Genomic DNA, 57,049 nt, shown 5'->3' with positions numbered 1-57,049 from the left:
GGTACCCATTTGCATGGAATGGCTAAAGTCATTTGCTTTAACAGGCATGATCATAAATTCCTGAAAAGCGATGGGAGCATCAGAATGCGAACCTCCATTTATGATATTCATCATAGGAACCGGCAATGTGTTGGCACTAACGCCACCTACATATCTGTATAAAGGCATTCCCAATTCGTTCGCGGCTGCTTTTGCCGCTGCAAGAGACACCCCTAAAATTGCATTTGCACCTAACTTGGATTTATTTGGAGTTCCGTCCAAAGCAATCATGGTCTCATCTATATAATTTTGCTCAAAAACAGATGTTCCCACCAATTCTTCGGCAATAATTGTATTGACATTGTTTACGGCGTTACCAACACCTTTTCCCATAAACGAATCTCCTCCATCCCTTAACTCAACGGCCTCGTGCTCTCCAGTAGATGCACCGGACGGCACTGCAGCTCTTCCCAAAATACCGTTCTCGGTAACTACGTCCACTTCTACTGTAGGGTTACCTCTAGAGTCTAAAATCTGTCTTGCGTGTATGTTAATAATAATACTCATCTGTACTTGTTGTTTATGGTTGAAATTAATTCAGCGAAGATACAAAAGGAGACGCTGTATGCTTCATGACAAGCGTCATAAAAACAAACATAATAACCTAAAAATAAACTATAACGTTTTAGAGACTGTTTTGAAATATGCCAATTATTTTTTTATGCCCCTTTTTGCGCCCCTTGTCGTTAAAATTTTAGACCATAGCTACGGCTATGTTCGAAAATTTTGCCTAAAAGTGCATGAAAAATAAACTGTAAAAATTCTAATCACAAATTTCAAAACAGTCTCATTAGTTGCGCCCAGTTTTTATGGCATCAAAAAATTGGTCGAATAAATAATCGGCGTCATGTGGTCCCGGGCTTGCTTCTGGGTGGTACTGAACCGAAAACACTTCTTTATCTTTCATTTTTATTCCTGCAACGGTATCATCGTTCAAGTGCAGATGGGTTATCTCTAAATCTGAATTGGCCTCCGTTTCTTCCCTATTTACAGCAAAACCGTGGTTTTGAGAAGTTATTTCTCCTTTTCCCGTAACCAAATTCAAAATTGGGTGGTTGATGCCCCTATGCCCATTGTGCATTTTATAGGTTGAAACGCCATTTGCCAACGCAAGTACTTGGTGTCCCAAACATATTCCAAATAGCGGTTTGTTGGATGCAATCATCTTTTTCGTTGTAGAAATAGCATCGGTCAGGGGTTCTGGATCACCCGGTCCATTGGATATGAAATAACCATCCGGATTCCATTTCTCCATTTCTTCAAATGGTGTGTTGTAGGGAAACACCTTTATATACGCTCCTCGCTTAGCAAGATTTCTTAGAATATTCTTTTTTATTCCAATATCTAAAGCTGATATTTTGTATTCTGAATTTTCGTCACCAAAATAATAGGGCTCGGTTGTAGAGACTTTAGAGGAAAGTTCCAGACCTTCCATACTGGGCACTTCTGCAAGTTCCCTTTTCAACTCATCAATCTCATCAACCCTGGTAGAAATTAAAGCGTTCATGGCACCATTATCCCGGATGTAACTAACCAACGCCCTTGTATCCACATCTGAAATGGCAAAGAGATTGTTTTGGTCCAAAAATTCCAACAGACTCATATTTGCACTGGGCCTTGAATACTCGTAGCTAAAATTTTTACAGATAAGTCCAGCTATTTTAATGGAATCAGATTCCACCTCATCGGCATTGGTTCCATAATTTCCAATATGTGCATTGGTGGTCACCATCAATTGTCCAAAGTAGGATGGGTCGGTAAAGATCTCTTGATATCCTGTCATTCCCGTATTGAAACATACTTCTCCTACGGCGGTACCTTCTTTGTTTCCTATGGCCTTACCATAAAAAATAGTACCATCTGCTAATAATATTAGTGCTCTTTTCTTTGAGTGATACTTCATTTGGTTTTATATTTCGATTTGACAAAAAAACATAAAAAAAGGATAAGTTTTCACTTATCCTTTCTTTACTAATACAATAGTTAATAACATCTTCTACTCTTCTGAATCATCAGTAGTTTTTGTCTCCGCTACTGGAGCAACAGCTTCAGCTTTCTTACCTCCGCCCCTTCTACTTCTTCTTGTAGTTTTCTTGGCAGGTTTTCCAGCGTTATAGGTTTCATTAAAGTCTACCAACTCGATCATTGCCATGTCCGCGTTATCACCAAGACGATTACCCAACTTTATGATTCTTGTGTATCCTCCTGGTCTATCGCCAACCTTCTCTGCAACCGTTCCAAAAAGTTCGGTAACCGCTTCTTTACTTCTAAGATTGCTAAATACAATCCTTCTGTTGTGCGTACCCTTTTCGGTAGTTTGATTGTTATCGGTTTTAGACTTGGTAATCAACGGCTCTACAAATTGCTTTAAAGCTTTTGCCTTAGCAACTGTTGTGTTGATTCTTTTATGCTCTATTAGGGAACATGCCATGTTGGCCAACATTGCTTTTCTGTGCGCTGCCGTTCTCCCTAAATGATTAAACTTTTTTCCGTGTCTCATGTTTTTATTTTATCATCTTGCTTCCAAATCCCGATAGCTATCGGGAGAGCAAAATATGATTATTTAATCTTTGTCCAATTTATATTTGGATAAGTCCATTCCAAATTGAAGGCCTTTGTTGATGACCAACTCTTCCAATTCGGTCAATGATTTTTTACCAAAGTTTCTAAACTTCATTAAGTCGTTCTTATTGAAGGATACCAAATCTCCCAAAGTATCCACCTCGGCAGCTTTAAGACAATTCAACGCCCTAACGGACAAATCCATGTCTACCAATTTGGTCTTCAACAATTGGCGCATGTGCAATGATTCCTCATCGTATGTTTCTGTTTGTGCGATTTCATCGGCTTCCAATGTAATGCGCTCATCAGAGAACAACATAAAGTGGTGAATCAAAACCTTAGCAGCTTCGGTCAATGCATCTTTAGGGTGAATAGAACCGTCAGTTACGATTTCGAAAACCAATTTCTCATAATCGGTCTTTTGTTCAACCCTAAAGTTTTCTATACTATATTTTACGTTCTTAACCGGAGTGTAAACAGAATCTACAGCAATACTCCCTATAGGTGCATTGGATTTTTTATTCTCTTCGGCAGGCACGTAACCTCTTCCTTTTTCAATAATAACCTCTAGGTTAATACTTACTTTGGAGTTCATGTTACAAATAACCAAATCTGGATTGAGTACTTGATAACCAGAGATGAATTTTTGGAAATCTCCAGCGGTCAATTGTTCTTTTCCACTTACTGAAACAGAAACTGTTTCACTCTCAACATCATCTATCTGTCTTTTGAAACGAACTTGTTTAAGGTTCAAAATCATTTCTGTAACGTCTTCTACTACGCCAGGAATGACAGAGAATTCATGTTCAACTCCATCGATACGCACAGAAGTAATCGCAAAACCCTCCAAAGAGGAAAGTAAAACTCTTCTAAGTGCATTTCCAACTGTTAATCCATAACCAGGTTCCAAAGGGCGAAATTCAAATTTCCCTTCGAAATCTGTAGAATCTATCATTATAACTTTATCGGGCTTCTGAAAATTAAGTAATGCCATATTGGATTAATGTTGATTTTATTTAGAGTATAACTCGACGATTAATTGTTCCTTGATATTTTCAGGAATCTGCATTCTTTCTGGGATAGCTACGTATGTACCTTCTTTCTTTTCAGAATTCCAGGTAATCCATTCGTAAACACTACTATTATTGTCCAAAGAATCTTGGATTGCTTGAACAGATTTGGATTTTTCCCTTACTCCAACAACGTCACCTGGCTTTAATGAGTAAGATGGGATATTTACAATCTCACCATTAACGGTTATATGTCTATGGGAAACCAATTGCCTAGCTCCGCTTCTTGATGGGGAGATTCCCATTCTGTAAACTACATTATCTAAACGGGACTCACATAATTGAAGTAAAACCTCACCAGTAACATCTTTGCTGCGGTTTGCTTTATCAAAAAGATTTCTAAACTGCTTCTCCAAGATACCATAAGTATACTTGGCTTTTTGCTTCTCCATTAATTGGATTGCATATTCAGATTTCTTTCCACGGCGTCTGTTGTTACCGTGTTGTCCTGGAGGGTAACTTTTCTTCTCGAAGGCTTTATCGCCTCCGAAAATCGCTTCTCCAAATTTTCTAGCGATTTTTGATTTTGGTCCTGTGTATCTTGCCATCTTCTTTTAAATTGGAAAGTGCGACTATGAATTAAGGCTTATCCTTCGATAATCTATACTGCACTCTCGTGAAGACCCTAAAATGGGCCGATTTATAAATGATTATTAAACTCTTCTTCTTTTTGGTGGTCTACAACCGTTGTGGGGTAGTGGTGTTACATCAACTATTTCCGTTACTTCTATTCCTGCATTATGAATGGAACGAATAGCAGACTCTCTACCATTTCCCGGTCCCTTTACGTAAACCTTTACTTTTCTAAGTCCTGCCTCATGCGCAACCTTTGCACAATCTTCAGCAGCAACTTGGGCTGCATAAGGAGTATTCTTTTTAGAGCCTCTAAAGCCCATCTTTCCTGCAGATGACCAAGAGATAACATCCCCCTTTTTATTGGTCAAAGAAATGATGATGTTATTAAAGGATGCTACTACATGAGCCTCGCCAGTAGATTCTACAACTACTTTGCGTTTTTTGGCTGTTTTAGTATTTGCTTTTGCCATATCTTTTAGTTTCTAGTTGTTAGTTTTTAGTTATTGGAATCCTAGACTTTTACATTTCAAACAGATTCTTCTAACTTCTAAATACTAATGACTAATCTTATTAATTATTTAGTTGCTTTTTTCTTGTTGGCAACTGTTTTACGCTTTCCTTTTCTTGTCCTAGAGTTATTCTTGGTACGCTGGCCTCTAAGTGGCAATCCTGATCTATGACGAATTCCACGGTAGCAACCAATATCCATCAATCGCTTGATGTTCAATTGCGTTTCTGAACGAAGTTCACCTTCTATGGTATAAGATGAAACTGCCTCCCTAATTCTTCCTATTTCGTCATCATTCCAATCAGAAACTTTGGTATCCACGCTTACTTGGGCTTTTTCCAAAATTTCTTCTGCCCTACTTTTACCAATTCCGTAAATGTAGGTAAGTGAAATAACTCCACGCTTTTGTTTAGGTATATCTACACCTGCGATTCTTGCCATAATTACCCTTGTCTTTGTTTAAATCTAGGATTCTTTTTGTTGATTACGTATAATCTGCCTTTTCTGCGAACTATCTTGCATTCGGCGCTTCTCTTCTTTATTGATGCTCTTACTTTCATCGTATTAGTATCTGTAAGTAATTCTTGCTTTTGTTAAATCGTATGGGCTCATTTCTAGCTTAACCTTATCTCCTGGAAGCAATTTTATATAGTGCATACGCATTTTTCCAGAGATATGTGCGGTAACCACATGCCCATTTTCTAATTCCACCCGAAACATAGCATTTGACAATGCTTCTATAATTGTTCCGTCTTGTTCTATTGCTGGCTGCTTTGCCATATTTTAGTAATTAGTTTTCAGTTATAAGTTATAAGTTTTTCCATCTCTTTTGACATCCTTCACCGCAACGGTCATCTAACCTCTAACTTCTTGCTTCTAACTTCTATTTTACGCTACTTTTCTATTTTTCCCGGTCTTCATCAAACCGTCATAATGTCTATTCAACAAATAAGAATTTACTTGCTGTACTGTATCGATTGCAACACCGACCATAATTAATAGTGATGTACCTCCATAAAAAAGTGCCCAACCTGCCTGTACATCCATTAATTTCACAACTACTGCAGGTAAAACTGCCAGTAGGGCGAGAAAAACAGAACCAGGAAGTGTTATTAAGGACATTATTTTATCCAAAAAATCACCTGTTTCCTTTCCGGGACGAATTCCTGGAATAAAACCACCACTTCGTTTTAAATCATCTGCCATTTTGTTCGTAGGAACCGTTATAGCGGTGTAGAAATATGTGAAAATGATGATCAATACGGCGAAAAGAATGTTGTAGGCCAATCCAAAAATATCAGCAAATTGCACTTCCATCCATTGTCCAACCGCAGTATTATTAAATGTTTTTCCAAGCAAACTTGGTGCAAACATTATAGCTTGAGCAAAAATGATTGGCATTACACCAGATGCATTCAGCTTTAACGGGATATATTGTCTAGATCCCATGATATTTTTCTCATAACCGCCAGATGCTGTCCTTCTTGCATACTGTACTGGTATCTGTCTTACCGCCATTACCAAAAGTACACTGGCCAAAATAACCAAGAACCAGATGATAACCTCGATTAGCATAAACATAATGCCACCAGTATTGTTAGTTGTTCTTGAAATAAATTCTTGAACAAAGGATTGCGGCATAGTGGCGATAATACCGATCATAATCAATAAAGAGATACCGTTTCCAATACCTTTATCCGTAATCTTTTCTCCTAACCACATGGCAAAAACACATCCTGTCACCAAAATGATTACCGCAGGTACTATAAAATCAAGTCCTTTACCTAAAACAAAAGCACTATCAGGAACACCCAGTGCTCCTAAACCAAACAAATATGCTGGAGCCTGAACAATACATATCGCTATTGTCAACCAACGGGTAATTTGATTAATAGTCTTTCTACCACTTTCTCCCTCTTTCTGTAGTTTTTGAAGATAAGGAATAGCAATACCCATTAACTGTACTACAATCGAAGCTGAAATGTAAGGCATAATACCTAAAGCAAATACAGAAGCATTAGCAAAAGCACCTCCTGTAAACGCATTAAGAATACCTAAAATACCTTGCTCTGTATTTGAGGTCAATTGCGCCAATTGTGAGGTATCAATACCCGGAAGTACAACTTGAGCACCAAAACGATATACCAATAACAAGCCTAATGTTATAAGTATGCGTTGTCTTAGTTCTTCTATCTTCCAAATATTTGATATGGTCTCGACTACTTTCTTCATGCTATTTCCTTATAAACTTATTGCTTCTCCTCCTGCGGCTTCAATAGCTGCTTTAGCAGAAGCTGTAAATTTATGTACTGAAACTTTTAGGGATGCTTTTAACTCACCATTACCCAAAATTTTCACTAAATCATTCTTACCTGCCAATCTATTTTCAACAAGTGTTTCCAAGGTAATTTCTTTTTTTACTACACCGTTGTCCACCAACTCCTGCAGTTTATTAAGATTGATACCCTGATATTCCTTCCTATTGATGTTTTTGAAACCAAATTTGGGGACTCTTCGCTGTAAAGGCATTTGACCTCCTTCGAATCCAATCTTTTTTGAGTATCCAGATCTAGACTTGGCACCTTTATGTCCTCTTGCAGAAGTGCCCCCTTTTCCAGAACCTTCTCCTCTACCCAATCGTTTTCCGTCTCTGTTTACAGCGCCTTCTGCTGGTTTAAGATTATGTAAATCCATTTACCGTTATATTTTAAGCTTCCTCAGTGGAAACCAAGTGTTTTACCTTATTTATCATTCCAAGGATATTAGGCGTTGCATCATGCTCAACAACATGCCCAATTTTACGCAAACCCAAAGCTTCCAAAGTTCTTTTTTGATTTTGGGTTCTTTTGATAGCGCTCTTTACTTGTTTAACCTTAATTTTCGACATAATATCCTCTTATTTATCCCTTAAAGACTTTTTCCAAAGAAATACCTCTTTGATTTGCTACGGTTTGTGCACCTCTTAATTGTAAAAGCGCATCGAAAGTTGCCTTAACAACATTGTGTGGATTGGAAGAACCTTGGGACTTTGATAAAACATCGTGCACACCAACTGCTTCCAATACCGCTCTAACGGCTCCACCTGCGATAACCCCTGTACCTGTCGATGCTGGTTGGATATATACGCGTGCACCACCATATTTACCTTTTTGTTCGTGAGGCAGTGTTGCTTTGTTAAGTGGAATCCTTATCAAATTCTTCTTTGCGTCCTCAATAGCCTTGGCGATTGCCGTTGCAACTTCTTTTGATTTTCCTAAACCATGACCTACTACGCCATTCTCATCACCAACAACTACTATTGCTGAAAATCCGAATGCTCTACCACCTTTTGTAACTTTAGTAACCCTTTGGACTCCTACCAAACGATCTTTCAACTCCAGTCCACCTGGCTTAACTGTTTCTACGTTTTTGTATTTCTGGTACATAGTATATTAGAATTTAAGTCCGGCTTCCCTTGCTCCTTCAGCCAATGATTTTACTCTACCGTGGTAAAGGTTTCCACCTCTATCAAAAGCAACAGCTTCAATTCCTAGCTTTTGAGCTTTTTCCGCAATTACTTTACCCACTTGGGCAGCAACTTCAATTTTTGTTCCTTTTGTTTCAACTCCCTTGTCCCGTGATGATGCTGCGGCCAATGTAACCCCATTCTCGTCATTGATCAATTGAGCATATATCTCTTTATTACTTCTGAAAACAGACAATCTTGGTCTTGCTTCAGTACCAGCAGAAACTTTTCGTATTCTTCTTCTGATTCGTAATTTTCTTTCCGTTTTAGATAATCCCATTGTACTGTTAATTATGCTGATTTACCTGCTTTTCTTCTCAATTGTTCACCAACAAACTTGATTCCCTTTCCTTTGTAAGGTTCAGGCTTACGGAAAGCTCTGATTTTGGCAGCAACTTGACCTACCAATTGTTTGTCGTGCGAGGTCAATTTCACAATAGGGTTCTTCCCTTTCTCAGAGATAGTTTCAATTTTCACCTCTGGTGCAACATTCAAAACAATATTGTGCGAGAAACCTAAAGCTAAATCCAATTTTTGTCCTTGGTTACTAGCTCGGTATCCAACTCCAACCAATTCCAATTCTTTTGTCCACCCTTTAGAGACACCATCTACCATATTGTTTACCAAGGAACGATATAGTCCATGCTTAGCCTTGTGCTCCTTTGAATCGGAAGGACGGCTTATATGAACGTTACCTTCCTCAACTTTTATAGCAACTCCTGAAAATTCCTGGGAAAGCTCTCCCAATTTACCTTTTACGGTAACCACATTTTCGTTCACATCTACAGTGACTCCTTCTGGTATTGCAACTGGATTGTTACCTATTCTAGACATTTCTTTTCTCTTTACTCAATTAATAAACGTAGCACAATACTTCGCCACCTACGTTATCTTGCTTAGCTTGCTTGCTTGTCATAACACCATGTGATGTTGAGACGATGGCAACACCCAATCCGTTAAGCACTCGTGGCAATTCATCTGAACCTGCATACTTACGTAGTCCAGGTTTACTCACCCTTTGTAATTTCTTTATTACAGGTTCTTTGGTAAACTTGTCATATTTCAAGGCAATCTTGATGTTTCCCTGAACTTTGTTATCCTCGAACTTGTAACTCAAAATATATCCTTGGTCGAACAATATTTTAGTAATCTGTCTTTTAAGATTGGAAGCAGGAATATCTACCACCCTATGACCGGCGCTACTAGCGTTTCTAATTCTGGTCAAATAATCTGAAATTGGATCTGTAAGCATTTCTTTTCTTTATCTGTTTACCAACTTGCTTTTTTAACTCCTGGAATCAAGCCTTGATTGGCCATTTCCCTAAAAGTCACCCTAGATATACCAAATGTTCTCATATATCCTCTTGGTCTACCGGTCAATTTGCAACGATTGCGCATACGTACCGGAGATGCATTTTTAGGAAGTTTTTGCAAAGCTTCATAATCTCCAGCTTCTTTTAAAGCTTTTCTCTTTTCCGCATACTTCGCAACCATTTTAGCCCTTTTTACCTCACGGGCCTTCATTGATTCTTTAGCCATATTAGTTCTTTTTAAAGGGTAGTCCCAATTGGGTTAATAATGATTTTGCTTCTTTATCTGTATCGGCAGAAGTAACAAATGTGATATCCATTCCGTTAATTCTGTTGATTTTGTCAATATTTATCTCTGGAAAGATAATTTGTTCGGTAACTCCAAGATTGTAATTGCCCCTACCATCAAAACCAGTGGCTTTTATACCTTGAAAATCTCGTACCCTAGGCAATGCCGAAGTAATCAATCTATCTAAAAATTCATACATGCGCTCACCTCTCAGAGTAACCTTGGCACCTATAGGCATACCTTTTCTCAGCTTGAAGCTAGCGACATCCTTTTTAGATATGGTAGCAACTGCTTTTTGTCCGGTGATATTGGTCAACTCATCCACTGCATGGTCAATAAGCTTTTTGTCAGAAACTGCAGCACCAACGCCTCGGCTAACCACAATCTTTTCCAATTTAGGAACTTGCATTACGTTTTTGTAACCGAATTCTTCCGATAGCGCTTTAATAACACGCTCTTTATATTCTGATTTTAATCTTGGAATGTAACTCATAACTAAATTACTTCATTGGATTTTTTAGAAAACCTAACTTTTTTTCCATCTCTCAATTCGTACCCCACTCTTGTAGCTTCTCCCGATTTAGAATCGATCAAAGAGAGATTGGAAATATGAATAAAAGCTTCCTTTTTTACAATTCCGCCTTGAGGGTTATTTGCACTTGGCTTTTCGTGTTTGGAAACCATATTGGCCCCTTCTACGATAGCTTTGTTCTTTTCACGGTCAACCTTAAGCACTTTACCTTCGGTTCCTTTATGGTCACCTGCGATTATCTTAACGGTATCTCCTGTTTTAATTTTCAACTTCATCTTGATCTTTCTTTTAAAGTACCTCTGGGGCTAATGAAACTATCTTCATAAACTGCTTGTCCCTAAGCTCACGGGCAACAGGTCCAAAAACCCTGGTTCCCCTCATTTCACCTGTAGGATTCAATAGTACGCATGCATTATCGTCAAAACGAATATAAGAGCCATCAGGTCTTCTTACTTCTTTTTTCGTACGAACTACAACAGCCGTAGAAACAGAACCTTTTTTAACTGTTCCGTTTGGAGAAGCCTCCTTAATAGTGACAACAATTTTATCACCCAATGAAGCATATCTTCTTTTTGTTCCCCCGAGTACACGAATGGTCAAAACTTCTTTTGCACCTGTATTATCCGCAACCTTTAATCTTGATTCTTGCTGTAACATAATTATTTAGCTCTTTCAAGGATTTCAACCAATCTCCAACACTTTGTCTTACTCAATGGTCTGGTTTCCATTATTTTAACCGTATCACCTTCGTTGCAATCATTCTTTTCATCATGGGCAACATACTTCTTGGTCTTTAAAACGAACTTACCGTACATAGGGTGCTTAACTCGCTTTACCTCGGCAACCACAATAGATTTCTCCATTTTGTTGCTTGTAACAACGCCTATTCTTTCTTTTCTTAAATTTCTTTTTTCCATAAGGCAAAACCAATTATTGTAATTCCCTTTTAGTTATTTCTGTTGCAAGTCTTGCTACCGTCCTTCTAGTTTTTCTTATCTGTAAAGGGTTTTCCAGAGGAGTTACTGAGTGTGCCATCTTCAAATCAGCATGTTGCTTCTTGAACTCGGACAATCTTTCCTTTAGCTCTTCAATTGAAAGTTCTTTTATCTCTGACTGTTTCATCTTTCTTCTCAATTAAATATTAAGCGGAATAATCCCTTGCTACGATAAACTTAGTTTTAACTGGAAGCTTTTGAGCCGCTAGTCTTAATGCTTCCTTTGCGATATCCATAGGAACACCGGCAACCTCGAACATGATTCTTCCCGGTTTAACCACAGCTACCCAATACTCAGGAGCACCTTTACCTTTACCCATACGTACTTCCAAAGGCTTTTTTGTGATAGGCTTATCCGGAAATATTTTAATCCATAGCTGACCCTGCCTTTTCATATACCTTGTCGCAGCGATACGTGCAGCCTCTATTTGACGGGAAGTAATGAAATGTGAATCCAAGGACTTGATACCGAACATTCCATTGGAAAGTTGGTGTCCTCTTTGGGAATTCCCTTTCATACGTCCCTTCTGGGCTTTACGAAATTTTGTTCTTTTTGGCTGTAACATTCTACCTTTACTTTATCTTATTACTTTCTACGACGTTGTGGTTTCTTACCATCACGCTTGTCGCCTTTTCCTTGACCTTTGGACAATCCTACTAATGGGGAAAGCTCTCTTTTACCATAGACTTCGCCCTTCATGATCCAAACTTTGATTCCCAATCTTCCATAAGTGGTATGCGCTTCATGCAAAGCATAATCCACATCTGCACGGAAAGTTGACAATGGAATCCTTCCTTCCTTATAAGATTCGGAACGTGCCATTTCAGCCCCGTTCAAACGTCCAGAAATCTGAATTTTGATTCCCTCAGCGTTCATACGTATTGCAGCTGCAATGGCCATCTTAATAGCTCTTCTGTATGAAATTCTGCTTTCAATTTGTCTTGCAACACTTGCAGCAACCAAATTGGCGTCAAGTTCAGGTCTCTTTATTTCATGAATATTGATTTGAACCTCTTTGTTGGTGATTTTCTTAAGCTCTTCCTTAAGTTTATCAACCTCTTGTCCCCCTTTACCAATAATAATACCAGGTCTAGCCGTAGTAATGGTGATGGTAATCAATTTTAAGGTTCTCTCAATAATTACCCTAGACACACTGGCCTTTGCCAAACGCGCGTGGATATATTTTCTTATTTTATCATCCTCAGCCAGCTTATCGCCGTAATCGTTACCGCCGTACCAGTTAGATTCCCATCCTCTGATGATTCCTAAGCGATTTCCTATCGGATTGGTCTTTTGTCCCATATTATACTCTAGCTTTGAACGTTGTTATTAGCTTCCAAGATCATGGTAACATGGTTGGAACGTTTTCTTATTCTATGCGCTCTTCCTTGTGGGGCAGGACGCAGTCTTTTCAACATAGTTCCTCCGTCCACACGAATTTCTTTAATGATAAGGTCAGCATCTTCAATACTTGCTTCCTCATTTTTTGCTTCCCAGTTGGCAATTGCAGAAAGCAACAATTTCTCCAACTTTCTTGAAGCCTCTTTAGGATTGAACCTTAAAATTGCAAGTGCCATCTCCACCTGTTTTCCCCTTACCAAGTCAGCGACCAAACGCATTTTTCTTGGCGAGGTTGGGCAATTGTTCAACTTTGCAATAGCAAGCTGCTTTTTTTCTTCCTTCAACCTTTCGGCCATTTGTCTTTTACGAACTCCCATAGCTTACTTACTTTTTACCTTTGTTTTTAGCTCCTGCATGACCCCTAAAAGATCGTGTAGGTGAAAATTCTCCAAGCTTATGACCCACCATGTTTTCTGTGACGTAAACAGGGACAAATTGTCTTCCGTTATGCACCGCTATGGTTTGTCCTACGAAATCCGGAGTTATCATTGAGGCTCTAGACCATGTTTTGATAACTGATTTCTTACCTGAATCTATATTGTTCTGGACTTTCTTTTCCAGACTATGATGAACGTAAGGTCCTTTTTTTAATGAACGTGCCATTTACTTTTTCTTTTATTTCTTTCTACGTTCTATAATATATCTATTTGTATCCTTGGTCTTAGAGCGTGTTCTAAATCCTTTAGCAGGAATACCGTTCTTAGATCTTGGATGACCACCTGAGGCTCTACCTTCACCACCACCCATTGGATGATCAACAGGGTTCATAGCTACTGGCCTAGTTCTTGGTCTTCTACCCAACCATCTGCTTCTACCTGCTTTACCAGATACCAACAATTGATGATCAGAATTGGAAACAGCTCCAATAGTAGCCAAACAATTGGCTAAAATCATACGTGTTTCACCAGATGGCAATTTAATAGTGACAAATTTTCCATCCTTGGCCATTAATTGCGCAAAAGTACCTGCACTTCGCGCCATAACGGCACCTTGACCGGGTCTTAACTCAATACATGAAATAATAGTACCCAATGGAATTTCACTTAATGGAAGTGCATTTCCAATTTCTGGAGCAGATTTTGAACCAGAAGATATTTTCTGACCTACCTGCATTCCATTTTGAGCAACCACATATCTCTTTTCGCCATCCTTATATTCAACCAAAGCAATAAATGCAGTTCTGTTAGGATCGTACTGGATTGACACAATGGTAGCATCCACTCCTTGTTTATCTCTTTTGAAATCGATAACACGATACCTTCTTTTATGTCCACCACCTCTATGGCGAATGGTCATTTTTCCTTGACTGTTCCTACCACCTGACTTTTTTAACGGAGCAAGCAAGCTTTTCTCCGGCTTATCAGTAGTGATGGCGTCAAATCCGTTCACTACTCTAAAACGCTGTCCAGGGGTTATCGGTTTTAATTTTCTAACTGACATTCCTTGTCTTTATAGATTACTGTAAAAATCAATAATATCTCCTTCAGCTACGTCAACAATTGCCTTTTTCAAGGAATTGGTCTTTCCGTGCTGGATTCCTGTTTTCGTATAACGACTCTTACGATTTGGACCATAATTCATGGTTCTTACCTTTTCCACAGAAACACCATAAGTAGCCTCAACCGCTTCCTTGATCTGAAGTTTGTTGGCCGTTGGGTCAACGTAGAAACCATAACGATTGAAAAGCTCGCTGTCTGCGGTCATTTTTTCCGTAATGATTGGTTTTATCAACACACTCATGCTATTCTTATTTCTTAAGGTTCGATTCTATTCCTTCCAAAGCACTTTCAGTCAACACCACACTATTCGCGTTTACTATCTTGTAAGTACTTAATTCTGAGTTTGTTACAACTTCAGAACGCTCCAAATTGCGCGACGACAAATATACATTATTATTTGAATCGCCCAACACGATAAGAGACTTTTTATTTTCTATTCCAAGAGACGATAAAAACGCTTTAAAATCTTTCGTCTTTGGAGCTTCAAAGTTGAAGTCCTCGACCACCACGACAGCTTTCTCTTTCGATTTTAATGTCAGTGCAGATTTACGAGCCAAACGCTTCACATTTTTGTTCAATTTTTGCTGGTAATCTCTTGGTCTTGGACCAAAAATTCTACCACCACCCCTAAATATTGGAGACTTGATACTACCAGCCCTTGCCGTACCCGTACCTTTTTGTTTTTTAATCTTTCTGGTACTTCCTGCAATTTCAGCTCTTTCTTTAGCCTTGTGCGTACCTTGTCTTTGGTGTGCCAAATATTGCTTCACATCTAGATAGATGGCATGCTCATTAGGCTCTATGGCGAAAACATCATCAGAAAGGTCCACCTTTCTTCCTGTTTCTTTTCCTTTAATATCTAAAACTGCAACCTTCATTACTTCTCAATTGTTACGTAAGCGTTTTTATGACCTGGAACACAACCTTTAACTACGATAAGATTTTTTTCAGCAACCACTTTCAACACTCTTAAGTTTTGAACCGTTACTCTTTCTCCACCCATTCTACCGGCCATTTTCATTCCCTTGAATACACGAGCTGGATAAGAAGCCGCACCAATAGAACCGGGAGCCCTTAACCTGTTGTGTTGACCATGGGTCGCTTGTCCAACACCACCGAAGCCATGTCTTTTAACAACACCCTGAAAACCTTTTCCTTTTGATGTACCAATAACATCAACAAATTCACCTTCCACAAAAAGGTCAACACCTACAGTGTCACCCAATTTGTATTCACCTTCAAAATCTCGGAATTCAATGACCTTCTTTTTTGGAGAAGCACCTGCTTTTTTAACATGGCCTATTTCAGCCTTGTTTGCACGTTTTTCTGCCTTGTCATCGAAACCAAGCTGAAGGGCACTGTACCCGTCAACCTCTTCGGTTCTGACTTGGGTAACCACGCATGGTCCAGCCTCAAGAACGGTACATGGAATGTTCTTTCCATTCTCGTCGAAGATGCTGGTCATACCGATTTTTCTTCCTATTAACCCAGACATATTTATACTTATTAATTAATTACATTTTGTTACGCCAATTTCTTGGCAAAAAAATTGGGTCAAAGAAAAGATTCTGTGACCCAGATATTTTTCTTTTTCCCGTTTTTCCATCGCACGCAGCTCCGGACATGTCCACCTTTCTCTCAAAAGGCGTGCAAATTTACACTTTTATTTCGACTTCAACACCACTTGGAAGCTCTAATTTCATTAAAGCATCGATAGTTTTTGAAGAAGAGCTATAAATATCCAATAATCTCTTATAAGAACTCAATTGGAATTGCTCTCTTGATTTCTTGTTCACGTGAGGTGAACGCAAAACCGTAAATATCTTTTTATGCGTTGGCAACGGAATTGGACCAGTAACCACAGCACCTGTCGTCTTAACAGTCTTTACAATCTTCTCGGCAGATTTATCCACCAAATTGTGATCGTAAGATTTAAGTTTTATTCTAATTTTTTGACTCATCTTGCTGAAAAATTAAGCGGTTACTCCTTTAACCGTTTTGATAACTTCTTCTGAAATATTACTTGGGGTTTCTGCGTAGTGGGAAAATTCCATAGTTGAAGTGGCCCTACCAGAAGACAATGTTCTCAATGATGTTACATAACCAAACATTTCCGATAAAGGGACTTCACCTTTAACCACCTTTGAACCAGCCCTATCGCTCATGTCGCTAATAGTTCCTCTACGCCTGTTAAGATCCCCAACAATATCACCCATGTTTTCTTCAGGCGTCAACACCTCAATCTTCATAATAGGCTCCATCAATACAGATCTTGCAGCTTTTGCAGCCGCTTTGTATCCCATTTTAGCTGCCAATTCAAAAGATAGTGAATCTGAATCTACAGGGTGGAAAGAACCATCCTTTAAGGTAACCTTCATACTATCCATTTCGAATCCAGCTAAAGGACCATTCTTCATGGCTTCTTTAAATCCTTTTTCTACTGATGGAATATATTCTTTAGGAATATTACCCCCTTTAATAACGTTCACAAATTCCAATCCCACTACTTCATCACCAGCTGGCTCCATAGTAAAGACAATATCCGCAAACTTACCACGACCACCAGACTGTTTCTTGTAAACTTCTCTATGATCTGCAGATTGCGTAATCGCTTCTTTGTATTCCACTTGAGGCTGACCTTGATTAACCTCAACCTTAAATTCGCGACGTAAACGGTCAACGATAATATCCAAGTGAAGCTCACCCATACCAGATATAATAGTCTGCCCTGATGCTTCATCCGTTTTCACTTGGAACGTTGGATCTTCTTCAGCCAATTTAGCCAAAGACATACCCAATTTATCTACATCAGCTTTGGTTTTAGGTTCCACTGCAATACCGATTACCGGATCAGGGAAATCCATACTTTCCAATACAATTGGATGTTTCTCCGCAGACATGGTATCACCAGTCTTGATATCTTTAAATCCAACAGCAGCACCAATATCACCTGCTTCTATATATTCAATAGCATTTTGCTTGTTTGAATGCATTTGGTAGATACGGGAAATCCGTTCTTTTTTACCAGAACGATTATTCAAGATGTATGAACCTGCATCCAAACGGCCAGAATATGCTCTAAAGAATGCCAAACGACCAACAAAAGGATCCGTAGCAATCTTAAACGCCAAAGCGGAGAATGGCTCTTTAGGATCTGGTTTTCTTGTAATCTCGTTTCCAGTATTTGGATCGGTACCTACAATATCATCCTTATCTACAGGAGATGGCAAGTAACGACAAACGGCATCCAACAAGAATTGAACTCCTTTGTTTTTGAACGACGAACCACAAACCATAGGAATGATAGCTCTATCCATAACAGCAGCCCTTAATGCAGCATGCACCTCTTCTTCAGTGATGGAATCTTCGTCCTCGAAGAATTTTTCCATCAACTCCTCATCATATTCAGCAACCGCTTCAATCAAGGCAGCTCTGTACTCCTTAACCTCCGCCTGCATTTCCTCAGGGATATCGATGACGTCAAATGTGGAACCAAAGTTCTCATCATGCCATACAATAGCTCTATTTTTTGCCAAATCGACGATTCCCTTGAAATCTGCTTCTTCACCAATAGGCAAGACGATAGGAACTGCATTAGAGCCTAACATTGTTTTAACCTGGTTACAAACCATCAGGAAATTAGATCCTTGACGATCCATTTTATTTACGAAGCCAATACGTGGCACTTTGTAGTTATCGGCCAATCTCCAGTTCGTTTCAGATTGAGGCTCAACACCATCAACCGCACTGAACAAGAAGACCAATCCATCCAAAACACGCAATGAACGGTTTACCTCAACGGTAAAGTCAACGTGTCCGGGAGTATCTATTATATTAAAGTGGTATCCTTTTGCATCGGCAGTAGGCTTCCCATTCTCAGTTGGGAATTGCCATGTACAGGTTGTAGCAGCAGAGGTAATGGTAATACCACGCTCTTGTTCTTGCTCCATCCAGTCCATGGTAGCGGCACCATCATGTACCTCACCTATTTTATGACTTACACCAGTATAAAAAAGAATACGCTCTGTAGTAGTGGTTTTTCCAGCATCAATATGAGCTGCAATACCAATATTCCTTGTAAATTTTAAATCTCTTGCCATTTTACCAACTAGAATCTAAAGTGAGAGAATGCTTTATTTGCTTCCGCCATTTTGTGGGTATCCACTCTTTTCTTAACCGCTGCACCTTCTTCTTTTGCAGCAGCCAAAACTTCTGCAGCCAATTTTTGCGCCATTGATTTTTCATTACGCTTTCTCGCATAACTGATCAACCATTTCATTGCGGTAGATATTTTTCTATCTGGACGGATTTGCATTGGAATTTGAAATGTTGCACCACCAACTCTTCTACTTCTAACCTCCACATGTGGCATTACATTGGAAAGTGCATCTTTCCATAATTCCAAAGCAGTTTTTTCTTCGTCGGTATTCTTTTCCTCAACAATATCAATCGCATCATAAAAAACTTTAAAAGCAACTGATTTCTTACCATCCCACATCATCATGTTAACAAAACGTGTAACAAGCTGATCGTTAAATCTTGGATCTGGTAAAAGCGGTCTTTTCTTTGCCTGTCTTTTTCTCATCTCTTCTTATTTTTTTGGACGTTTTGCACCGTATTTTGATCTACGCTGCGTTCTACCTGCAACACCTGCAGTATCCAATGCGCCACGGACGATATGATATCTAACCCCTGGCAAATCCTTTACTCTACCACCTCTAACCAATACTATCGAGTGCTCTTGGAGGTTGTGACCTTCACCAGGGATATATGCGTTTACTTCCTTACCATTTGTAAGCCTAACCCTTGCAACTTTACGCATTGCTGAGTTTGGTTTTTTTGGCGTAGTCGTATATACACGCGTACATACCCCTCGTCTTTGAGGACACGAATCCAAAGCAGCCGATTTACTCTTCTTGGTAATTGTGACTCTTCCTTTTCGTACTAATTGTGAAATTGTTGGCATTAAAATTTCTATTAAAAAATCAAAACAACCCTCATTTTGAGGGCTGCAAATGTAGTGATATTTCGGAATAATTCAAATCACTCGGGATTAATTTTATTTTAGATAAAAAACAAGGGTTAAATCAATTATAGTTTGACTATTAAAACTATCGGAAAACAGAATGATTTTTCAAACCCCAACACTGTGAGCAATCTCTACCTCTAAGTAAATTCATATTATGAAAAAAGACCCCATATGTTAAAACAAGTAACCATATTTATCAATTATTAAAGATACAGGGCAAATACGTTAAATTTTGTAAAAAAGTTAACATATATGGCTTATGCAACAACTATGTGAAATATTCTTTTTCCCTATATCAAAAATATTGTCTTTTTTATCATATTCATAATAAAAATCAACCTTACATAGATAGTCTTCAAAAAGACAAACACATTTTGATTAAAATACATTTACTAAAGATTTCTTAAAAAATTACTAGTATTAGTTTGGATTATTAACATGAAATTGTGATTTTAGACCCAGCTAATTCAAATAATTTAAAAATGAGAACAAAACTTAATGGATTGTTAACGCTGTTATTGGCGTTTGTTGTGCAGGTAACCTTTGCACAAGACAAGACGATTTCAGGTACGGTTACGGATGCCGATGGCTTACCACTACCTGGGGTCAACATTGTCGTTGAAGGCACCACTAACGGTACCCAAACAGATTTCGATGGAAACTACACCATCATGGCCAGTACAGGTCAAACACTTCTTTTTACTTATATAGGACAAAAAGAAGCAAGGCGAACAATCGGTGCCGACAGTACAATTAATGTACAGATGTCCGAGGATGCCCAGGCGCTTGAGGAGGTTATTGTAACCGCTCAAGGTATAAAGCGTGAGAAGCAAGCACTGGGGTATGCAGTCTCCGAAGTTGCCAGTGAAGAACTTGAACAACGTCCAGAAGGAGACGTGGGAAGGGTCTTGACAGGTAAAGCATCTGGTCTTAATATTACCCAACAAAGTGGTCTTTCGGGATCAGGAACAAATATCGTTATTAGGGGTTTTAGTTCTTTTAGTGGTAGTAACCAACCATTATTCATTGTGGATGGGGTTCCTTTTTCTAGTGAGACGAATTCTTCAGGAGCTGCAACAGGAGCTGCTGGTGACGATTTCCTTAATGGTAACTCGGGCTCAAGTAGATTTTTGGATTTAGATCCAAACAACATCGAAAGTGTAAATATCCTTAAAGGATTAGCCGCTGCTACCCTATACGGTACACAAGGTCGTAATGGTGTAATCTTAATTACTACCAAAAATGGTGCTTCTACCGGAGCTGCAAAGAAAACTGAGATAACAGTTAATTCTTCTCTGTTCTTTAACGAAATCGCTTCTTTACCAGATTACCAAGATGAATTCGGTAACGGTTTTGACCAAGCTTTTGGCTGGTTCTTCAGTAACTGGGGACCAGGTTTCGAAAGAGATGGTGTAGCAGGTTGGGGCAATGGTATAGATTCTAGACCAAATGTAGGTTTTGATGAAAATGGAACCTTAGCACACCCTTATTCCACAGCTGCAAGTGCAACAGGTATTCCTGCAGCGTTTCCGGAATTTGCCGGGGCTCGTTATGATTGGAGACCTTACGATAGTGTGAAAAATTTCTTTAGAACAGGTGCAGTTACAAGTAATTCTGTCAACGTACGAGGTTCTTCTGAAGATGGAAAGGTTTCTTACAATGCCAACTTTGGACATTTGGATGATACAGGATTTACTCCTGGCAATAATCTTAAGAGATATACTTTAGGTGTAGGTGGTAGAGCAATTCTATCGAATAAATTTACAGTAGCGGGCACACTTAACTTCTCTAACACTAATTTTAGATCACCTCCAGTTGCGGCCAGTGAAGGTAACGGTGCAACTGGAACAGGTTCATCAATTTTTGGGGAATTGTTCTTTACACCACGAAGTGTGGACATCCAAGGTTTACCTTTTCAAAACCCTATAGATGGTTCGAGTACCTACTACAGACAGAACAATAGTATTCAGCATCCACTTTGGACAGTAGCCAATTCAGGCTTTAGACAGAATGTAAATAGAGTGTTTGGACAGTCATCGATTACTTATAACATTAATGACAACCTTAATATCCTGTATCGTTTTGGTTTAGATGTTTATAGTGAAAATAATACCAACTTTCAGAATAAAGGTGGGCGTGGACAAGAAGATGCTGCCTTGGTTAGTGGTATCTACCAAACTTGGAACAATACCAACACCATTCAGAACCATGATTTGATTTTGAACGGTGACTATGACCTTTCTGACAAGATGGGATTAACCTTTAATGCAGGTTTAACCTCCAGAAGAGAAGTTTTTGATCAAACCGGTGTTGCCAGTAATGGACAACAAGTATTCAACGTGCTTAGACATGTAAACTTTGCAAATCAAAATGAAATTCAGTCTTTCCAAGAACGAAATATTGCAGGTGTTTTTGCCCAAGCTGATATCGATTACGATCGTTGGGTCTATTTAACACTAGCTGCAAGAAATGACTGGGTTTCAAATTTGATTACCGAAAACAGATCAGCTTTTTATCCTAGTGCTAGTTTATCTTTTATACCTACTACGGTTATAGATGGGCTTAAAAGTGAGAAAGGACTTAACTATCTAAAAGTTAGAGCAGGTTATGGTACTTCTGCTAATTTCCCAACTGGATATCCTACAGTTTCTATCTTAAACATAAACACACAGTTCTTCCAAAATGGTGGAAATGACGTTGTAACAAACTCTGTTGGAGATCTTCTAGGAAATCCTAATTTACAACCAGAATTACTTACTGAATTTGAAGTAGGTATAGAATCACGTTTCCTTAATAATAGAGTGTCATTAGAAGCTTCATATTACAATAGAACCACTACAGATTTGATTGTTCAACGCCCTCTTGATCCTTCTACAGGATTTTATGCTCAACAAACCAATGTTGGACAGATTAGTGGAGATGGATTGGAAATAGATCTAGGCGTGGATGTCTTCAGAAGTGATTCTGACGGTGTTAACTGGTCTGTAAACGGAAACTTCACAACCAATAATGCAGTTGTAGATGACTTGGGACAAGACACCGATATCATTGTATACGCTGGAGCTAGCACCTTGAATAGTTTAGGTAATGCAGCTATCGAAGGAGAACAATTGGGTGTCATCGTTGGAAATAGAATTGCAAGGAATGAAGCAGGTGAGTTTTTAGTGGATAGTGGTGGAGATTACGTCGTTGAACAAGGACAATTTGTAATTGGAGACCCTAATCCAGATTGGATATTGAACGTTAACAATAATCTCTCCTATAAAAACTTCAACTTCTCTTTCTTATTGAATTATACGCAAGGTGGTGACATCTATTCAAGAACAGTATCTACATTATTGGGTAGAGGTTTAACAACAGATACAGTTGACCGTATCAACACCTTTATTTTGCCAGGTGTTCAAGAATCGGATGGTAGCGTGAATACAAAGCAAATCAACAATTCTACATTTTATTTTAACAACGTATTGTTCGGGCCAGATGAATTGGGAATATATGATGGTACGGTGATTCGCTTACAAGAAATTTCCTTGGGCTATTCCATACCTTCAAAATTATTGGACAAAACTCCATTTGGAGCGGTGAGCTTTACGGTATCTGGTCAAAATTTATTTTACAAAGCCTTAAATGTTCCTGACGGCACTAACTTTGACCCTAACCAAGCTGGTTTGGGTGTTGGTAACGGTAGAGGTTTTGATTACTTGGCAGGTCCAAGTGGTAGAAGATATGGTTTAAGTATAAAAGCTACCTTTTAAGTAAAACAACAGTAAAAAATTATGACGATGAAAAACATATATAAATATCTAGGTTTGGTGTTGTTTTCAGGAGTATTATTCATGACTTCCTGTGAGACTATAGAACTAGATCTAACAGAAAATCCAAATCAACTGCGACCAGACCAATCGAGTCCAGATTTATTTTTGAACTCCATTCAGGTAGATTTTGCATTATTTACGGAATTAATGGGGCAAAATGGGGCGGATTTGGTCCGAATCGGTTACATGAACGGACGTAACTACCAAAATATCACCAACTATAACCCAAATCAGCTTAATAATGAGTGGCAAATCGCCTATCAGGCGGATGCTAATGCAACTATACCAAGTGGTCTTGAGTTCAACGGTATTTTAGCAGATATAAGAGCAATGACTCCAGCTGCGGTTGAAGGCGATCTTTTTTACCACATTGGTATGGGCGAAGTTATAGAAGCATACACTATTGTAACTTTGGTGGACTTTTTTGGCGACATTCCTTATTCAGAAGCGCTACAAGGAAATGCTGAGACACCTATACTTAATCCAAATGTAGATTCAGGTTCTAGTATTTATGATGCAGCCTTGTCACTTTTAGATGATGCTATCGTAAACTTTGGTCTTGATGCTCCTAATGATCCGGCCAATGATTTTTATTACAATGGTGATTGGGACAACTGGATTAAGGCGGCCAATACGTTGAAAATGAAAATTCATTTGCAAAGACGATTGGTTGACCCAACAGCTATTGCAAGTTTTGATGCAATCGTTGCTTCGGGAGACTATATAGATGCAGCTGATGGTTCAGAAGATTTTGAGTTTCAGTGGGGTACCAATGCAGTTCAGCCAGATGCAAGACATCCAAGATACGCTGCAAACTATACACCATCAGGTGGTGCAGATTATCTACCTAACTGGCTGATTAACTATATGAACGAAAGTGATGATCCAAGAATTCGTTACTATTTCTATCGTCAAAATTCAGCTACACCCGGTGCAGAAGCACCAACAAATGAAGAAACTTTGGCGTGTTCTTTAGAACCTGTTCCAGCGCATTATATAGACGGTGGGTTTACTTTCTGTTTTCTTCCTAATGGATATTGGGGAAGAGATCATGGACAAAATGCAGGTATCCCGCCAGATGGCTTTCTTAGAACGGTATATGGTGTTTACCCCTCGGGAGGTAAGTTTGATGACAGTAGTTTTGAAGGGTTATCGGTCGGATCAGGAGGTGCCGGTGCCGGCGTCACCCCTATTCTATTGGCTTCTTGGGTAGATTTCTGGAAAGCTGAGGATGCAATGCTTTCAAATATAGATGATGGTAAGGCCTTTATGCTAGATGGTATTCAAAAATCGATGACCAAGGTAAGATCTTTTGGTTCATTGGATAGTGGAGCAGATAATTCATTCGCTGCTTCAGACGCTGACGTTACAAATTTTGTAAACCAGATTGACGCAGAATTTGATAGCAAAACTGATGATGATGACAAATGGGATCTTGTAGCGGAGCAATATTTCGTAGCACTGTTTGGAAATGGTATAGATGGTTATAATTATTACAGAAGAACCGGTTACCCTACTACTTTGCAGCCAAACTTTGAGCCAGATCCAGGAGCGTTCATAAGGTCACTGAACTATCCAGCAGACTTTGTAAACAACAATTCATCCCAAGATCCCAAACCCAACCAAACTGTTAAAGTTTTTTGGGATACCAATGGAGACTTTCCTGAATTTCCACCTGCAAACTAATAATTTTGATATACAGAAATATGAAAACATATAATAATAAAATTGCAATTTTAGGTTTGGCACTCGCCACTCTATTTGCCTGTGATGATGATGAAAAAGTCGTTGACCAGATTCTAGCACAGGTGGGTACCGGAGCTGTTATAAGAACCATAGATGAGACTAACGATTTGGTATACAATTTTGATACCAATCTATTCGAAAGTGGCTCATCTTACACGATTGATTTGGAAGAACAAGACGAAGAGGGGGGAGACCTTCTTGAAAGTGTTGAGGTTTATGTTAATTTTGATGATAATTCTGATAATGGTGACGACATGTCAACTACAGAAGTATTGCTTCAAACATTAGCCGCAAGTGACTTTACAGATGGTGAAAGAGGTCTGCCTGTAGCAACTATTTCATACACTTCAGATGAATTGATTACCGCAACCAGCATTGATGAATCAATGATTGTAGGTAAAGATCGTTTTGAATTTCGTTTGGTTTTATCCCTAACCAATGGTGAAACTTATACCAATGCTGATGTTGGAGGCCCTGTAAGTGGTGGCGCTTATTTCTCAGCGCCGTTTGAGTACTTTCCTGTAATTGCTTGTTCCATAACAGATGATTTATCCGGCACGCACTCTTACGTAACCACTATTCTTACATCTGCACCTGGCCAATTACCTCCAGGAGAGGACGTACCTGTTGCTTGTACCGCAGGAACAGTTGTTGCAGGAGATGTTACTTGGGAACAGGTTGCTGGTGGTGATGGAAGTCCAATATCTGGTGAATACACTTCTTCAGATATGAGCTTTGGCCAGTTTGAAAGTTGTTATCCTGGTAGAGGCCCAGCTACTGGTGAAGATGTAACTATCATATGGGATTGTATTAGCTTAAATCCTGATGGTGAAGTTTATCTGAAGAACAGTGTAGTGGTTCCAAATGATGACGATGAAGACACAGATTTCACGTATGGATATACAATTACAAGTGTTGCCGGTGCAGAAATGACCATTAGCTTTTCAAACTCTCTCGGAGATACGGGAACTGTCGTTCTTACAAGAGAAGGTGGTGAAGATTGGCCAGCTATCTTTTTAGGAAACAATCCTGAATAAGAATAGATTTAAAGTTTAAAACAAAAAACCGCGCTTATAGCGCGGTTTTTTATATCAATAATATTAATAATTATTGATGATTTTCATAAGTTATTGTAGTAGTACAAAACCTGTACAATATCTTTAGTATCCTTATAATTCAACCTAGAACTAGAGATAAACTTTTTTAGTTTGTCATTTTTGGTTTTGTCATCAGTTTCGAACATTGCCACCAAATTCTTTTTAGAAGGCTTAAAAAACTGTATTTTATTGTCTTTTTTATCCAAGTAGTATAATTCTGTTTGTAAAACAAAACGGCTTGCCACAGGAACCTCAAAAGATGTTGTGGCCGCTTTCCCTTCTTTATATTTTTTTATTCTACGTTCAAACAAAGCTAAATCATCGGTCTCAGCCAATTTAAATAAATGACCATATATGGCTTCGCCATCCTTATCAAAATATTCTCTATAAACTATTTTCTCCCTTCCCAAAACACAATATATATCTTTGTTCTGTGTTAACATTACAATTGTTGTATCGGATGGGCTGATTTTTATCTGTACTTCATCGTTATAACCATCATAACGCATAAGATTTTTACCTTCAAGGCCATCTTTACTGTAAATACTGCCCTCTAAAAAACCTCTTCGGTAAAAACGAGATCCCCTAATATTGGTTTCATCAAATTTTTTGGCCGTTTTACTATTAAGTTGCTGAAATGCATACTGCAACATAGGTTGATTTCCAAAAGATTCATTATCAGCATTATAATTAGCAGGAGCTTGTGCTATTATAGACTGGCCAAGCAATAACCCAAGCGCTGGGTAAAAAAAACTACGTTTCATGATTGATATTTGTTTGTTATTTAATTGATTATGATATTTATCCTTAAAGATAAAAATAAGTGAACATAAAAATTAAATGTAGGTTTATTTTTACGAATACTGAAGATATGAAGTTTTATTTTAGAACATTTGGTAATTTTTCACATTTTAATGGTCGTATATAAAACCCTACTCTAACTTTTAGTATTTCAATATTTGGAAACCTGTCTTTTTACCTACTTTTGCTGCTATGCAAAAACCCAATCAAATCTATGGTATCCGAGCTGTAATAGAAGCCATAGATTCCCAACAGCCGATAAATAAAATTTTTCTTCAAAGAGGATTGAGTGGCGAGCTATTCAAAGAACTGGAAGCTTTGATTCGTAAAAACAGTATCAGCGCATCTTATGTTCCTGTCGAAAAGCTAAACCGACTGACCAGAAACAATCATCAAGGGGCTGTAGCAAATATTTCACCTGTCCAATTTCAGAGTTTTGAGAGCTTGGTGGAACAAGTTCTTGAACAAAAGAAAATTCCTCTTTTTCTGATGTTGGATCAAATTTCCGATGTAAGAAATTTTGGAGCTATGATCAGAACAGCTGAATGTACTGGTGTGGATGGTATCATAATCCCAAAAAGTGGTGCTGCACCTATTACAGACGATACTGTAAAAACTTCTGCTGGAGCTGCTTTTAAAGTCCCTATTACTAAAGTGGACCACCTGAAAGATGCAATATTTTATCTTCAGTCTTCTGGCATCCATGTAATTGCCGCTACTGAAAAATCTGATAATAATGTCTATACTACAGATTTTAAACAGCCTTGTACCATACTTATGGGGTCTGAAGATAAGGGCATCTCATCATCGATTTTGAATTTGGTAGATGCTACAGCAAAGCTACCTCTTTTAGGTGAAATAGATTCACTAAACGTTTCAGTGGCTTGTGGCGTGTTTTTATATGAAGTGGTAAGGCAAAGAATGGGGTAATTCTTACTCGCTGGGATTTTTTTTATAGTGATATTTGATTTTTATTTTTTCGGAGGTTTCTTCATCTAAATCGCTTTCAATAAAATTACCGTCTTCATCAAAATGTTTTAAAAAGGCATCCTCTTCTTCGTTGTAACCCTCTTTCTCCCATTCGAACTTTTTTTCGACCGGAATCCTGATTTTGGCAAAAATCGCCAACAACAATCCTGTAAGAAAACCGGAAAGATGTCCTTCCCAAGAAATACCATCTTTAACCGGAAATATGTACCAAATCATACTTCCATACACAAAAACCACTACCAATGATAACGCTACTAACCTAAAATGTTTGGCAAAAACACCCTTAAAAAATATAAAACTTGCAAGTACATAAATGATACCACTAGCTCCAATATGATATGATGGTCTACCTATCAGCCATGTAAGAGAACCCGATAAAAGCATCCCAAAAAAAAGTATTCTTAACGAGGCGTATCTATAAAAATATACCAGAAAGGCTGTCAAAACTGCAAGTGGAATAGTATTGTTGTACAAATGTGCTACTGAACCATGTATGAAAGGGCTAAATAGAATGCCTTTCAAACCCGAAAGCCGCTGTGGATAAATACCATATTTATTCAAATTGATATCAAATTGAACTTCCACCCAAAATACGGTCCAAATTGATAAAACCGCCATCAAAGGTGCAAATAAAACCCAATTAGAGTATTTAAAATGATTCTTTTCTAGCATAACAAAATAAAAGCAATTATGTGACCATTACTTAAAATACGCACAAATTGTCATGTTAGGAGAGATTGTATTTCTAAGTTAGATGAAAAATAACCAACAAAACAATACTATAAATTTATCTTATTTTTATCGTTATGAATGAACCTCTCGCTGAACGCATACGTCCAAAAACGCTTGATGAGTATATTAGCCAAAACCATTTGGTGGGCGAACATGGTTCTTTAACAAATCAAATAAAGAATGGCATCATTCCGTCCTTGATTTTGTGGGGGCCTCCTGGAACCGGAAAAACTACGCTGGCAAATATTATCGCCAACCAAAGCCAAAGACCTTTTTATACGTTAAGTGCAGTGAGCAGTGGTGTAAAAGACGTACGGGAGGTTATTGAAAAAGCAAAACAAAGCGGAGGGCTGTTTACTTCTAAAAATCCTATCCTGTTCATAGATGAAATTCATCGTTTTAGCAAATCGCAACAAGATTCTTTGCTTGGTGCGGTGGAAAAAGGCTGGGTCACTTTAATCGGTGCAACAACAGAAAATCCAAGTTTTGAAGTTATTCCTGCCCTTCTATCAAGATGTCAGGTATATGTATTGAATCCTTTTGAAAAAGAAGATTTGGAAGCGCTAATAAGCAGAGCGATGAATACGGATAATGCGCTTAAATCCAAGAAAATAATTCTTAAAGAAACCGAGGCATTACTGCGGCTTTCTGGGGGAGATGGAAGGAAACTATTGAACATTTTTGAGCTCATCATTAATTCTGAGCCAAGTGACGAAGTGACAATTACAAACGAACTTGTTCTAAATAAGATACAAAAGAACACAGTACTTTATGATAAGACGGGAGAGCAACATTATGACATTGTTTCCGCTTTTATAAAGTCTATTAGGGGAAGTGACCCCAATGCTGCAGTATATTGGTTGGCAAGAATGATAGAAGGTGGCGAAGATGTAAAGTTCATTGCCCGAAGATTGGTTATTTTAGCTTCTGAAGATATTGGCAATGCAAACCCCACAGCGCTTGTCATGGCCACCTCGGCTTTTCAGGCCGTAAATACTATTGGATATCCCGAGGCGCGGATAATTCTTAGCCAATGTGCTACATACCTGGCAAGTTCGGCAAAAAGCAATGCCAGCTACGTTGCTATTAAAGACGCACAGCAAAAAGTGAAAGAAACCGGAGATCTATCCGTTCCTTTAGCTATACGAAATGCACCTACCAAGTTAATGAAAGACCTGGGTTACGGAAAGGGATATGATTATGCCCATGACCACAAGAATAACTTCGTAGACTTTGAATTTCTCCCAAAGGAAATTTCTGGTACAACGTTTTACCGACCAGGAGAGAATCCACGAGAAAAGGCAATAAAGGATTTTCTAAAAAAACGCTGGAAGGGCAAATATGAATACTAAAATTTAATGGTAAGTTCCTCTACCTTCTTTTTTCCATTTTCCACGAACTCAAGAAACCACTTATCGTTGTCTTTAAGAACAACACCATTTCTACCTTCAAAATTTACCAAGAACACATTTTCAAGAGATGTCTCCATAAGTTTTAATCTTACTTTAGGAGAGCTGTCCACTAGCTGATAGCCATTTTCAATTGGTTGGGCATACAACAAAACAGAAGTTAGTGCTTCAGCAGCGGGCATAACCGCCTTTTGAAAGTCCGAAGGTCTCGGCTCCATACTTTTAAAACTTTGATTTTCCGGAGTAGCTTCTTGGACCACCATCTTAGCTTTTGGTTTTTCATCCAAAGACTTTACATCATTTTCGAAACTGACCGTTATGGGTTCTTCGGTCATATTCTGTTTCTCTTTTGGTGTATACTTGTATTGTATTCCATCAAATGAGGAAAACGATTTCTTTAACGCATCGGAATAAGCAGCCCTAAATTCTTTTATTTTACTTCTCCCTTCAACAGTTCTAAAAACCTCATTGGACTGACAATCTTTTAATACCACAATAGTCTTTGTGCTAAACATAGAGGAAATATCTTCTAGATTGACCAACAGTCCCATACACCTGTCTTTACTCAACTCTGTTGGCAAAGCATCATCGTACACTACATTAAAACCTCGTTGCGTGAACAAGTGTTTTATGGTCGTACTCGTCTGATATTTGTTTTCTTCTTTATACGAATCAAATTTCTTGGGGACTATAATATATTTATAATCATTAAGTTGACCGTACAAAGAACCGCCCAAAACTGCTGCAAACATTACTAAAAATAAAAGTCTAGATTTCATATTGAAAAGATAATCAATTACCGTTCCAAGATATAATATTAAATCCGAACTGTAAAGAAGCATAATGGCTGTCCGCTATATTTCTATAGGCCAAAAGATTATCTGCCAAAACATAAAAATTTACGGGACCAGCTTGAAGGTTAAGGCCCAACCCAACATTGGAAAATGAATATTTATCTACCGTATATGTGGTTTTTAAAGCAAGTGACCTGCCCAGTCTTCTCTGGTAAAAACCTGTAAGTGCCCCCTGTATTCCCCTTGGTCTTTTCATTAAGAACAATTGACCGCCAACACTGTTTCTGTAGAAATCCTCGTTGGGCCTGGACACATTGTTAACCAGACACCCACCGCAGTTCCTCCTTGTTGTTTTGGTTTTACCCTCACCAAAGTCATATCGTATTGAACCATAAGCCTTCACAGGTCTAAAAGAAATATAACCGGATTCATTTTCATTAAATGGAACGGATTCTTCAATTTCATCTACGAGGTCTTGCCATATATCAGTTCCAGTATTTGAGATGTCATCAGGCAAAACAATAGAAACACCTTCATTAGTAGCACTTCCGTTGAGCGTAAAGTTTCTTATATCTTTTGAATTATAAATAAATCCTACATCCAACAAACTACCTGTAATTGTAGTTTGCGGATTCAAATTATGGGTGAAGCCCAAATCAAATCCCAAACCTAGATTACCCCCAAACAATACTTTTTTGGTAAACAAACGCTCTAGCCGTTCTCTTCTGTTGCCCGAAGTATCGTCATCTATAATATCCAAAAAACCATCGATGCCAGATGTTTGTAATTGCATATCTGAAGTGATGGAATTCGCATAGATATTGTTCTGTCCTTCTGTTGTACTAAACGAACCGGAATTCTTCGTAGACCTAAAGTGAAAGATACTGGAGTAGATTTTTGCCCTTGCCCCAACAATCAATGTGTTGCTAATCTTCCGGTTAACGCCAAAATGGAATACGCTGACCATTTCGCCCCTAAGGCTTAAATCACCAAGGTCAAAACTTCTTCCAATATTTGCTCCACCATTACCCTCAAAAGCCAGTATGGCTAAATCTTTGGGCCAGTATACAATAATATCGGTCTCTCCATACATTCCAAAAGAATAATAATCGTCTGGCCTGTTTCTCCCCCTAAAGCCAATATTGAAACCTTCTATCTGACTGGTTGTGCTAAAATCATCTTTTCGGTTCATCACATCCAACAACCGCTCCCTTACTTTGGTCGTGAAATCAATGCCATCGTTGGCAAAAAGGTCATTAACGGTTACCCCACTCGTACTTGCCTGTAAGGATAATCCCGACAAAACCGGAACTCCCACATGCCACTTTTCCATGGTTTTGACACCAGGGTTTACCATTAGCGATTGTGGAATCTCATAGAAATCATATAGCAACTGCTTGTTTTGGGAGTGCAGGAAAGAAACACCTAAAAAAGTGGCTAAAAATAATAAGCAATGTAGCCTCATTTTAAACGGAATAAGAATTCTGCAGCAGATCGCATGATTATTTTAGATTCTTCACTTGAAGACACGCTTGTGTTATCCCCTAAATTATTACCGGTCACTCTAATATTCGATGTTGCTGCCAAGATGTCCAAACTTTTACCTCCAGGGCCATAAGGAACCTCAATAGTTTGTATCTCTGATGGGGCCGGTTCGACTTCAAAAAGTTCAAAATCCAAGGTAGCCTCCGTATCATCCAAAAACTCAACTGCGATATTCAATCGCTTACTGGTTGTATTTTCAATCTCATAAGTAATTGTTCCTTCTATCAAACGTTCAGCTACAAACTGTTCATTGAAAGCATCAAAATTGAAAGTTTCAGTATAAAAAGAGCTAAATGTAGCAGCTGTGTTTATGAACTGTTCATCCGACTCTAGATAAAAAATACTGGATGCAACTAAGGGGGTGACGCTTAAATCATCAAACTGGTCAAAATCTTGCTCTTCGGAACATCCGAAAAAAACAAAAAAACAATTAAATGCAAGGAGGCAATTGAAAAACAATCGTTGCATAATGATAAAGTTTTCTAAGAATTATAAGCTGCTTTAATACTATACTATAACTCTACAAAATACTTTTTATTTCAATAAGCTCGTCGATGATTCTACATAAATCGTGCTGTTGCTCTTTATGTGAGTTGAAATGCACCGCCTGTATTCCTACGGATATGGCCCCTATGATATCTGCTTCAAGACTATCTCCTATCATTAAGGCATTTTTAGCATCTACATTGGCTTCTGTCAATGCTAATTCAAAAATATAAGGATGTGGTTTTTTTACCCCTGCTTTTTCTGAATCTATGATGTGATTAAAATAGTGATGAATCTTTGAGCCTTTTAGCTTTTTCTCCTGAATTTCTTGAAATCCATTGGTAATAATATGTAGCCTATACTGTGGTTTTAAGTATTCTAAGATCTCAATGGTATCGGGGAAGAGATGGGTAAAAGAAGAAAGGTATTCAATATATTCGTGGGCCAAAATATGTATGGAATCATCCGCAACGTCTTTACCAATAGCATCAAAAGTTTTTTTCAACCTTTGATAACGAAGTTCAGATTTGCCTATTTTATTTTCGCGATACAGTTTCCAGTATTCAAAATTTATGGGTACGTAAACTTCTAAAAAATCGTCTAAGGATACATCTACCTTATTTTTGTCTAGAATCTTCTCGAATGTTAAAGCAGAGTTCTTTTCAAAATCCCAGAGTGTGTGGTCCAAATCAAAGAAAACATCGGTAACTCTTTCCTTAAACATAGTATCGCTTTAAAAAAGATTGATAGAGTTTCAACCAATTCAATTTATGATTGCCCCCCAACAATTCATTGGAAAAAATAGCTGTGAAATTTCCGTTTACCTGTTTGATTTGCCTATAGATTCTATCCATTATTTCAAAAATTTCTGAATCATTTCTGTAATTGACAAGTGCATAGTCATGTATAGCAAAGGGATGGATTTTAAGCGGCTGTTTTGCTTCCATATTAATATCATAAAAACCGAAAGGTGTGCAGGTACCGGCTCTAAAACCAATCTCATGGGTGTATCCCATAGAAAAGTCCTCGTTAAATTCCGCTTCTATAAGATTGCGATATGTAGTTGGAACGTTGACTTTATTATATCGTAGTCTTGAATAGTTTATAGGTCTATTGATTAAATTGCTAAGTTGTCTTTTTTCTTCTTTCAAAACCACTTTGTCCATAGATGATAGAAATGAAGTGCTCAAGGAAACCACACTATAATCCGCAACCGACTTTATAAGGTACCCAAACTTGTTATTATTGGGTGAAATATTTTTATCGTGCGCAGAATATTTTGCAAACTGAAAGAAAAACATCGTCTTTATAGGGAACTTTTTATGAATCCTGATCAATTCGTCAAAGTTGTCATATGGATCTTTTTTTAAGCCCAAAAGAACGGACACCCTGTACACCAAGCTTTTCAGTTTTAAACTTCCTAAATCCAAAAAGAATCCTCCCAAACTTCTGGTCCAACCACGATATGCATAACTGTGTGAAGTCGTCACATTTATTATGGATGTAAACTTGTATGCCCTTTGGGTATTATTGATATCTGGAAACCTTTGCTTTAAGGCGGCCATTAATTTATAGGCCCAAAGGTCCACAACGGGTAACTCAAGAAACTTATGTTGATATGCTAAACTCTCTTTTGCCGGAAACCTCCCTACACTATCTTTTACATGGGGAAGATATTCCTCATATCGACTTAACAGAAAAAAACTTGCCGAGAAAATATCATAGGGAATGGAACTTTTCTCACCTGTAGCAAAAAAACATGGAATGCCTTCCCAATCAGACATTTTGATTTCCAAATCGTTTATGCCCTGTTCAAACAAGAGGTCGTTGCTGCGAACAAAAAACTCGTTCTGCAAAGGTTGTTTGGAATATGTAATTTTAGGGCCCGAATGCTTTATAAAATCTTCAACTTTAGTTGTAAATGTTATTTCTACACCTAAAATCTTTTCGAAAATCTGCTTCGCCGTATAGGTTAACCGATTCGTGATTTTATGTGTGTATATCAATAACATAGTTACTTTTCAACTAAAGTATTCCTTGGTCTGCAAAACTAAAATAGTCCTGTTCCGCCAAAATAAGGTGGTCTAATATTTTTATGTCCAGAGCTTCAGAAGCCATCTTAAGTTTTTGGGTAATCTGTTTATCTGCCGAACTTGGCCTCACTGTACCGGATGGATGATTGTGCGCAAGTATTATCCCAACCGCACCTAGCTCCAATGCCCGCTTCATTACTAACCTTACATCAACCAAAGTTCCCGTAATACCACCTTTACTCAATTGAGATTTATGAATCACCTTGTTAGAGTTATTAAGATAGACCACCCAGAATTCTTCATGTTCCAAATCTCCAACCAATGGATGTAAAAGCTCAAAAACATCTTTACTACTACAAACTTTGGAAACCTTCTCACCTTCCTCTCCCCTTCTTCTACGCCCCATTTCCAAAGCTGCGGCAATGGTCACTGCTTTTGCCTCTCCAATACCTTTAAAATGCATGAGCTGATTTACTGAGAGCTTACCTAGTTCGTTCAAGTTGTGGTTTACGGAAGCAAGAATACGCTTTGAAAGCTGTACTGCGCTCTCTTCCTTATTTCCAGACCCTATCAAAATTGCAATAAGTTCAGCATCTGAAAGTGCCGAACGTCCTTTTTGAACCAATTTCTCTCTTGGTTTATCGTCATCTGCCCAATTTTTAATGGAAAAGGAAACAGTCTTTTCTTGCATGGTCTAAATATAGCAGAATAATTTAAAGTAAGTCACTTAAAGTAATCCAAGAGCGTAATGTAACAGTATTCAAAGAGCTTTTCAAGATTCTAGATTTTTCCATACTACTTTCCGTTATCCAATCTTATCAAAATATTTACATTTTTAAATCTTATGTTTTTTAATATTTAACAAAATATTCTTACATTTCTTGTAAACATTATACACTATGTGGAAGAGCATTTTTTTAACTATTTTCGCTGGATTTAATTTAGTAACATACGCTCAAGATGAGACTATAAATGGTAAACTAACTGTTAACGGAAATCTACAATTCTTAACAGGAACCGAGGCTTTGTATTGGTCATCAAAGCATGTAGGAGTAAACGATCATAGAAATTATCTTGCCCCTAGAAAAAGTGATGATTCTGGTTGGGATTGGGCACAAGAATTTGGCTATCACTCTTATAACAGAGCATGGTATTTTAAAGGCAGTGTAGGTATAGGCATAACTAACCCATCATCAAATTTAGATATATATAAGTACGATGGTTCTTCTCATGCCCGTATCTACACAAATCAACATAATGGTATTGCCAAACTTGAAATAGCAGGTGGTACGGCAGGTTTTGGTCCTTCATATTCAGGCTGGAGCATTTATCATTCATACAACCATACAGGAAAAGATTTATATTTTAGATATGGACAGTCAGGCAATCCTGATTTTGTCTTTACCAATGCAGGTGAATTAGGAATTGGCACATCTTCACCAGATGCAAAACTGGCGGTGAACGGCAATATACATACTCGGGAAGTAAAGGTTGATTTGGTAGATTGGCCTGACTATGTTTTTGAAAAAGAATACGAGCTTCCAACTTTAAAAGAAGTAGAAAACTACATTGCTGAAAAAGGGCACCTTCAGAATATCCCAAGTGCTAAAGAAGTTAAGGAAAATGGCATCAAACTCGGTGAGATGAATTCCAAACTTTTGCAAAAGATAGAGGAACTCATGCTCTACACTATTGAACAGCAAAAAGAAATTCAGACTCTAAAAAAAGAAATAGCGGTATTAAAGAAAATGGTGGAGTAATTTATTTTTATAAAAAATTGTGCCAATCACATTCAAATTACAATTGGTTTAACATATAATAGCTTATAGTGTTTAATGCCTCAAGTTTTATATCTAAGTATTCTGTTGACTTGAAATAAAAACCTAAACATCGTATATTGAAAGTCATCAAATCATTTCTTATGAAATCTCTTCTTGAAATTGACACATTTACGGAAGTCATTGAACGTATTGAAAAGTTAAACGAATCCACCAATGCAGAATGGGGCAAAATGCAGGTGGCTCAAATGCTTTGCCACTGTCAGTTTCCTCTAAACCTAGCATTGGGGAATTACAAGATGAAAAAACCAAACCCTGTTATGAAGTTATTGTACCAAAGCTTTAAAAAGAGCATGTACAATGATAAGCTATGGAAACAAGGATTGCCAACACCAAAACCGTTCAAAGTAGAAAATGTAAAAGAGTTTGGTCCAGAAAAAGAAAAATTAGTTTCCCTTGTTAATGAATTTCATCAACAAAAGGACAAAACATCTTGGGAACCGCATCCAGCTTTTGGCGCTTTCACACCAAAACAATGGGGACAGATGCAATACAAACATCTAGATCACCATCTGAGACAATTTGGCGTTTAAGAAATCGCACTACCATTTTAGTACTGTAAAAGTATACTGCTGATATTAAAGTATGGCTTATCTTTACAGTCTGATTTACTAGTTCAAACATAGTATCCAAGTCTTTTCTAAAAAGACGAACGCCCATTAATGGGCGTTACATGCATCGTTATTTCCAAATTCACGATGCAATAAGGATACACGTGCTTTAAAAATCCAAATTATTTTATCAAAAAAATCAAATCGATTTCTTTATCGCTTAGAGAGTGGCTATACTTTGCTATGCGATAAAGTTCAAAAAAGTAAAAATGAACAGTAAACAGTTAATAAGTAGAAATATTGAACTTTTCTACAATAAGGCATCCGAAGAAACCAGATTGGACAAAGGTATGGGCGTCTTTGAATTTGAAAGGATTAAGTCATTGATCGAGAAATATATCCCATCTTCCAATTGCAAAATAATCGATGTTGGGGGTGGCACTGGAAAATACTCCGAATGGCTCTCAAAAAAAGGCCATGAGGTTCATTTGATAGAACCTATACCCAAGCATATCCAAATAGCTCAAAACAGAGCGAATAAATTAAAGAACAGGTTTTCAGTAAATCTAGGTAAAGCACAGGAGCTAAACCTCCCCAATAACTTTGCCGATATTGTAATCTTGCATGGACCACTTTATCATCTTCAGGAAAGCAAAGAACGTGCAAAAGCCATAAGCGAAGCCAAACGCGTTATAAAAAAGGATGGAATCATATTAGGTTTTGCCATTAGTTACACTGCTTCCACTTTGGCAGGTCTGTTGAACGGACTTATACATAAAATTCCATTTTTTAAGATGTGCAAAGAAGAACTTACAACGGGAATCCACAATCCACCCGATGACTTTCCATGGCTTTTGGCCGAAGCTTTTTACCACAAACCGGGAGAACTCAAAACAGAATTTTTACAACAAGGACTAACTCACATTAACACCTATGCTGTTGAAGGGATGGCTTGGTTGGATAAAGATTATTTTTCGAGCATGAGCAGTGTACGCAAAAAAGAAAATCTTATGCAACTTGTCCAAACTACCGAAAACGATGAATATCTTCTCCCTTTTAGCCCGCATATAATGATTGTCGTAAAAAAATAAAATTCATGGAAGACAAAGAATACTACCTAAGAGCCTTAAGGAAAAACAATGGCGTATTAAATGAATTGGATTTAGGGAATCAGTTGGGCTTTAACGATACAGAAACCAGGCACATAATTTCTTTATTACTATCTGAACATAAAATAAAATATGTAGAAAATGAAACTTGTAATTATAGGGTTGTGAAAACTTAAAAAGGAAAACACACCTAAGCAATATATCTACAAGCTATCCTTTATCCCCTGTATTTGTACCGAGCTTCTTCTTTTATTGTAACAACATAGACAAAATCATGAAGGATAAACTACTTTACAACTATTCACAATATAAATTGAATTTTATCTAATCAATTCTGACCAATCGTGATAAAATTGACTTTTTGACATCTATCATTTGGATGGGTACATTAATTTAGATTTGGTTGTAGCACGAATTTATTCAAATAGCACCAATAAATTGAAATCCTAATACTTTAAAAAATAGGTAGAACCATCCTATGTTTTATTTAACCGAAACTATTTCAATCCAATTTTCTTATTGGTAATACAGGGACAAAAGTTATTGCACCTATCATCTGCCTTTAATCAAATCAATATATGGAAAAACAAATCAAGATCAATGAATCCTATAATTCCTTGGACAAGGTATTGGACTTTTTAAAAACAGAAAGTGAATATGAGTGCACCAAAACTTGGAATAATTGGGAGGTTCCATCGGGAAATACGATGGAAAAATGCGTTCTCATTAAAAAAAGCGGAGTATATGCTGTTATTTTAAGATTTCTGGATAAAAATACATTGAAATTAATGCCTGTTGTCACAAATCATATTGTCAATGGGTACTATTCCAAGTCAAGGGGAATCGCTCCCATGATAGTTCGCTCGCTATTGGCTTCCAAACAAGAAAAACTAGTTAATGAAAACATTGCAATCCTTAAAAAAATCGCTTAGACTATGAAATACATATACTTAATAATACTCTTGTTTTCCTATCTTATTGGTTATAGCCAAAATGATGATTGGGTCGAAACCGAAGGAAAAATTACCGAGATTACTTTTCATAGAGGAAAAAAAACTAGAGAAACGGCCACTATAGCATTTAAATTGGAAGATGGTAGTGAACAAATTGGTATTACCGAACTTTTTAGAGTTCCTTTCCTTGGAAGTATGAAATCTGAAGGAGATACCATTTCCATAAAATACAGAAAAAGTAATCCTGTATTGGTAGAAACCAAGTTTGGCAATCTCCTTTCCACCTACGGAATGTATATTCTGATTTTTTTGGGTGTTCTATTATCTGCTAAAACTTTACTTAGCAAGAAAAATACTGTGAACACTGGTTCTGGGTTGAATTCTTAAGAATAAAGTACCAGCCAAAAAAAGTAATGGCCCATTTATGTGGGCCTTTCTTGTCTACACTCTCAAAAAATATAAACCTATGTTCAAATCCGATAAATTAATTCTCACTCAAATAGTATTGATTTTGATGGGAAATTCAATCGTTGCCCAAAAGTATCTTACCTGGTACGAGGTGGAAAAGCAACAATTTGGAAGAGAAATTTTCTTTAAAGACAATACGAACAATTTACTTGAAGGTCACTATAAGATTTCTGACGAACGAGGGAATTATTCTGATTTGAACTTCTTGAAGGGAAAGAAGCACGGAAAATCTACAGAATACGATTATAAAGATCGTATTTTAAAGACAATGAGTTATGAGGATGGGATTGCAAACGGAACGTTCACTACTTACCACCAAAATGGCGAAGTACAAAAACAAGGGCTTTTTTTAACAGGAGAAGAAGAAGGGGAATGGAAAACGTTCAATGATACGGGTGAATTAATGACTCTTGAAAATTACAAGAATGGACTGAAAAACGGTAAATGGACAAAGAGACTGTATTACAGTAATCAAAATGCTTCAGGAATTAGAACCGAGTTTTATAAAAACAATGAACCCACTGGTCATTGGAAAGAAAAATATGAGGATGGAACGTTAATTTGGGAAAGAGACCATACCTCAAACGACAGCTATGTACAAAAGGAGTATTTTCCAAATGGAAAACTTCACTTTCTTAAACAGCTGAAAGATGGAAAGCTTGATGGGGATAAATTGGAATATAATCAAGATGGGGTATTATTGATGAGAATGAAGTTTGTGGAAGACCAATTACTACTCAGCGAATTGTTTTATGAAAATGAAGCCAAGAAAGAGATTCAACATTACGAGCATGGTAAAAAGAACGGTCTTTATGAGCTATACCACGAAAACGGAACAAAAATTTTATCTGGCAACTATATGGACGGTTACAAGAATGGTATTTGGAAGAACTTTGACTTAGACAATGGAACAATCGTAGAAAAAACCACTTTTAAAAATAACGTTAAGAACGGATTATATATCAAGTACAGTGAAGCCGAGAGGCCTTCCCACAAAGGCAATTATCTGAATGGCGCTAAAGATGGCAAATGGGAATTCTATAATCTGGCAGGAAAACCCATTAAAGAAATCATATATCAAAGAGGCAAAGTAATATCCAAGATAGAATATGGAAACTGAACTATTAGCAATTACTTGGATTTAGATTTTTACAGAAAATCGAATCCCGCTTATTGATTTACTCTTTACCCGAATACTGATTCTATTTTCTCAAAATCCAATCCGCCATAATTGCCTGAACTCATTAGCAACAAAACCGAATCATCAAATTCTTTATCAAATAGATACGTCTTAAAAGCGTCCGCATCAGTAAAGATTTTGACATCTTGCCGATTCAATGCATTTTCAATTTGTGTAGAAGTAACTTCTTCCAACTGTTTTATTTTAACAGCTTCTGGAGAATAAAAGACCAATGCTTCGTCTGCGGCGTTCAAAGCTCCGTCATATTCCTTTAAAAAATTGGCATTTAAACTACTATAGGTATGTAGCTCCAAACAGGCAATCAGTTTTCGATTCGGATACTGCTCCCTTACTGCCTTGGTTGTTGCCCTTACCTTGCTCGGCGAATGTGCAAAATCTTTGTAGGCTACTTTTCCTGAGCTTTCCGCAATCTTTTCCAATCGTTTGGATGCCCCTTTAAAAGATGCGATGGCCTCGTAGAAATCATCTTCATCCACACCCATGTTTTGACATATCCATTTGGCGCCGGCAAGATTGTTCAAATTGTGCTTACCAAAAACCTCGATGGGCATATCACCTTCGGGGTATCCAAAAGAGTCTCTCCATCCTCCACTCTATAATCTGGCGTGCTATAAGGAAACTTCCGAATTGAATTTTCCGTTTTCTCAACTACTTTTTTCACCTCTACATCTTCCTCGTTATAGGTAATGCTTCCTCCACGTACAATACCATCCACAAAAATTTGAAACTGTTCCACGTAATTTTCGAACGTTGGAAAAACATTGATATGATCCCAAGCAATACCGCTCAACAGTGCAATATTGGGTTGGTATAGATGAAATTTTGGCCTTCTATCGATAGGAGACGACAGATATTCATCACCTTCCAAAACAATAAAATCATTATCCTCTGTTAAATGTACCATTCTGTCAAAACCCTCTAGTTGTGCCCCAACCATATAATCCACCTCGATATCATGATAATTTAATACATGTAGAATCATCGAAGTAATAGTGGTCTTACCATGACTACCTCCAATAACCACTCTAGTTTTGTATTTGGACTGCTCGTAAAGAAATTCAGGATACGAATATATCTTTAAGCCCAACTCTTTTGCTTTATCCAATTCAGGATTATCTGGTTTGGCATGCATTCCTAAAATCACTGCGTCCAATTTATCATGTATTTTTTCAGGAAACCACCCAAATGTCTCGGGCAATAAACCTTTTTGTTTCAAGCGACTTTTGGAAGGTTCAAAAATTACATCATCACTTCCTGTTACAGTATATCCCTTATGTTCCAAAGCCAAGGCCAAGTTGTGCATAGCACTCCCTCCTATGGCTATAAAATGTATTTGCATCAAAAATCTATTTTCAGGATAAAGATAACCATAGCCATTAAACTAATCAGAAACAAAATGCTAAGGACGCTTTTTACCATTTACACAACATAATCTGCAAAAATCATAACGCTAAAAGACTAAAAAGTAGCTTTTGTAGTTATTGATACTTGACAGGACTACTTATAAGTAAAATGAATCATTGGACAGCATCAGAAAATACGTTTTGTATTTATGACTAAAATCATTCAGATGATAAGAAAATTCAGTAGTTTTGCGCATCTAAACCTCAGCAGATATTTGGGTGTCATTCGCACTAAACTATCTGTTTTTTTGTATTGTACTATAATACTTTGCATGCTCTCATGATTTAAAAGAGGATAGTACAACCTATAAATTTGAATTAATAGAAAACTTCTATGGGGTTTAGAACTACTTTTATCAAACATCTATTTGCATTTTCCATTGGCTTTTTAGCCACTGTTTCCGTTGCATATTCTCAATGCGCAGGTTCAGACAATACCGTTACTGTTTGTGATAAACACGACGATATAGCCAATAGAACTTTCGACCTGTTCGCAAATTTAAATGGACTGCCTGTCGTTGGTGGTGTATGGTCTACAACAGACCCTGCCAATTTTTTTGCGTTGGACATGAACACGGGTATTGTGGACTTGTGGCAAATCAACAATTATGGCGTTCATGAGTTTACATACACCAACAATAACTGTGGCGAATCTGCCGTGGTTACCATTAACCTGGGCGGATATGCCGGTGAGGACAATATAGATGGTAGTGCCAATGCTTGCAGTGAAAACCCGGCAGTCAATCTTTTTGGTTTTCTTGGTAGTAATGTCAATGGAAAAATCCCCGATTTTAATGGGGTATGGACAGAGGTTGCGCCTACAGGTTTTCTGAACAACAATTTCTTCAATGCCCTTTTGGCAGGACCAGGAGAATATACCTTTACCTATACCGTACCAGATGTAGATATATGCACGAGCAAACAATCCACTGTTATTCTAGAGATTCATCCAGCTGCAGATCCCGGACAACCAATAGATTTAGTGGTATGTACCAACGAAGACTTATCAAGTTACACCAACCTTGACCTGAACAGTTTACTGGTTGGCGAAGATCCCAATGGAACTTGGTCCGAAGGTGTGACCAACCAAATAGATGATTTAACAGATAGTGTTATAAATGTAGAGGAAATCAATACTAATTTTGGTTATGGCACTTATATTTTTACCTATTCGGTCTTTCCATCTCATCCTGTTTGTTCCATACAGTTTACCAGGGTAGAAATTATTATACTGCCTGTGCTTGAAGGAAACTTGACGGCTCCGAACTACTGTTTGGGGGAGCCCTATGACGTCACCATTACTTATGACCAATCCATTTTACCCGACGATCAATATGATATTGCATACACCGTTACCAGCAGCAATGGCATTAGCAATGCCGCTATAACCGTTGAATTGAACAATGGAACAGGAACATTTACCATTTCACCGGATGCAGTTCCTATCAACGAATTTGTGGAATTGGATATCGTAGGGATTACAGATCCTGACCCTGAAGAATTTGTATGCCCCAATATTAATGTGCCGCAGGTACTTTTTCTGGTCTCCGATCCTATGGCCTCATCAGCGACTATTTGTCCTGATACAGACGCTACTATCCAACTGGATAATATATTGGATATTGCTGGAAACCTTTCCAACGAAACCTATAACATTGATTATACCATAACAAATCCCGATAATTCCACCACCGACCTTATTGCACAGAACATTGATTTTTCCAATGGATCCGCAACTTTTGATATTCCTTCAGCCAACTTTGATACTGATGGTAATTACAATGTCGCTATCGAAGTAACCGGGAGTTTTCTCATAGACTGCATGCTAAGCACAACTGTTGAGGTGCTACCAACCCCAGAAGAAATAGATTTAGCCATAGTGGTGGACAACAATTGTGATGCCACTGCCATCGATGTATTGGTAAACGCACCAGCACTATCTGACGGAAGCTATACCATAGACTATGAGGTTGTTGAACAAAACTCAATGACCGTACTAACAGACAATACAATAAACTTTACAGGAGGGTCTGCCGAATATGAAATAGACATCTCTACCTTGGCCGATGGAAACTATACCGTTAACCTAACAAGCACTCAAGATGATACTACGCCTTGCCGGACAGTGTTCGATTTTGAGCTTCAAGAAAACTTTTCCATTGGCGGAACACCTGAAGTTATCGAAGCTGTACCTGAGCAATTTTTCTGTCTAAATGATGGAAACCCGACCTTGGAAAATATTTCAGTCAGTGCTTCTGGAGCACTTTCCTTTTTTGAAACCAATACCGATGATGTGCCCCTACCTTTGAACACACCTCTGGTAGATGGGGAAGATTATTTTATTTTAAGCACCAATCCAGACAATAATTGTATAAGCTCCTCCAGAATACGGGTTCAGGTTGCTTTCGTAACAGCTGATGTTCCAACTATCAACAACGCAATGCCAATTCTGTGTGGTTCTGATAATCTGACCTTAGCTGATTTGGATGTCAATTCAACAAACGGTGGAAGTATTTTATGGTACACTTCGGCTACGGGCGGAACTTTGATAGATTCCAATCAAGTTATTGTGGACGGACAGTCCTATTTTGCCGTAGAGCAATTGAACGGATTCTGTGAAAGTGATATGCGATTGGAATTGATTCCTACAGTGATAAACCCTCCATCACCAGATTTAAGCGCAACAGAATTATCGTTGTGTGGATTGGACAATCCAACTGTTGCAGAACTCATCAATTTGGAAAACATAATAGATGCCGAAGTTGAATGGTTTATTTCGGAAGAAGGTGGCGAAGTCCTATCTAGTTCAGAACTTCTGATTGATGATACTACGTACTATGCCCAAAGCTATGACCCCGAAACAGGCTGTATCAATCCAAATAGGATTCCAGTTACAGTAGACTTGAACAATTGTGATCCAGATGCATACGATTTCTTCATCCCCGATGGATTTTCACCAAATAGTGACGGTAGAAACGACACCTTTTTTATACCTAATATAGAAACCATTTTCCCTGACTTCACGTTGGAAATCTTTAACCGCTACGGAAATTCCCTCTTTAAAGGAGATGCGGATAATCCTGCATGGGACGGTTCGGAAGGTGGAAGAAATACGGCTCCCAATGGGGTATACTTCTACGTCATAGAGTTTAACCGTGATGGTTTCGAACCAAAACAAGGTAGATTATATCTCAGCCAATAAACAAAGACATGAAAAAACTATATATAGCACTCTTATTTTTATTGTGTTCGCTGGGAATAAAATCACAGCAAGATCCTCAGTACACGCAGTACATGTATAACATGAGCATTATTAATCCCGCATATACGACCAATGAAACGGGAATGATAAATTTTGGAACCCTTTTTCGTTCGCAATGGCAAAATGCAGAGGGCGCACCCGAGACACTTACATTTTTTGCCCATGCACCTTTGAGTGATAAAGTTGAGACAGGAATATCCCTTATAACGGACAATATTGGTGATGGTGTTTTAAAAGAGAACAATGTTTATGTTGATTTTGCCTATATCTTAAAGTTGAATGCTGATAGTAACCTATCCTTGGGACTTAAGGGAGGGATTACAAATTTTGAAACCAATTTTACTGGTTTTAGGTTGCCCGAGTTTCAAGATGATGCAGCATTCAACGAAAATGTCAATAGTATTTTCCCCAATGTTGGCGTTGGTGCTTTTTACACAAGGCCCAATTTTTATGCCGGAGTATCCGCACCTAATTTATTGACTTCAAAACATCTTGAAAATCGGGATGGAATAAATAGGATAGGTTCAGAAGAAATACACCTTTTCTTCACCTCTGGTTACATCTACGAATTGAATCCAAATTTGAAAATAAAGCCATCCATCATGACAAAAATGGTTGCAGGCTCTCCTATTTCGTTGGATACTTCAGTGAATGTTTTGTTCAATAACAGATTCGAAGGTGGACTGTCCTATAGATTGGAAGATGCAGTGAGTGCCATGTTCAACATATCCGTTGTACCTGCAATACGTATTGGATATGCCTATGATTATACGCTATCCAACTTGGGAAGTTTCAATGCAGGGTCCCATGAAATTTTTGCACTCTTTGACCTTGACCTTTTAGGTCTGAAAAAAGGATATGATAAATCTCCTAGATTTTATTAAGCCATGAAAAAACTTATCTTCTTCCTCACCATCGGTTTAAGTTTGCATCCAATGCTTGCACAACAAGAATTGGAGCGCGCCAACACCTATTTTGAAAGAGCATTTTATAGCGATGCCATTCCGTTGTACGAAAAAGCATTATCCAGCAATAGAAGCCAACAGGTCTTAAAGAATTTGGCAGACTCCTATTATCGTACATTCGATATGCACTCGGCTGCAAGATGGTACAAAACTGTTACTTCCAGATCTGGAAATGCCATTGATGTTTCTTATTATTTCAAACTTAACCAGTCCTTAAAAGCTATTGGAAAGTATGATGAAGCAGACAATGCATTAAGGGAGTATTATATAGGATTAAACGACTCATTAGCAATCGAAAAGCTAAACAGAGACATTCAATATTTAGAAAACATAAGTGCAATTGGTAACCGTTTTACGATAGAGAACCTTGCCTTAAACACTAAGACATCCGAATTTGGGGCAGCCAAAATAGATTCCAACCTGCTTTACACAGCTTCAAGGAAAAACAGCGACAAGGCTAAAAAACTGTACCGATGGAACAATCAAAACTATCTGGATATTTACTCACATCCACTGGACAAAATAGACCAGAAAGATAATTTTAGTAAAGGTCTTTCTCCCAACATCAACACCAAAATGCACGAGGGTTCCTTTGCAATTACCAAAGACCGAAAGACGCTATATTTTACTAGAAATAATTTCAATAAGGGCAAGAAAAAAACAGATTCCAAAAAAATCACCAACTTAAAGATTTACAGCGCAGAATGGTCTGGTACGGAATGGATAAATATTACCGCATTACCATTTAATGACGATGGTTTTTCTTCGGAACACCCAGCATTGAACAAAGACGAAACACAGCTTTATTTTGCTTCGGACCGTCCAGGTGGTTATGGCTCATTTGACCTTTATAAAGTATCCATACTTTCAGATGGACTTTTTGGGAACCCAATAAATTTGGGAGCAACAATAAACACGGATAAAAAGGAGCAGTTTCCGCATTTGGACACGGAGAACAATCTCTACTTTGCTTCAAATGGGCATCCGGGCTTTGGTCTTTTGGATATCTTCATTTCAAAATATGACGCTGGAACTTACGGTCAACCAGACAATTTAGGTTTGCCCGTCAATAGTGGTTATGATGATTTTTCCATTTCATTTCATTCCGACAAGGAAGGTTTTTTCTCATCCAACCGCCCCTCGGGAAAAGGTAGCGATGACATTTATTCCTTTATTGAAACCAAACCTCTTTTAATCGAAGATTGCGGTCAGTTCATTGCTGGTACACTTACCGATATAACAACTAACGAACCTATCCCAAACGGGACAATACGATTATTGGACGGTGATGGCAAAATGATAAAAGAAGTATTGACCGATCAAAATGCAGCATTTAAGTTTGATATTTCCTGCGCTTCCTTTTTTACAGTACACGGAAGTCAAAACGGATACAAAGACAACAACAAAACTATACGAAGCAGCAAGGAACGCAAAAAAACTTTTGATGGGTCACTGCAACTGCTCTCCTTAAAAGAAATTGAAAAGCAACAACAAGCAGAAGCGGAAAAAGAAAAAGAAAAACAGCTGTTACAAGAAAAGAAGGCAAAAGAAGAAGCAGAAAAAAGAAAGAAGAAAAAGATAGCGGAGGCAATCAAAAAAGAGGATGCCGTAGTCAAAGAGAAAAACAGAACAATAATCAAAACCAAGGAAATCCATTTTGATTATAGCCTTTGGTACCTTAGAAGAGAATCCAGAGAGCGTCTGAAAGTAGTGCTGGACGTGATGCAAAAAAATCCAAATATGACCATAGAGATCGGTAGCCATACAGATATTCGAGGTAGAGCTAGCTATAACAAACAATTATCTCAAAAGCGGGCGGATTCGGTCAAGGAATATTTGGTAAGCAAGGGAATTGATGAAAATAGGGTAATCGCAAAAGGTTATGGAGAATCCCAACCTATCGTAAAGTGTGAAACCGTGGATGCCTGTACCGAAGAAGACCACGAATGGAACAGAAGGTGTGAATTTGTGATCGTAAATTGGGAATAATGTCTTAAAAAACACTGTTTTTATCCTTCTATTCACCACTTATTGCTATTTTTCGAGTAAATAATAGTAATGAATTTATCAGAAATACAATCACAGGAAATCATGCCCGGTTATCATGGAAAAATGGTGCATGGAGAATCAATGACATGGGCATTTTGGGATGTCGAAAAAGGTGCCGAAGTACCAGAACATTATCATGTACACGAACAAATAATGCATGTTCTGGAAGGCAGTTTTGAGTTTACCTTGGGAGGGAATAAGGCTATATATCAACCTGGCGATGTGGTCATTGTCCCATCCAATGTACCTCATAGCGGGAAAGCACTGACTACGTGTAAATTAATGGATATATTTAGTCCAGCAAGAGAAGAATACAAGTAATATGAAAATTTCTTTAGCAGGAAAAAATGCTCTTGTTGGCGGGAGCAGCAAAGGTATTGGTGAAGCTATCGCAAGGCAATTGGCCGCAAGTGGGGCCAATGTAACCTTAATGGCACGAAATGAAGCCAAAATGAAGGAGCTTATTGCAGAATTTGATGTCGACCAAGGACAAGAACACAACTATGTAGTTGTCGATTTTTCCAGTTTTGAAACCTTCAAACCAACGATTTCCAAATTTTTCCAAGAAAACACGATCGATATATTGGTGAACAACACGCAAGGTCCGGAAGCAGGAGGAGCTTTGGAAAAAAATGTTGAGGATTACCAACAAGCGTTTGATTTACTGTTCAAATCAGTTGTTTTTACTACAGAACTTGCCTTGAAGCACATGCAAAAAAAGCAATGGGGAAGAATCATCAATGTGGCATCGATATCCGTCAGGGAACCTCTAAATTATTTAGCGCTTTCAAATTCGATTAGGGCTGCCGTAGTGACTTGGGCAAAAAGTCTTTCTATTGATGTTGCAAAAGATGGAATAACCGTAAACAACGTGCTTACAGGTTATTTTGATACCGACCGTATCACCCAACTTAACGCAAAAAAAGCGGAAAAGCTAGGGATTACAGCATTGGAAGTTCGGTCGAACATGGAAAATCAGGTTCCTTCAAAACGCATTGGCGACCCTGAGGAATACGGCTTTTTGGTCACATTTTTAGCTTCAGAAAAGTCCGCTTACATTACTGGCACCAATATTCCAATCGATGGAGGTCTTCTGAAATCACTTTAGGGGATTATCTTTTTTCAGTTTTTACAGGTTATTTTGTTAGGGCAATCTCAATGCTATTCCTAAAAGTAATTGGGTTATCTATAAACAGAACTAGATTCTTGTAGGACTTTTTAATTCCATAAAGACCTGTCAGCATGTTTTCGTTTTTTAATCGGATGATTATATTGTGAGACTCTAAATCACCTAAGAAGGATAGTTTTCTTGTTTCATGGTTCGATTCAATTTCCTTGGATGACAACTCAATAACGTCAATATTGCTCAAATCGATAATGGATTCATTCATAATTCCATATCTCAGGTGGAGCTTATCGCCTTCAATGGATATAGGCCTTTTTAGCATGGATTTTAAAAATCCTAAAATCTGAATTCCAGAATACGTACTTAAAAACGTCAATACCCAAGCAGCGATAGTGTTCCATTTGCCAATGATAATATGAAGAACAACAGTTTCAATGGTCACAATGAAAATTATGGCAACCAACAAGGTTATCGTCCCCGAATTTTTATGGTATGAAAACTCATTTTCCTTAAAATCCCTTTTCTTCCAATACAAAAAACCATAGTAGAAAACCGAGATTTCCATAACAACGGGCATGACCATGGCTTTAGGGAGGATTTCAGTACAGACTTTTTTGAGGGTAGAGAAGAAATCAAGAGAATATTGTTTCTCCACATTGTACAGTTTTATTGCCCCATATAGTTTATAAAGCACAAAAGACAGAATGGACAATTCTATGACTGGAAGCAACCAAGTTTTGAACAGTCCTAAATACAATTGATTTTCTTTGGGAAGGATAACCGAACAAACTACGGTTACAAAGATTAGAAAAGGGACAATTGTGGTTGTTGGAATCCTTGTTTTTCTAACCAGTAAAAAATACACTAAGGGTGTAATCAATAACAAATCAATTGTAACTCCCAATGCCAATAAATTTGGGTTTTGCTGGAACCAGATTGATTTCACTAGCAATACCAAAGTACCAACAATCAATAATGGTAACGTGAATACCATTGCGATTTTGGAAATTTCTATTCTATCCATTGGTTTTTGTTTTACTGTTAATCGTAACAACCTAACTACAAACTCATTTTATCTTTAAAGATATAGGATTGTCTACGCGACACCTCAATTTCTTCTCCGTTATACATTTGCAGCTTCAACTTACCATTGAACCAAGGCACTACATTGGCTATGTAGTTGGTATTAACGATTTGTTGCCGGTTTGCCCTAAAAAAAGACTGTTCAGGAAGTTTTTCTTCAACTTGGTTAAGTGATTTATAAAGCAGCGGTTTCTTATCTTCAAAAAACACCCTGGTATAGTTCCCCACGATTTCAAAATGTGAAATATCTCCAATTTTAACAAGCCAGCAGGATTCTCCGTCCTTGATAAAAATCTGACTGTTGCGCGAAAGTTGTTTTGTCTTTACCGTATCCTCTTGATTGCTTGTCAATTTTGCCTTTACCTTATCAAAAGCAACAGCAAAACGTTTTTCGTTTATTGGTTTAAGAAGGTAATCCAAGGCATTGTACTCAAAGGATTTTATAGCGTATTCATCAAAAGCAGTGGTAAATATGGTGATGGGAACCTCATCCAGCATTTCAAGAAGCTCAAAACCATCTTTTTCTGGCATATTGATATCCAAAAACAATAAATCCGGGGTTTCTTTCTGAATCAATTCGAATCCTGAATCAACATTTTCAGCTTCTCCTACCAGCTCGATCTCACTGTGTTTTTTTATGAGTTCTTTTAGCTCATTACGGGCCAATCTTGAGTCTTCCACTATTACGGCTCTTATCTTCATACCATAGGGATTTTTATATGGGCAACGACCTCACCAGCAACCTCGTTCAAATTAAAAGAAGCTTTATCTGCATACAGCAGTTTTAAACGCTGTCTTATATTTTTCAGTCCTAACTGTGTGGTATTTTTACCTATTTGGAGTTTCCCTGTATTTTTAACTTCTATGATCAATTGATCCTCTTCCTTTTTTAGGCTCAAGACGATTCTGCCTCCTCTTTTGAGATTGGAGATACCATGTTTTGCCGCATTTTCTATAAGAAGCTGGATAATCATTGGCGGGATATGAAGTGACAAAGTATCTTCATCAACATCCTTGACAAACTCCAGCCGGTCCTCAAATTGAATTTTGGAGAGGTCAATATAGTTGTCCACCATTTCCAGCTCTTCTTCTACCGAAATGGCATTACTATTATTTTTGGTAAGCGAATACCGAAGGATTTCGGAGAGTTTGGTCAACATCTCTCTTGATCGTTCAACATCCTCAAGCATTAAACCTCGAATATTGTTGAGACTGTTAAACATAAAGTGAGGGTTAATCTGGCCTTTCAAGGTATTAAGTTGTGCCTGTTTTAAATTGGTATTCAGTTCTAGCCGCTCAATTCTGTCCTTGTTGAGTTTTAGCAAAAGTTTGATGACCAAATAACAAATGACCCATGAAAACACCATTAATAAGGAACTGAAAATTAATAGCCCAGTTGTATCATACATTTTCAACATCTGTAGCTCATCGTCAGATATCTTTGGGCCGTATTCATGATATAGGTATCCAAGGGAGAGATTCAACAGTGCATAGATACCAGATGCAACCAGTGCGGCTAACAAAATCTTGATAATCTCTTTGGTTCCAAAATCATCAAAAGCAAGGTTATGCTTCAAATAATATCTTAATAGCGATGTGGATACGATACCAATGAACATACCACCAAATACGTTGAACACCAAGAATTCCGTACTACTATTCTTCAGCATAATCAAAGACAGACAGCTTAGAAAACCCCACCCCAAAAATTGTAAGGTCCAGAAAACAAGATTGTTGGTTCTACTGTTCAATTCCATATGTAGTTGGTCAATATCTTAATTCAAAAATAACGCATTGGGAAATTGGAAGAACTCCTATCATTAATTTATTCCTACCCATTTTGCTGTCTTCTGAATAATTTTTTAATAAAACGTCTTTCACATTTACTCGCCTTATTATTTAAAAACGCTATCCACATGAAAGAGGTTCCTGTGTAAAAAAGTACCAAACAATCATTGTTTTCCCAACCCATATACCTTGCAAAAATGCCAATCAGCGTCAACAATATTCCTGCGATCAATATAATTTTTTGAACTGTACTTAGTTTTTTCATTTTGATGGTCTTTAATTTTTGAAAATAGAACCCTTTAAACGAGAACCGATATAAGAAAAGAGATAATTAATTTGGCTAAGGTTATCATGCTGTTCGTTTTTTGATTACGGGGTAAAAATACGTCTACCACACTCAAGTTTAAATAGGTTTATGACCAGTGGCAAAAATGAAACTGCGAACGGCAACGGCACTTAGCGTTCAAGGTTATTTCTTTAAACTCCCTCAGACTGAGTATTACGTATCACGCGAAGTGCTAAAAACTTTTAGAGCCAAGAAACAAGATTTCCCATCTTGATTCTTGGCTCTTTTAGCAAAACGGTCTTGTCTCCGATACCTCTATAACTCTACCTAGAGGCAATTCATTTTGTTAGTTTCACCTAATCCTTCAATGGCGTTGGAATCTCCTTATCTCCCAAATGCTTGGCATAAAAGCCCATCATAGTCTTATAAAGTTCTATCCTGTTCTCTTCTTTACCAAAACCGTGGCCTTCATCATACTTTACCAAATAGGGTACATCAAAACCTTTACCCCTTAATGCACTCACAATTTGGTCAGATTCATCAATGTTCACCCTAGGATCGTTAGCTCCCTGAACCACAAATAAGGGTTTCTTGATTTTATTGATTTGATACACTGGCGATACTTCTTCCATTATTTTCTTTTCTTCGGGAATATCTTCATCATACCAAATTTCCTTGATGATTTTCAAATAGGGTTTCCAATATGGAGGTATGGTTTTCATAAATGTAAATATGTTGGAGACGCCAACGTAGTCTACTCCACAGGCATATAAATCCGGTGTCTTGGTCAAACCGCGCAGTACTGCATAACCTCCGTGGCTTCCGCCATATATAGCCGCTTTATCAGCATCTACCCAAGCTTGGTCAATTACGTACTGTAGCCCATCTTCCACATCGTCCATAGCCTTTCTACCGATTTGTTTAAACCCAGATTCTAAAAACTCTTTACCATAGCCACCAGAAATCCTAAAATTAACTTGAAGGGTAGCATATCCCCTACTAGCAAATAGCTGCGCTTCCGGATTAAAGCCCCAGGAATCACGTATTCCTTGAGGACCACCATGGGGATTAACGATCACCGGTACCTTTTGACCTGCCAAAGCTGCTTTGGGCAATGTAATATACCCGTGTAAAGTAATGCCATCCCTACTCTTAAAAGTGATGGGGCGCATCTCGGACATATCTTCTTCCTTGAGCTGAGGCATTAAATTATAAAGAAACTTAAACTCATCTTTCTTCACATCGTAAGAATGGTATTCGCCATATAATTTATCACTTTGGATGAAAACCAAAAGATTGTTCTCATCATCTGTAGCATCTGCGATACTATACTGTTTCCCGGGAAATTTTTTGGTAATCTTATTATGGAGCTTGGTGTAAGAGTTACTAACGGGCACAATCTCCGTTTTTTCACCTTCAAATACGAAGTAATCCAATTCATAACCTCGTTTTTTGGACATATGCATATCCTGAACGTCATATTGATCGTTGGAAAAAACCTTTTTGAGTATTTTACCTTCTTTTAAATCGTAAAGAACCACTTCGGCCTTATCGTTATCCAAATTGGAAATCATATAAGCATCGTTGGGATTTTCAGTGGCATAATTAAATTCCAGTATCCCAAATGCATCCTTCCAATTAAGGCTTTTAACGATTTTATACCCTCCATTACCATCTTCATAGTAAAGGTCCTGTTCCACACCATCCCTTATTTTGGTATATGCCTTTAGATTGCCATCTTTATCAAAATCATAGCCTGCTATGGGATTTTCAGGATCATCATTACTAAATAGCTGTTTTAGCTCTCCTGTTACCACATTGACCTTATAAGGTTCAAAAACTTGCGGATTGTTTTTGTTCATGGACACGATGATATGATCTTTATCCTCTTTAAGAAGCTCAGTAAACTGGGCTTGAATCCCATCGAACGGAGTTAAATCCTTTAAGTCTGACCCGTCTAAATCTACGGCGTAAACGTGGTAGTTTTCGTCTCCGCCCTTATCCATAATATAAGCCAAACGCTCATTGTTAAGCCAAGCATAACCCCTCACCAGTTCTTCTTTCTCCTCAATGGCCTTTTTTACTTCACCTGTTGAGATATTTTTGACCATCACATGCCTTTTTCCGTTTTCATCTTTTTCGCGATAGGACATATACGTGCCATCAGGAGAAAAACGGAAGGTTGAAGCTTTTGGCCTCGCAAAATAGTCTTCTACGGTATATCTGTAATCGCCCTTATCCAATGATGCCAATGCCAATAATTCTTCATCGGAACTTACCAATGAAGGATTTCCCGGAATAGTTTTATCCTTTTTCTCTAGGTTCAAGGGAAGCTCCATACCGCCTTGATAGAATGTTCCTTTCATAGTAGTACCTTCGAGAGCACCTACATATTTGATTCCTGCTTGCTTAAAGACAATGGTCAATTGATTATCCTCAAACGAAGTTTCATCCATTGGAATACCCGTTGCACCTTGCGATGGACTATCCATGGTCGATGTTAAAGCCCCATTTTCCTCGGTCACATCAAAAACCAGAGGCATTTTGTTTCCTTGTACTTCCAGAGTTCCTTGCCAAGAACCTGAGATATCCTGTGCAGATGTTGTTATTCCCATTAGTAAAAAGAGGATAACCCCTCCAAGTTTAAAATTTAGTTTTGTTTCCATGTTGTTCAAATAAATTAATATGAGTAGTGATTGCCAAATGCGTTAATAGGACTATTTTTTAACATCCATGTTACATTCTTGAAGCGATAAATGTACAAGGGAAAAATAATTAGGTGAAGTATAATATGACAAACGGTAAATTAGCTTTAGCCAACGGAATTTACTTTTTTTCCGGCGGAAATTTTGAAAATACCTTATCCACTACCGCTCTAAGTTTCTTTTCGCGCACACTTGGAGATGCATTTTCCCGAAATCCGCTTTCGCTCGAAGCCTGCCAGAACAATGCATCCTTTTCGGCATCTACAAAATCAAACTGTATTGCCCGTTGAATTCCAGAATTCCCAACGGGTATTCCAATGGACAGACCACCACCAACATTTCGTCCAGTGCCTCCAACACCTAATCCTACATTATTATTTGGTGCACTTCTAAACTGGTTACTAAGTATGTTCACATAAAAGTCTGGCTCTTCAGCAAGAATGTATCCTTTTGAATGCAGCGTAGAATCCAACACCCGTAAGAGTCTCTTTTCATCTAGACCGCTCAATCCAGAATCCATATCAGAAAAATAATTATAGCTGGTGTAGTTAGAAAAATTTGTGGATTTATCGTAATCGTAATTCACGCGCACACTGGCACAAGAGGCCAAAAAACAGGAAAGCAATATGGTAGCAAGGTATCTCATTTCTTCCTTTTAAGAATACCTATAAATTTAATCAATTATTAGATTCAGATGAAATGGGAACAGGCTTATTCGTTCAACAATTTCCAAAGGTCATCTTTCAGCTCTTGAATACCCTGTTGCGCCACCGAAGAAATAAATCGATAATTTACATTCTTGAACTCCTTGTCAAGTTCTTCTTTCATTTCTTGCATCAGTTCTTCATCAAGCATATCGCTTTTAGATATGGCCACTAGTCTTTCTTTATCAAGAAGTTCAGGGTTATAGCGTTTTAATTCATCGAGTAGAATTTCATATTCTCTATAGATATCATTGCTATCTGCCGGAATCAAAAAAAGCAAGGTCGCATTACGCTCAATATGGCGCAAAAAATAATGGCCCAGTCCCTTTCCCTCTGCAGCTCCCTCAATAATTCCTGGAATATCTGCCATAACAAAACTTCTAAAATCACGATACTCAACTATCCCCAAGTTTGGTTTCAGTGTAGTGAATTCGTAGTCTGCAATTTTTGGTTTAGCAGAGGTCATTACAGAGAGCAACGTTGATTTACCGGCATTGGGGAAACCCACGAGCCCTACATCTGCCAGAACTTTTAACTCCAAGGTAATCTGAGCTTCTTCACCGGGAATCCCGGGCTGTGCATACCTTGGAGTCTGATTGGTAGCACTTTTAAAATGCCAATTGCCACGACCTCCCATTCCTCCTTTGGCAGCAATTTTTTCCTCACCGTTCTCGGTAATTTCAAAAAGGATTTCATTCGTCTCGGTGTCTCTGACCACAGTGCCCAATGGCACATCCATGTATACATCTTGACCGTCTGCCCCTGTACTACGGTTCTTACTGCCATGCTCACCA

The 57,049-nt window shown here is 37.9% G+C and carries 65 protein-coding genes and 1 pseudogene (2 of these 66 only partly in view); 17 read left to right on the top strand and 49 right to left on the bottom strand.

Annotated elements, in window-relative coordinates; translation table 11 throughout:
- The 34 genes from eno to rpsL all read right to left on the bottom strand — a co-directional run.
- Positions 1–546: the 5' portion of a phosphopyruvate hydratase gene (gene eno, locus LV716_RS11945; protein ID WP_163418035.1), read on the bottom strand. The gene continues 747 nt to the left of window position 1, outside the view; only the first 546 of its 1,293 coding nucleotides appear in the window; the start codon lies at positions 544–546; the stop codon falls past the left edge of the window.
- A gap of 283 nt (positions 547–829) precedes the next feature.
- Entirely contained in the window at positions 830–1,942 is a 1,113-nt protein-coding gene (gene carA / locus LV716_RS11940) for a glutamine-hydrolyzing carbamoyl-phosphate synthase small subunit (protein WP_163418034.1), read from the bottom strand.
- A gap of 93 nt (positions 1,943–2,035) precedes the next feature.
- Entirely contained in the window at positions 2,036–2,539 is a 504-nt protein-coding gene (rplQ, locus tag LV716_RS11935; RefSeq protein WP_163418033.1) for a 50S ribosomal protein L17, read from the bottom strand.
- A gap of 63 nt (positions 2,540–2,602) precedes the next feature.
- Positions 2,603–3,595 carry a DNA-directed RNA polymerase subunit alpha gene (locus LV716_RS11930; RefSeq protein WP_163418032.1) on the bottom strand — a complete coding sequence of 331 codons (993 nt, stop codon included), beginning with the start codon at positions 3,593–3,595 and terminating at the stop codon, positions 2,603–2,605.
- 18 nt (positions 3,596–3,613) lie between these two features.
- The gene (gene rpsD, locus LV716_RS11925; protein ID WP_163418031.1) at positions 3,614–4,219 is read right to left on the bottom strand and encodes a 30S ribosomal protein S4; all 606 of its coding nucleotides are present in this window, start codon (positions 4,217–4,219) and stop codon (positions 3,614–3,616) included.
- Between the two features lie 105 nt (positions 4,220–4,324).
- Positions 4,325–4,717, bottom strand: a complete 393-nt coding sequence (rpsK, locus tag LV716_RS11920; RefSeq protein ID WP_163418030.1) for a 30S ribosomal protein S11 — start codon at positions 4,715–4,717, stop codon at positions 4,325–4,327.
- Positions 4,718–4,821: 104 nt separating this feature from the next.
- Positions 4,822–5,196: a 30S ribosomal protein S13 gene (rpsM, locus tag LV716_RS11915; protein ID WP_112377326.1), complete on the bottom strand. Its 375-nt coding sequence runs from the start codon at positions 5,194–5,196 to the stop codon at positions 4,822–4,824.
- A 2-nt stretch (positions 5,197–5,198) separates the two neighbouring features.
- Positions 5,199–5,315, bottom strand: a complete 117-nt coding sequence (gene ykgO, locus LV716_RS11910; protein ID WP_013621733.1) for a type B 50S ribosomal protein L36 — start codon at positions 5,313–5,315, stop codon at positions 5,199–5,201.
- 4 nt (positions 5,316–5,319) lie between these two features.
- Positions 5,320–5,535 carry a translation initiation factor IF-1 gene (gene infA / locus LV716_RS11905; protein ID WP_014031991.1) on the bottom strand — a complete coding sequence of 72 codons (216 nt, stop codon included), beginning with the start codon at positions 5,533–5,535 and terminating at the stop codon, positions 5,320–5,322.
- A gap of 108 nt (positions 5,536–5,643) precedes the next feature.
- Positions 5,644–6,987, bottom strand: a complete 1,344-nt coding sequence (gene secY / locus LV716_RS11900) for a preprotein translocase subunit SecY (RefSeq protein ID WP_163418029.1) — start codon at positions 6,985–6,987, stop codon at positions 5,644–5,646.
- A 9-nt stretch (positions 6,988–6,996) separates the two neighbouring features.
- Entirely contained in the window at positions 6,997–7,449 is a 453-nt protein-coding gene (gene rplO / locus LV716_RS11895; protein ID WP_163418028.1) for a 50S ribosomal protein L15, read from the bottom strand.
- Positions 7,450–7,462: 13 nt separating this feature from the next.
- Positions 7,463–7,642 carry a 50S ribosomal protein L30 gene (gene rpmD / locus LV716_RS11890; RefSeq protein WP_055397075.1) on the bottom strand — a complete coding sequence of 60 codons (180 nt, stop codon included), beginning with the start codon at positions 7,640–7,642 and terminating at the stop codon, positions 7,463–7,465.
- A 13-nt stretch (positions 7,643–7,655) separates the two neighbouring features.
- Complete coding sequence (gene rpsE, locus LV716_RS11885) at positions 7,656–8,180, bottom strand: 30S ribosomal protein S5 (protein WP_163418027.1); 525 nt, start codon at positions 8,178–8,180, stop codon at positions 7,656–7,658.
- Between the two features lie 6 nt (positions 8,181–8,186).
- A complete protein-coding gene (gene rplR, locus LV716_RS11880) occupies positions 8,187–8,540 on the bottom strand; it encodes a 50S ribosomal protein L18 (RefSeq protein WP_163418026.1) in 354 nt (117 codons plus the stop codon).
- Between the two features lie 11 nt (positions 8,541–8,551).
- The gene (gene rplF, locus LV716_RS11875) at positions 8,552–9,094 is read right to left on the bottom strand and encodes a 50S ribosomal protein L6 (RefSeq protein ID WP_163418025.1); all 543 of its coding nucleotides are present in this window, start codon (positions 9,092–9,094) and stop codon (positions 8,552–8,554) included.
- 19 nt (positions 9,095–9,113) lie between these two features.
- Positions 9,114–9,512 carry a 30S ribosomal protein S8 gene (gene rpsH / locus LV716_RS11870; RefSeq protein ID WP_147743544.1) on the bottom strand — a complete coding sequence of 133 codons (399 nt, stop codon included), beginning with the start codon at positions 9,510–9,512 and terminating at the stop codon, positions 9,114–9,116.
- Positions 9,513–9,529: 17 nt separating this feature from the next.
- On the bottom strand, positions 9,530–9,799 hold the full coding sequence (rpsN, locus tag LV716_RS11865; protein WP_073180998.1) for a 30S ribosomal protein S14: 270 nt from the start codon (positions 9,797–9,799) through the stop codon (positions 9,530–9,532).
- Between the two features lies 1 nt (position 9,800).
- Entirely contained in the window at positions 9,801–10,352 is a 552-nt protein-coding gene (gene rplE / locus LV716_RS11860) for a 50S ribosomal protein L5 (protein WP_163418024.1), read from the bottom strand.
- Positions 10,353–10,354: 2 nt separating this feature from the next.
- Positions 10,355–10,666 carry a 50S ribosomal protein L24 gene (gene rplX, locus LV716_RS11855; RefSeq protein WP_163418023.1) on the bottom strand — a complete coding sequence of 104 codons (312 nt, stop codon included), beginning with the start codon at positions 10,664–10,666 and terminating at the stop codon, positions 10,355–10,357.
- A gap of 13 nt (positions 10,667–10,679) precedes the next feature.
- A complete protein-coding gene (gene rplN, locus LV716_RS11850) occupies positions 10,680–11,048 on the bottom strand; it encodes a 50S ribosomal protein L14 (protein ID WP_163418022.1) in 369 nt (122 codons plus the stop codon).
- 2 nt (positions 11,049–11,050) lie between these two features.
- Positions 11,051–11,308, bottom strand: coding sequence for a 30S ribosomal protein S17 (gene rpsQ, locus LV716_RS11845; protein ID WP_163418021.1), 258 nt, complete (start codon positions 11,306–11,308; stop codon positions 11,051–11,053).
- Between the two features lie 13 nt (positions 11,309–11,321).
- Entirely contained in the window at positions 11,322–11,513 is a 192-nt protein-coding gene (gene rpmC, locus LV716_RS11840; protein WP_163418020.1) for a 50S ribosomal protein L29, read from the bottom strand.
- Between the two features lie 19 nt (positions 11,514–11,532).
- Positions 11,533–11,952 carry a 50S ribosomal protein L16 gene (gene rplP, locus LV716_RS11835; RefSeq protein ID WP_055397052.1) on the bottom strand — a complete coding sequence of 140 codons (420 nt, stop codon included), beginning with the start codon at positions 11,950–11,952 and terminating at the stop codon, positions 11,533–11,535.
- Positions 11,953–11,972: 20 nt separating this feature from the next.
- Positions 11,973–12,689, bottom strand: a complete 717-nt coding sequence (rpsC, locus tag LV716_RS11830) for a 30S ribosomal protein S3 (RefSeq protein WP_073181012.1) — start codon at positions 12,687–12,689, stop codon at positions 11,973–11,975.
- An 8-nt stretch (positions 12,690–12,697) separates the two neighbouring features.
- On the bottom strand, positions 12,698–13,105 hold the full coding sequence (rplV, locus tag LV716_RS11825) for a 50S ribosomal protein L22 (RefSeq protein WP_147743539.1): 408 nt from the start codon (positions 13,103–13,105) through the stop codon (positions 12,698–12,700).
- Between the two features lie 7 nt (positions 13,106–13,112).
- The gene (gene rpsS, locus LV716_RS11820) at positions 13,113–13,391 is read right to left on the bottom strand and encodes a 30S ribosomal protein S19 (RefSeq protein WP_055397047.1); all 279 of its coding nucleotides are present in this window, start codon (positions 13,389–13,391) and stop codon (positions 13,113–13,115) included.
- Between the two features lie 12 nt (positions 13,392–13,403).
- Positions 13,404–14,228 carry a 50S ribosomal protein L2 gene (gene rplB, locus LV716_RS11815; protein ID WP_163418019.1) on the bottom strand — a complete coding sequence of 275 codons (825 nt, stop codon included), beginning with the start codon at positions 14,226–14,228 and terminating at the stop codon, positions 13,404–13,406.
- Between the two features lie 9 nt (positions 14,229–14,237).
- Entirely contained in the window at positions 14,238–14,528 is a 291-nt protein-coding gene (rplW, locus tag LV716_RS11810; protein WP_163418018.1) for a 50S ribosomal protein L23, read from the bottom strand.
- A 7-nt stretch (positions 14,529–14,535) separates the two neighbouring features.
- The gene (gene rplD / locus LV716_RS11805) at positions 14,536–15,165 is read right to left on the bottom strand and encodes a 50S ribosomal protein L4 (protein WP_163418017.1); all 630 of its coding nucleotides are present in this window, start codon (positions 15,163–15,165) and stop codon (positions 14,536–14,538) included.
- Positions 15,165–15,782, bottom strand: coding sequence for a 50S ribosomal protein L3 (rplC, locus tag LV716_RS11800; protein ID WP_163418016.1), 618 nt, complete (start codon positions 15,780–15,782; stop codon positions 15,165–15,167). The genes rplD and rplC overlap by 1 nt, the downstream gene beginning before the upstream one ends.
- 160 nt (positions 15,783–15,942) lie before the next feature.
- Complete coding sequence (gene rpsJ / locus LV716_RS11795) at positions 15,943–16,248, bottom strand: 30S ribosomal protein S10 (protein ID WP_007094989.1); 306 nt, start codon at positions 16,246–16,248, stop codon at positions 15,943–15,945.
- 12 nt (positions 16,249–16,260) lie between these two features.
- Positions 16,261–18,387 carry an elongation factor G gene (gene fusA / locus LV716_RS11790; protein ID WP_163418015.1) on the bottom strand — a complete coding sequence of 709 codons (2,127 nt, stop codon included), beginning with the start codon at positions 18,385–18,387 and terminating at the stop codon, positions 16,261–16,263.
- Between the two features lie 8 nt (positions 18,388–18,395).
- Positions 18,396–18,872, bottom strand: a complete 477-nt coding sequence (gene rpsG, locus LV716_RS11785; protein ID WP_097047024.1) for a 30S ribosomal protein S7 — start codon at positions 18,870–18,872, stop codon at positions 18,396–18,398.
- Positions 18,873–18,878: 6 nt separating this feature from the next.
- On the bottom strand, positions 18,879–19,253 hold the full coding sequence (gene rpsL / locus LV716_RS11780; RefSeq protein WP_031445118.1) for a 30S ribosomal protein S12: 375 nt from the start codon (positions 19,251–19,253) through the stop codon (positions 18,879–18,881).
- Positions 19,254–19,798: 545 nt separating this feature from the next.
- Between rpsL and LV716_RS11775 the strand changes: the two genes are divergently transcribed.
- Genes LV716_RS11775 through LV716_RS11765 form a run of 3 tightly spaced genes read left to right on the top strand, consistent with a single transcriptional unit; the run spans position 19,799 to position 25,914 of the window.
- Positions 19,799–23,071, top strand: coding sequence for a SusC/RagA family TonB-linked outer membrane protein (locus LV716_RS11775; protein ID WP_163418014.1), 3,273 nt, complete (start codon positions 19,799–19,801; stop codon positions 23,069–23,071).
- Positions 23,072–23,098: 27 nt separating this feature from the next.
- The gene (locus tag LV716_RS11770) at positions 23,099–24,817 is read left to right on the top strand and encodes a SusD/RagB family nutrient-binding outer membrane lipoprotein (protein WP_163418013.1); all 1,719 of its coding nucleotides are present in this window, start codon (positions 23,099–23,101) and stop codon (positions 24,815–24,817) included.
- Between the two features lie 20 nt (positions 24,818–24,837).
- Positions 24,838–25,914, top strand: coding sequence for a hypothetical protein (locus tag LV716_RS11765; protein ID WP_163418012.1), 1,077 nt, complete (start codon positions 24,838–24,840; stop codon positions 25,912–25,914).
- 83 nt (positions 25,915–25,997) lie between these two features.
- Here the strand turns inward: LV716_RS11765 and LV716_RS11760 are convergent, their stop codons facing one another.
- Positions 25,998–26,738 (bottom strand): hypothetical protein, encoded by a 741-nt coding sequence (locus LV716_RS11760; RefSeq protein ID WP_163418011.1) that lies wholly within the window; start codon positions 26,736–26,738, stop codon positions 25,998–26,000.
- 229 nt (positions 26,739–26,967) lie between these two features.
- Between LV716_RS11760 and rlmB the strand changes: the two genes are divergently transcribed.
- Entirely contained in the window at positions 26,968–27,705 is a 738-nt protein-coding gene (rlmB, locus tag LV716_RS11755; RefSeq protein WP_163418010.1) for a 23S rRNA (guanosine(2251)-2'-O)-methyltransferase RlmB, read from the top strand.
- Positions 27,706–27,708: 3 nt separating this feature from the next.
- On the opposite strand, the gene LV716_RS11750 is transcribed toward rlmB, so the two are convergent.
- Positions 27,709–28,437 carry a rhomboid family intramembrane serine protease gene (locus LV716_RS11750; RefSeq protein WP_163418009.1) on the bottom strand — a complete coding sequence of 243 codons (729 nt, stop codon included), beginning with the start codon at positions 28,435–28,437 and terminating at the stop codon, positions 27,709–27,711.
- Between the two features lie 134 nt (positions 28,438–28,571).
- On the opposite strand from LV716_RS11750, the gene LV716_RS11745 reads away from it, so the two are divergent.
- Positions 28,572–29,849, top strand: coding sequence for a replication-associated recombination protein A (locus tag LV716_RS11745; protein ID WP_163418008.1), 1,278 nt, complete (start codon positions 28,572–28,574; stop codon positions 29,847–29,849).
- On the opposite strand, the gene LV716_RS11740 is transcribed toward LV716_RS11745, so the two are convergent.
- From LV716_RS11740 to radC, 6 genes are read right to left on the bottom strand one after another with little or no spacing between them, the layout of a single operon-like run.
- A complete protein-coding gene (locus tag LV716_RS11740) occupies positions 29,846–30,685 on the bottom strand; it encodes a hypothetical protein (protein ID WP_163418007.1) in 840 nt (279 codons plus the stop codon). The two genes, LV716_RS11745 and LV716_RS11740, sit on opposite strands and share 4 nt — an antisense overlap.
- 13 nt (positions 30,686–30,698) lie before the next feature.
- A complete protein-coding gene (locus LV716_RS11735; protein WP_163418006.1) occupies positions 30,699–32,165 on the bottom strand; it encodes a DUF5723 family protein in 1,467 nt (488 codons plus the stop codon).
- The gene (locus LV716_RS11730; protein WP_163418005.1) at positions 32,162–32,713 is read right to left on the bottom strand and encodes a hypothetical protein; all 552 of its coding nucleotides are present in this window, start codon (positions 32,711–32,713) and stop codon (positions 32,162–32,164) included. Before LV716_RS11730 ends, LV716_RS11735 begins: the two co-directional genes overlap by 4 nt.
- A 52-nt stretch (positions 32,714–32,765) precedes the next feature.
- Positions 32,766–33,455 (bottom strand): YjjG family noncanonical pyrimidine nucleotidase, encoded by a 690-nt coding sequence (locus tag LV716_RS11725; RefSeq protein WP_163418004.1) that lies wholly within the window; start codon positions 33,453–33,455, stop codon positions 32,766–32,768.
- Complete coding sequence (locus LV716_RS11720; protein ID WP_163418003.1) at positions 33,448–34,743, bottom strand: polysaccharide deacetylase family protein; 1,296 nt, start codon at positions 34,741–34,743, stop codon at positions 33,448–33,450. Before LV716_RS11720 ends, LV716_RS11725 begins: the two co-directional genes overlap by 8 nt.
- Positions 34,744–34,756: 13 nt before the next feature.
- Positions 34,757–35,455 (bottom strand): DNA repair protein RadC, encoded by a 699-nt coding sequence (gene radC, locus LV716_RS11715; protein WP_163418002.1) that lies wholly within the window; start codon positions 35,453–35,455, stop codon positions 34,757–34,759.
- A 208-nt stretch (positions 35,456–35,663) separates the two neighbouring features.
- Here radC and LV716_RS11710 point away from each other — a divergent pair, with 208 nt between their 5' ends.
- The 7 genes from LV716_RS11710 (at position 35,664) to LV716_RS11680 (ending at position 40,803) form a co-directional block, all read left to right on the top strand.
- Positions 35,664–36,524, top strand: a complete 861-nt coding sequence (locus LV716_RS11710; protein ID WP_163418001.1) for a hypothetical protein — start codon at positions 35,664–35,666, stop codon at positions 36,522–36,524.
- A 161-nt stretch (positions 36,525–36,685) separates the two neighbouring features.
- Positions 36,686–37,135: a DUF1569 domain-containing protein gene (locus LV716_RS11705; protein ID WP_163418000.1), complete on the top strand. Its 450-nt coding sequence runs from the start codon at positions 36,686–36,688 to the stop codon at positions 37,133–37,135.
- 287 nt (positions 37,136–37,422) lie between these two features.
- Positions 37,423–38,244, top strand: coding sequence for a bifunctional 2-polyprenyl-6-hydroxyphenol methylase/3-demethylubiquinol 3-O-methyltransferase UbiG (locus LV716_RS11700; protein WP_163417999.1), 822 nt, complete (start codon positions 37,423–37,425; stop codon positions 38,242–38,244).
- Between the two features lie 5 nt (positions 38,245–38,249).
- Positions 38,250–38,438 carry a hypothetical protein gene (locus tag LV716_RS11695; RefSeq protein WP_163417998.1) on the top strand — a complete coding sequence of 63 codons (189 nt, stop codon included), beginning with the start codon at positions 38,250–38,252 and terminating at the stop codon, positions 38,436–38,438.
- A 402-nt stretch (positions 38,439–38,840) separates the two neighbouring features.
- Positions 38,841–39,194, top strand: coding sequence for a hypothetical protein (locus LV716_RS11690; RefSeq protein WP_163417997.1), 354 nt, complete (start codon positions 38,841–38,843; stop codon positions 39,192–39,194).
- Between the two features lie 3 nt (positions 39,195–39,197).
- Positions 39,198–39,602, top strand: a complete 405-nt coding sequence (locus LV716_RS11685) for a DUF3592 domain-containing protein (RefSeq protein ID WP_163417996.1) — start codon at positions 39,198–39,200, stop codon at positions 39,600–39,602.
- A gap of 79 nt (positions 39,603–39,681) precedes the next feature.
- Entirely contained in the window at positions 39,682–40,803 is a 1,122-nt protein-coding gene (locus LV716_RS11680; RefSeq protein WP_163417995.1) for a toxin-antitoxin system YwqK family antitoxin, read from the top strand.
- 65 nt (positions 40,804–40,868) lie between these two features.
- Here the strand turns inward: LV716_RS11680 and murC are convergent.
- Positions 40,869–42,223: pseudogene (gene murC / locus LV716_RS11675) on the bottom strand (UDP-N-acetylmuramate--L-alanine ligase).
- A gap of 398 nt (positions 42,224–42,621) precedes the next feature.
- Between murC and LV716_RS11670 the strand changes: the two are divergent.
- From LV716_RS11670 to LV716_RS11650, 5 genes are all read left to right on the top strand, one after another.
- Complete coding sequence (locus LV716_RS11670; protein WP_163417993.1) at positions 42,622–45,489, top strand: gliding motility-associated C-terminal domain-containing protein; 2,868 nt, start codon at positions 42,622–42,624, stop codon at positions 45,487–45,489.
- Between the two features lie 8 nt (positions 45,490–45,497).
- On the top strand, positions 45,498–46,433 hold the full coding sequence (locus LV716_RS11665; protein WP_163417992.1) for a type IX secretion system membrane protein PorP/SprF: 936 nt from the start codon (positions 45,498–45,500) through the stop codon (positions 46,431–46,433).
- A gap of 3 nt (positions 46,434–46,436) precedes the next feature.
- Positions 46,437–48,503 (top strand): OmpA family protein, encoded by a 2,067-nt coding sequence (locus tag LV716_RS11660; protein ID WP_163417991.1) that lies wholly within the window; start codon positions 46,437–46,439, stop codon positions 48,501–48,503.
- 69 nt (positions 48,504–48,572) lie between these two features.
- Positions 48,573–48,884 carry a cupin domain-containing protein gene (locus tag LV716_RS11655; protein ID WP_163417990.1) on the top strand — a complete coding sequence of 104 codons (312 nt, stop codon included), beginning with the start codon at positions 48,573–48,575 and terminating at the stop codon, positions 48,882–48,884.
- A 1-nt stretch (position 48,885) separates the two neighbouring features.
- The gene (locus LV716_RS11650; RefSeq protein WP_163417989.1) at positions 48,886–49,671 is read left to right on the top strand and encodes an SDR family oxidoreductase; all 786 of its coding nucleotides are present in this window, start codon (positions 48,886–48,888) and stop codon (positions 49,669–49,671) included.
- Between the two features lie 28 nt (positions 49,672–49,699).
- Here LV716_RS11650 and LV716_RS11645 read toward each other — a convergent pair whose 3' ends face one another.
- The 6 genes from LV716_RS11645 to obgE form a co-directional block, all read right to left on the bottom strand.
- Positions 49,700–50,713, bottom strand: a complete 1,014-nt coding sequence (locus LV716_RS11645; RefSeq protein ID WP_163417988.1) for a hypothetical protein — start codon at positions 50,711–50,713, stop codon at positions 49,700–49,702.
- A gap of 35 nt (positions 50,714–50,748) precedes the next feature.
- Positions 50,749–51,474 (bottom strand): LytTR family DNA-binding domain-containing protein, encoded by a 726-nt coding sequence (locus LV716_RS11640; RefSeq protein ID WP_163417987.1) that lies wholly within the window; start codon positions 51,472–51,474, stop codon positions 50,749–50,751.
- Positions 51,471–52,529: a sensor histidine kinase gene (locus LV716_RS11635; RefSeq protein WP_163417986.1), complete on the bottom strand. Its 1,059-nt coding sequence runs from the start codon at positions 52,527–52,529 to the stop codon at positions 51,471–51,473. The genes LV716_RS11640 and LV716_RS11635 overlap by 4 nt, the downstream gene beginning before the upstream one ends.
- A 673-nt stretch (positions 52,530–53,202) precedes the next feature.
- Positions 53,203–55,512: a S9 family peptidase gene (locus tag LV716_RS11630; RefSeq protein WP_163417985.1), complete on the bottom strand. Its 2,310-nt coding sequence runs from the start codon at positions 55,510–55,512 to the stop codon at positions 53,203–53,205.
- A gap of 160 nt (positions 55,513–55,672) precedes the next feature.
- The gene (locus LV716_RS11625; RefSeq protein ID WP_163417984.1) at positions 55,673–56,197 is read right to left on the bottom strand and encodes a DUF4136 domain-containing protein; all 525 of its coding nucleotides are present in this window, start codon (positions 56,195–56,197) and stop codon (positions 55,673–55,675) included.
- Positions 56,198–56,262: 65 nt separating this feature from the next.
- Positions 56,263–57,049 carry the 3' portion of a GTPase ObgE gene (gene obgE / locus LV716_RS11620; protein WP_163417983.1) on the bottom strand. Its footprint extends 215 nt past the window's final position, so 787 of the gene's 1,002 nt are visible here — the last part of the coding sequence; its start codon lies beyond the right edge, outside the window — the gene reads right to left on this strand; the stop codon is at positions 56,263–56,265.

It is taken from the genome of Flagellimonas sp. HMM57, assembly GCF_021390175.1.
In the GTDB taxonomy this organism is placed as follows: domain Bacteria; phylum Bacteroidota; class Bacteroidia; order Flavobacteriales; family Flavobacteriaceae; genus Flagellimonas.
Note: the sequence above shows the minus strand (reverse complement) of the source record. Positions and strands in the feature narration are given on the sequence as shown.

Coding starts and splice junctions, on each gene's coding strand:
- LV716_RS11930 (WP_163418032.1), bottom strand. CDS start 3,595: ATGGCATTACTTAATTTTCAGAAGCCCGATAAAGTTATAATGATAGAT.
- LV716_RS11655 (WP_163417990.1), top strand. CDS start 48,573: ATGAATTTATCAGAAATACAATCACAGGAAATCATGCCCGGTTATCAT.
- rplR (WP_163418026.1), bottom strand. CDS start 8,540: ATGGGATTATCTAAAACGGAAAGAAAATTACGAATCAGAAGAAGAATA.
- carA (WP_163418034.1), bottom strand. CDS start 1,942: ATGAAGTATCACTCAAAGAAAAGAGCACTAATATTATTAGCAGATGGT.
- LV716_RS11730 (WP_163418005.1), bottom strand. CDS start 32,713: ATGCAACGATTGTTTTTCAATTGCCTCCTTGCATTTAATTGTTTTTTT.
- rpsN (WP_073180998.1), bottom strand. CDS start 9,799: ATGGCTAAAGAATCAATGAAGGCCCGTGAGGTAAAAAGGGCTAAAATG.
- LV716_RS11720 (WP_163418003.1), bottom strand. CDS start 34,743: ATGTTATTGATATACACACATAAAATCACGAATCGGTTAACCTATACG.
- rpsS (WP_055397047.1), bottom strand. CDS start 13,391: ATGGCACGTTCATTAAAAAAAGGACCTTACGTTCATCATAGTCTGGAA.
- LV716_RS11660 (WP_163417991.1), top strand. CDS start 46,437: ATGAAAAAACTTATCTTCTTCCTCACCATCGGTTTAAGTTTGCATCCA.
- LV716_RS11750 (WP_163418009.1), bottom strand. CDS start 28,437: ATGCTAGAAAAGAATCATTTTAAATACTCTAATTGGGTTTTATTTGCA.
- ykgO (WP_013621733.1), bottom strand. CDS start 5,315: ATGAAAGTAAGAGCATCAATAAAGAAGAGAAGCGCCGAATGCAAGATA.
- rpsE (WP_163418027.1), bottom strand. CDS start 8,180: ATGTACCAGAAATACAAAAACGTAGAAACAGTTAAGCCAGGTGGACTG.
- rpsH (WP_147743544.1), bottom strand. CDS start 9,512: ATGCTTACAGATCCAATTTCAGATTATTTGACCAGAATTAGAAACGCT.
- infA (WP_014031991.1), bottom strand. CDS start 5,535: ATGGCAAAGCAGCCAGCAATAGAACAAGACGGAACAATTATAGAAGCA.
- rpsQ (WP_163418021.1), bottom strand. CDS start 11,308: ATGGAAAAAAGAAATTTAAGAAAAGAAAGAATAGGCGTTGTTACAAGC.
- rplD (WP_163418017.1), bottom strand. CDS start 15,165: ATGAAGGTTGCAGTTTTAGATATTAAAGGAAAAGAAACAGGAAGAAAG.
- rpmD (WP_055397075.1), bottom strand. CDS start 7,642: ATGTCGAAAATTAAGGTTAAACAAGTAAAGAGCGCTATCAAAAGAACC.
- LV716_RS11685 (WP_163417996.1), top strand. CDS start 39,198: ATGAAATACATATACTTAATAATACTCTTGTTTTCCTATCTTATTGGT.
- rplN (WP_163418022.1), bottom strand. CDS start 11,048: ATGTTACAGCAAGAATCAAGATTAAAGGTTGCGGATAATACAGGTGCA.
- LV716_RS11760 (WP_163418011.1), bottom strand. CDS start 26,738: ATGAAACGTAGTTTTTTTTACCCAGCGCTTGGGTTATTGCTTGGCCAG.
- rpsC (WP_073181012.1), bottom strand. CDS start 12,689: ATGGGACAAAAGACCAATCCGATAGGAAATCGCTTAGGAATCATCAGA.
- fusA (WP_163418015.1), bottom strand. CDS start 18,387: ATGGCAAGAGATTTAAAATTTACAAGGAATATTGGTATTGCAGCTCAT.
- LV716_RS11625 (WP_163417984.1), bottom strand. CDS start 56,197: ATGAGATACCTTGCTACCATATTGCTTTCCTGTTTTTTGGCCTCTTGT.
- rplB (WP_163418019.1), bottom strand. CDS start 14,228: ATGTCAGTTAGAAAATTAAAACCGATAACCCCTGGACAGCGTTTTAGA.
- rplW (WP_163418018.1), bottom strand. CDS start 14,528: ATGAGTGTGTTGATAAAACCAATCATTACGGAAAAAATGACCGCAGAC.
- LV716_RS11745 (WP_163418008.1), top strand. CDS start 28,572: ATGAATGAACCTCTCGCTGAACGCATACGTCCAAAAACGCTTGATGAG.
- LV716_RS11735 (WP_163418006.1), bottom strand. CDS start 32,165: ATGAGGCTACATTGCTTATTATTTTTAGCCACTTTTTTAGGTGTTTCT.
- rplX (WP_163418023.1), bottom strand. CDS start 10,666: ATGAAGTTGAAAATTAAAACAGGAGATACCGTTAAGATAATCGCAGGT.
- LV716_RS11650 (WP_163417989.1), top strand. CDS start 48,886: ATGAAAATTTCTTTAGCAGGAAAAAATGCTCTTGTTGGCGGGAGCAGC.
- LV716_RS11765 (WP_163418012.1), top strand. CDS start 24,838: ATGAAAACATATAATAATAAAATTGCAATTTTAGGTTTGGCACTCGCC.
- LV716_RS11740 (WP_163418007.1), bottom strand. CDS start 30,685: ATGAAATCTAGACTTTTATTTTTAGTAATGTTTGCAGCAGTTTTGGGC.
- rpsJ (WP_007094989.1), bottom strand. CDS start 16,248: ATGAGTCAAAAAATTAGAATAAAACTTAAATCTTACGATCACAATTTG.
- LV716_RS11680 (WP_163417995.1), top strand. CDS start 39,682: ATGTTCAAATCCGATAAATTAATTCTCACTCAAATAGTATTGATTTTG.
- LV716_RS11645 (WP_163417988.1), bottom strand. CDS start 50,713: ATGGATAGAATAGAAATTTCCAAAATCGCAATGGTATTCACGTTACCA.
- LV716_RS11630 (WP_163417985.1), bottom strand. CDS start 55,512: ATGGAAACAAAACTAAATTTTAAACTTGGAGGGGTTATCCTCTTTTTA.
- radC (WP_163418002.1), bottom strand. CDS start 35,455: ATGCAAGAAAAGACTGTTTCCTTTTCCATTAAAAATTGGGCAGATGAC.
- LV716_RS11710 (WP_163418001.1), top strand. CDS start 35,664: ATGTGGAAGAGCATTTTTTTAACTATTTTCGCTGGATTTAATTTAGTA.
- LV716_RS11640 (WP_163417987.1), bottom strand. CDS start 51,474: ATGAAGATAAGAGCCGTAATAGTGGAAGACTCAAGATTGGCCCGTAAT.
- LV716_RS11725 (WP_163418004.1), bottom strand. CDS start 33,455: ATGTTTAAGGAAAGAGTTACCGATGTTTTCTTTGATTTGGACCACACA.
- LV716_RS11635 (WP_163417986.1), bottom strand. CDS start 52,529: ATGGAATTGAACAGTAGAACCAACAATCTTGTTTTCTGGACCTTACAA.
- LV716_RS11705 (WP_163418000.1), top strand. CDS start 36,686: ATGAAATCTCTTCTTGAAATTGACACATTTACGGAAGTCATTGAACGT.
- rpsL (WP_031445118.1), bottom strand. CDS start 19,253: ATGCCAACAATTTCACAATTAGTACGAAAAGGAAGAGTCACAATTACC.
- secY (WP_163418029.1), bottom strand. CDS start 6,987: ATGAAGAAAGTAGTCGAGACCATATCAAATATTTGGAAGATAGAAGAA.
- rplP (WP_055397052.1), bottom strand. CDS start 11,952: ATGTTACAGCCAAAAAGAACAAAATTTCGTAAAGCCCAGAAGGGACGT.
- LV716_RS11695 (WP_163417998.1), top strand. CDS start 38,250: ATGGAAGACAAAGAATACTACCTAAGAGCCTTAAGGAAAAACAATGGC.
- LV716_RS11775 (WP_163418014.1), top strand. CDS start 19,799: ATGAGAACAAAACTTAATGGATTGTTAACGCTGTTATTGGCGTTTGTT.
- rpsG (WP_097047024.1), bottom strand. CDS start 18,872: ATGAGAAAAAGACAGGCAAAGAAAAGACCGCTTTTACCAGATCCAAGA.
- LV716_RS11690 (WP_163417997.1), top strand. CDS start 38,841: ATGGAAAAACAAATCAAGATCAATGAATCCTATAATTCCTTGGACAAG.
- rplE (WP_163418024.1), bottom strand. CDS start 10,352: ATGAGTTACATTCCAAGATTAAAATCAGAATATAAAGAGCGTGTTATT.
- LV716_RS11670 (WP_163417993.1), top strand. CDS start 42,622: ATGGGGTTTAGAACTACTTTTATCAAACATCTATTTGCATTTTCCATT.
- rplQ (WP_163418033.1), bottom strand. CDS start 2,539: ATGAGACACGGAAAAAAGTTTAATCATTTAGGGAGAACGGCAGCGCAC.
- rplF (WP_163418025.1), bottom strand. CDS start 9,094: ATGTCTAGAATAGGTAACAATCCAGTTGCAATACCAGAAGGAGTCACT.
- LV716_RS11665 (WP_163417992.1), top strand. CDS start 45,498: ATGAAAAAACTATATATAGCACTCTTATTTTTATTGTGTTCGCTGGGA.
- LV716_RS11770 (WP_163418013.1), top strand. CDS start 23,099: ATGAAAAACATATATAAATATCTAGGTTTGGTGTTGTTTTCAGGAGTA.
- rpsK (WP_163418030.1), bottom strand. CDS start 4,717: ATGGCAAAAGCAAATACTAAAACAGCCAAAAAACGCAAAGTAGTTGTA.
- rpmC (WP_163418020.1), bottom strand. CDS start 11,513: ATGAAACAGTCAGAGATAAAAGAACTTTCAATTGAAGAGCTAAAGGAA.
- rplO (WP_163418028.1), bottom strand. CDS start 7,449: ATGGATTTACATAATCTTAAACCAGCAGAAGGCGCTGTAAACAGAGAC.
- rlmB (WP_163418010.1), top strand. CDS start 26,968: ATGCAAAAACCCAATCAAATCTATGGTATCCGAGCTGTAATAGAAGCC.
- LV716_RS11700 (WP_163417999.1), top strand. CDS start 37,423: ATGAACAGTAAACAGTTAATAAGTAGAAATATTGAACTTTTCTACAAT.
- rplV (WP_147743539.1), bottom strand. CDS start 13,105: ATGGGAGTTCGTAAAAGACAAATGGCCGAAAGGTTGAAGGAAGAAAAA.
- rpsD (WP_163418031.1), bottom strand. CDS start 4,219: ATGGCAAGATACACAGGACCAAAATCAAAAATCGCTAGAAAATTTGGA.
- rpsM (WP_112377326.1), bottom strand. CDS start 5,196: ATGGCAAGAATCGCAGGTGTAGATATACCTAAACAAAAGCGTGGAGTT.
- rplC (WP_163418016.1), bottom strand. CDS start 15,782: ATGTCTGGGTTAATAGGAAGAAAAATCGGTATGACCAGCATCTTCGAC.